56 protein-coding genes (1 of these 56 running past the window's edge) are annotated in these 55380 nt (G+C 47.6%); 45 read left to right on the top strand and 11 right to left on the bottom strand.

All coding sequences use genetic code 11. The annotated features are described in order from the left end of the window. From ACN0UN_RS01545 to ACN0UN_RS01525, 5 genes are all read left to right on the top strand, one after another. Window positions 1-1357 (top strand): RelA/SpoT family protein (locus ACN0UN_RS01545; protein WP_417658414.1); only part of this gene is annotated, 1357 nt, incomplete at its 5' end. Continuing rightward, the gene (mazG, locus tag ACN0UN_RS01540) at window positions 1354-2160 is read left to right on the top strand and encodes a nucleoside triphosphate pyrophosphohydrolase (protein ID WP_417658413.1); all 807 of its coding nucleotides are present in this window, start codon (window positions 1354-1356) and stop codon (window positions 2158-2160) included. The genes ACN0UN_RS01545 and mazG, both read left to right, overlap by 4 nt. A gap of 111 nt (window positions 2161-2271) precedes the next feature. Further along, on the top strand, window positions 2272-3909 hold the full coding sequence (locus ACN0UN_RS01535; protein ID WP_417658412.1) for a CTP synthase: 1638 nt from the start codon (window positions 2272-2274) through the stop codon (window positions 3907-3909). A gap of 34 nt (window positions 3910-3943) precedes the next feature. Further along, window positions 3944-5242 (top strand): phosphopyruvate hydratase, encoded by a 1299-nt coding sequence (gene eno, locus ACN0UN_RS01530; protein ID WP_417658411.1) that lies wholly within the window; start codon window positions 3944-3946, stop codon window positions 5240-5242. An 18-nt stretch (window positions 5243-5260) separates the two neighbouring features. Next, window positions 5261-5887 (top strand): hypothetical protein, encoded by a 627-nt coding sequence (locus tag ACN0UN_RS01525; RefSeq protein WP_417658410.1) that lies wholly within the window; start codon window positions 5261-5263, stop codon window positions 5885-5887. A 12-nt stretch (window positions 5888-5899) separates the two neighbouring features. On the opposite strand, the gene ACN0UN_RS01520 is transcribed toward ACN0UN_RS01525, so the two are convergent. Then, window positions 5900-6622, bottom strand: a complete 723-nt coding sequence (locus ACN0UN_RS01520) for a sulfite exporter TauE/SafE family protein (protein ID WP_417658409.1) — start codon at window positions 6620-6622, stop codon at window positions 5900-5902. 108 nt (window positions 6623-6730) lie between these two features. Here ACN0UN_RS01520 and ftsB point away from each other — a divergent pair, with 108 nt between their 5' ends. The 9 genes from ftsB (at window position 6731) to rpoS (ending at window position 13016) form a co-directional block, all read left to right on the top strand. Next, window positions 6731-7018, top strand: a complete 288-nt coding sequence (gene ftsB, locus ACN0UN_RS01515; RefSeq protein WP_417658408.1) for a cell division protein FtsB — start codon at window positions 6731-6733, stop codon at window positions 7016-7018. Between the two features lie 8 nt (window positions 7019-7026). Next, window positions 7027-7755, top strand: a complete 729-nt coding sequence (gene ispD / locus ACN0UN_RS01510) for a 2-C-methyl-D-erythritol 4-phosphate cytidylyltransferase (RefSeq protein WP_417658407.1) — start codon at window positions 7027-7029, stop codon at window positions 7753-7755. After that, window positions 7746-8231 (top strand): 2-C-methyl-D-erythritol 2,4-cyclodiphosphate synthase, encoded by a 486-nt coding sequence (gene ispF, locus ACN0UN_RS01505; protein ID WP_417658406.1) that lies wholly within the window; start codon window positions 7746-7748, stop codon window positions 8229-8231. Before ispD ends, ispF begins: the two co-directional genes overlap by 10 nt. Continuing rightward, window positions 8224-9276, top strand: a complete 1053-nt coding sequence (gene truD, locus ACN0UN_RS01500) for a tRNA pseudouridine(13) synthase TruD (RefSeq protein WP_417658405.1) — start codon at window positions 8224-8226, stop codon at window positions 9274-9276. The genes ispF and truD overlap by 8 nt, the downstream gene beginning before the upstream one ends. After that, complete coding sequence (gene surE / locus ACN0UN_RS01495; protein WP_417658404.1) at window positions 9251-10006, top strand: 5'/3'-nucleotidase SurE; 756 nt, start codon at window positions 9251-9253, stop codon at window positions 10004-10006. Before truD ends, surE begins: the two co-directional genes overlap by 26 nt. Next, on the top strand, window positions 10003-10638 hold the full coding sequence (locus ACN0UN_RS01490; protein WP_417658403.1) for a protein-L-isoaspartate(D-aspartate) O-methyltransferase: 636 nt from the start codon (window positions 10003-10005) through the stop codon (window positions 10636-10638). Before surE ends, ACN0UN_RS01490 begins: the two co-directional genes overlap by 4 nt. Beyond that, window positions 10635-11213 carry a YqaA family protein gene (locus tag ACN0UN_RS01485; protein WP_417658402.1) on the top strand — a complete coding sequence of 193 codons (579 nt, stop codon included), beginning with the start codon at window positions 10635-10637 and terminating at the stop codon, window positions 11211-11213. Before ACN0UN_RS01490 ends, ACN0UN_RS01485 begins: the two co-directional genes overlap by 4 nt. A gap of 124 nt (window positions 11214-11337) precedes the next feature. After that, window positions 11338-12051, top strand: a complete 714-nt coding sequence (locus tag ACN0UN_RS01480; RefSeq protein ID WP_417658401.1) for a peptidoglycan DD-metalloendopeptidase family protein — start codon at window positions 11338-11340, stop codon at window positions 12049-12051. Then, entirely contained in the window at window positions 12048-13016 is a 969-nt protein-coding gene (rpoS, locus tag ACN0UN_RS01475) for an RNA polymerase sigma factor RpoS (protein ID WP_417658400.1), read from the top strand. The genes ACN0UN_RS01480 and rpoS overlap by 4 nt, the downstream gene beginning before the upstream one ends. A gap of 39 nt (window positions 13017-13055) precedes the next feature. On the opposite strand, the gene mutS is transcribed toward rpoS, so the two are convergent. Then, entirely contained in the window at window positions 13056-15647 is a 2592-nt protein-coding gene (gene mutS, locus ACN0UN_RS01470) for a DNA mismatch repair protein MutS (RefSeq protein ID WP_417658399.1), read from the bottom strand. 52 nt (window positions 15648-15699) lie between these two features. On the opposite strand from mutS, the gene ACN0UN_RS01465 reads away from it, so the two are divergent. Genes ACN0UN_RS01465 through ACN0UN_RS01455 form a run of 3 tightly spaced genes read left to right on the top strand, consistent with a single transcriptional unit; the run spans window position 15700 to window position 18385 of the window. Then, entirely contained in the window at window positions 15700-16182 is a 483-nt protein-coding gene (locus ACN0UN_RS01465; RefSeq protein ID WP_417658398.1) for a CinA family protein, read from the top strand. Between the two features lie 58 nt (window positions 16183-16240). Then, window positions 16241-17329, top strand: coding sequence for a recombinase RecA (gene recA, locus ACN0UN_RS01460; protein WP_417658397.1), 1089 nt, complete (start codon window positions 16241-16243; stop codon window positions 17327-17329). A 36-nt stretch (window positions 17330-17365) separates the two neighbouring features. Beyond that, window positions 17366-18385 carry a patatin-like phospholipase family protein gene (locus ACN0UN_RS01455; protein WP_417658396.1) on the top strand — a complete coding sequence of 340 codons (1020 nt, stop codon included), beginning with the start codon at window positions 17366-17368 and terminating at the stop codon, window positions 18383-18385. A gap of 61 nt (window positions 18386-18446) precedes the next feature. Here the strand turns inward: ACN0UN_RS01455 and putP are convergent, their stop codons facing one another. From putP to pspF, 7 genes are read right to left on the bottom strand one after another with little or no spacing between them, the layout of a single operon-like run. Then, a complete protein-coding gene (gene putP, locus ACN0UN_RS01450; protein WP_417658395.1) occupies window positions 18447-19973 on the bottom strand; it encodes a sodium/proline symporter PutP in 1527 nt (508 codons plus the stop codon). Between the two features lie 4 nt (window positions 19974-19977). Further along, window positions 19978-20778: an ATP-binding cassette domain-containing protein gene (locus ACN0UN_RS01445; RefSeq protein ID WP_417658394.1), complete on the bottom strand. Its 801-nt coding sequence runs from the start codon at window positions 20776-20778 to the stop codon at window positions 19978-19980. After that, window positions 20771-21769: an oligopeptide/dipeptide ABC transporter ATP-binding protein gene (locus tag ACN0UN_RS01440; protein WP_417658393.1), complete on the bottom strand. Its 999-nt coding sequence runs from the start codon at window positions 21767-21769 to the stop codon at window positions 20771-20773. The genes ACN0UN_RS01445 and ACN0UN_RS01440 overlap by 8 nt, the downstream gene beginning before the upstream one ends. Further along, the gene (locus tag ACN0UN_RS01435; protein ID WP_417658392.1) at window positions 21766-22665 is read right to left on the bottom strand and encodes an ABC transporter permease subunit; all 900 of its coding nucleotides are present in this window, start codon (window positions 22663-22665) and stop codon (window positions 21766-21768) included. The genes ACN0UN_RS01440 and ACN0UN_RS01435 overlap by 4 nt, the downstream gene beginning before the upstream one ends. Beyond that, window positions 22655-23683 carry an ABC transporter permease subunit gene (locus tag ACN0UN_RS01430; protein WP_417658391.1) on the bottom strand — a complete coding sequence of 343 codons (1029 nt, stop codon included), beginning with the start codon at window positions 23681-23683 and terminating at the stop codon, window positions 22655-22657. The genes ACN0UN_RS01435 and ACN0UN_RS01430 overlap by 11 nt, the downstream gene beginning before the upstream one ends. Beyond that, window positions 23670-25292, bottom strand: coding sequence for an ABC transporter substrate-binding protein (locus tag ACN0UN_RS01425; protein ID WP_417658390.1), 1623 nt, complete (start codon window positions 25290-25292; stop codon window positions 23670-23672). The genes ACN0UN_RS01430 and ACN0UN_RS01425 overlap by 14 nt, the downstream gene beginning before the upstream one ends. Further along, entirely contained in the window at window positions 25293-26414 is a 1122-nt protein-coding gene (gene pspF / locus ACN0UN_RS01420) for a phage shock protein operon transcriptional activator (protein WP_417658389.1), read from the bottom strand. A 214-nt stretch (window positions 26415-26628) separates the two neighbouring features. Between pspF and pspA the strand changes: the two genes are divergently transcribed. The 12 genes from pspA to ACN0UN_RS01360 all read left to right on the top strand — a co-directional run bounded on the left by pspA (window position 26629) and on the right by ACN0UN_RS01360 (window position 39090). Then, window positions 26629-27306 (top strand): phage shock protein PspA, encoded by a 678-nt coding sequence (gene pspA / locus ACN0UN_RS01415; RefSeq protein ID WP_417658388.1) that lies wholly within the window; start codon window positions 26629-26631, stop codon window positions 27304-27306. A 71-nt stretch (window positions 27307-27377) separates the two neighbouring features. Continuing rightward, window positions 27378-27614: an envelope stress response membrane protein PspB gene (gene pspB / locus ACN0UN_RS01410; RefSeq protein WP_417658387.1), complete on the top strand. Its 237-nt coding sequence runs from the start codon at window positions 27378-27380 to the stop codon at window positions 27612-27614. Next, a complete protein-coding gene (gene pspC / locus ACN0UN_RS01405; protein WP_417658386.1) occupies window positions 27611-28006 on the top strand; it encodes an envelope stress response membrane protein PspC in 396 nt (131 codons plus the stop codon). Before pspB ends, pspC begins: the two co-directional genes overlap by 4 nt. Before the next feature lie 213 nt (window positions 28007-28219). Next, window positions 28220-29461, top strand: coding sequence for a methionine gamma-lyase (gene megL, locus ACN0UN_RS01400; protein ID WP_417658385.1), 1242 nt, complete (start codon window positions 28220-28222; stop codon window positions 29459-29461). Beyond that, window positions 29454-30257, top strand: a complete 804-nt coding sequence (phhA, locus tag ACN0UN_RS01395; protein WP_417658384.1) for a phenylalanine 4-monooxygenase — start codon at window positions 29454-29456, stop codon at window positions 30255-30257. The genes megL and phhA overlap by 8 nt, the downstream gene beginning before the upstream one ends. A gap of 29 nt (window positions 30258-30286) precedes the next feature. After that, on the top strand, window positions 30287-30631 hold the full coding sequence (locus ACN0UN_RS01390; protein ID WP_417658383.1) for a 4a-hydroxytetrahydrobiopterin dehydratase: 345 nt from the start codon (window positions 30287-30289) through the stop codon (window positions 30629-30631). A gap of 101 nt (window positions 30632-30732) precedes the next feature. Next, window positions 30733-32283 carry a transcriptional regulator TyrR gene (tyrR, locus tag ACN0UN_RS01385; protein WP_128351605.1) on the top strand — a complete coding sequence of 517 codons (1551 nt, stop codon included), beginning with the start codon at window positions 30733-30735 and terminating at the stop codon, window positions 32281-32283. 334 nt (window positions 32284-32617) lie between these two features. Continuing rightward, a complete protein-coding gene (gene hppD, locus ACN0UN_RS01380; protein ID WP_417658382.1) occupies window positions 32618-33682 on the top strand; it encodes a 4-hydroxyphenylpyruvate dioxygenase in 1065 nt (354 codons plus the stop codon). Beyond that, on the top strand, window positions 33675-34820 hold the full coding sequence (locus ACN0UN_RS01375) for a homogentisate 1,2-dioxygenase (RefSeq protein ID WP_417658381.1): 1146 nt from the start codon (window positions 33675-33677) through the stop codon (window positions 34818-34820). Before hppD ends, ACN0UN_RS01375 begins: the two co-directional genes overlap by 8 nt. A 6-nt stretch (window positions 34821-34826) precedes the next feature. Further along, window positions 34827-35852: a fumarylacetoacetate hydrolase family protein gene (locus ACN0UN_RS01370; protein ID WP_417658380.1), complete on the top strand. Its 1026-nt coding sequence runs from the start codon at window positions 34827-34829 to the stop codon at window positions 35850-35852. Between the two features lie 16 nt (window positions 35853-35868). After that, the gene (gene maiA / locus ACN0UN_RS01365; protein WP_417658379.1) at window positions 35869-36510 is read left to right on the top strand and encodes a maleylacetoacetate isomerase; all 642 of its coding nucleotides are present in this window, start codon (window positions 35869-35871) and stop codon (window positions 36508-36510) included. Window positions 36511-36618: 108 nt separating this feature from the next. Continuing rightward, entirely contained in the window at window positions 36619-39090 is a 2472-nt protein-coding gene (locus ACN0UN_RS01360; protein ID WP_417658378.1) for a prolyl oligopeptidase family serine peptidase, read from the top strand. A 68-nt stretch (window positions 39091-39158) separates the two neighbouring features. Here ACN0UN_RS01360 and rne read toward each other — a convergent pair whose 3' ends face one another. After that, window positions 39159-42098 (bottom strand): ribonuclease E, encoded by a 2940-nt coding sequence (gene rne, locus ACN0UN_RS01355; RefSeq protein ID WP_417658377.1) that lies wholly within the window; start codon window positions 42096-42098, stop codon window positions 39159-39161. Window positions 42099-42648: 550 nt separating this feature from the next. Here rne and rluC point away from each other — a divergent pair. The 16 genes from rluC (at window position 42649) to ACN0UN_RS01275 (ending at window position 54339) form a co-directional block, all read left to right on the top strand. Further along, entirely contained in the window at window positions 42649-43614 is a 966-nt protein-coding gene (gene rluC / locus ACN0UN_RS01350) for a 23S rRNA pseudouridine(955/2504/2580) synthase RluC (RefSeq protein ID WP_417658376.1), read from the top strand. Beyond that, entirely contained in the window at window positions 43611-44252 is a 642-nt protein-coding gene (locus tag ACN0UN_RS01345) for an HAD family hydrolase (protein WP_417658375.1), read from the top strand. Before rluC ends, ACN0UN_RS01345 begins: the two co-directional genes overlap by 4 nt. A gap of 47 nt (window positions 44253-44299) precedes the next feature. Further along, window positions 44300-44899 carry a Maf family protein gene (locus tag ACN0UN_RS01340; RefSeq protein WP_417658374.1) on the top strand — a complete coding sequence of 200 codons (600 nt, stop codon included), beginning with the start codon at window positions 44300-44302 and terminating at the stop codon, window positions 44897-44899. Between the two features lie 86 nt (window positions 44900-44985). After that, complete coding sequence (yceD, locus tag ACN0UN_RS01335) at window positions 44986-45510, top strand: 23S rRNA accumulation protein YceD (protein WP_417658373.1); 525 nt, start codon at window positions 44986-44988, stop codon at window positions 45508-45510. An 18-nt stretch (window positions 45511-45528) separates the two neighbouring features. Continuing rightward, on the top strand, window positions 45529-45699 hold the full coding sequence (gene rpmF / locus ACN0UN_RS01330) for a 50S ribosomal protein L32 (RefSeq protein WP_128351594.1): 171 nt from the start codon (window positions 45529-45531) through the stop codon (window positions 45697-45699). 21 nt (window positions 45700-45720) lie between these two features. After that, entirely contained in the window at window positions 45721-46746 is a 1026-nt protein-coding gene (gene plsX, locus ACN0UN_RS01325; RefSeq protein ID WP_417658372.1) for a phosphate acyltransferase PlsX, read from the top strand. Between the two features lie 8 nt (window positions 46747-46754). After that, window positions 46755-47714 (top strand): beta-ketoacyl-ACP synthase III, encoded by a 960-nt coding sequence (locus tag ACN0UN_RS01320; protein ID WP_417658371.1) that lies wholly within the window; start codon window positions 46755-46757, stop codon window positions 47712-47714. A 17-nt stretch (window positions 47715-47731) separates the two neighbouring features. Then, a complete protein-coding gene (fabD, locus tag ACN0UN_RS01315; RefSeq protein WP_417658370.1) occupies window positions 47732-48649 on the top strand; it encodes an ACP S-malonyltransferase in 918 nt (305 codons plus the stop codon). A gap of 13 nt (window positions 48650-48662) precedes the next feature. Next, window positions 48663-49397, top strand: a complete 735-nt coding sequence (gene fabG / locus ACN0UN_RS01310; protein ID WP_417658643.1) for a 3-oxoacyl-ACP reductase FabG — start codon at window positions 48663-48665, stop codon at window positions 49395-49397. A gap of 128 nt (window positions 49398-49525) precedes the next feature. After that, window positions 49526-49765: an acyl carrier protein gene (gene acpP / locus ACN0UN_RS01305; protein WP_128351589.1), complete on the top strand. Its 240-nt coding sequence runs from the start codon at window positions 49526-49528 to the stop codon at window positions 49763-49765. A 45-nt stretch (window positions 49766-49810) separates the two neighbouring features. After that, the gene (gene pabC, locus ACN0UN_RS01300) at window positions 49811-50602 is read left to right on the top strand and encodes an aminodeoxychorismate lyase (protein ID WP_417658369.1); all 792 of its coding nucleotides are present in this window, start codon (window positions 49811-49813) and stop codon (window positions 50600-50602) included. Continuing rightward, entirely contained in the window at window positions 50572-51591 is a 1020-nt protein-coding gene (mltG, locus tag ACN0UN_RS01295; protein ID WP_417658368.1) for an endolytic transglycosylase MltG, read from the top strand. The genes pabC and mltG overlap by 31 nt, the downstream gene beginning before the upstream one ends. Then, the gene (tmk, locus tag ACN0UN_RS01290; RefSeq protein WP_417658367.1) at window positions 51591-52214 is read left to right on the top strand and encodes a dTMP kinase; all 624 of its coding nucleotides are present in this window, start codon (window positions 51591-51593) and stop codon (window positions 52212-52214) included. The genes mltG and tmk overlap by 1 nt, the downstream gene beginning before the upstream one ends. 12 nt (window positions 52215-52226) lie before the next feature. Beyond that, entirely contained in the window at window positions 52227-53192 is a 966-nt protein-coding gene (locus tag ACN0UN_RS01285) for a hypothetical protein (protein WP_417658366.1), read from the top strand. Then, on the top strand, window positions 53174-53536 hold the full coding sequence (locus ACN0UN_RS01280) for a PilZ domain-containing protein (protein WP_417658365.1): 363 nt from the start codon (window positions 53174-53176) through the stop codon (window positions 53534-53536). The genes ACN0UN_RS01285 and ACN0UN_RS01280 overlap by 19 nt, the downstream gene beginning before the upstream one ends. 20 nt (window positions 53537-53556) lie before the next feature. After that, on the top strand, window positions 53557-54339 hold the full coding sequence (locus tag ACN0UN_RS01275) for a TatD family hydrolase (RefSeq protein ID WP_417658364.1): 783 nt from the start codon (window positions 53557-53559) through the stop codon (window positions 54337-54339). Between the two features lie 188 nt (window positions 54340-54527). Here the strand turns inward: ACN0UN_RS01275 and ACN0UN_RS01270 are convergent, their stop codons facing one another. Continuing rightward, window positions 54528-55380 carry the 3' portion of a sodium-dependent transporter gene (locus tag ACN0UN_RS01270; protein ID WP_417658363.1) on the bottom strand. It continues 491 nt past the right edge of the window, so the window shows 853 of its 1344 coding nt (coding positions 492-1344); its start codon lies beyond the right edge, outside the window — the gene reads right to left on this strand; its stop codon occupies window positions 54528-54530.

Below are 55380 nucleotides of genomic sequence, written 5' to 3'. Positions count from 1 at the left end.
ATTGAAAGACTGCTACGGTGCGCTGGGTGTGGTGCATAGCATGTGGCGTCATATTGCATCAGAGTTTGACGACTACATTGCAACGCCAAAAGCCAATGGCTATCAGTCGATTCACTCCGTGGTGCTTGGGCCCGACGACAAGTACGTTGAAATTCAAATTCGCACACAGGCGATGCACGATGATGCTGAGCTAGGTGTTGCGGCACATTGGATGTACAAAGAAGGCGGCGCGGCTGGCAAAGGCTCTGGTTTTGAAGAGAAAATTGCATGGTTGCGCAAATTGTTGGCTTGGCATGATGATATGGCTGGCAACGATGGCCTTGTTGACGAAATTCGCTCGCAGGTATTTGAAGACAGGGTGTATGTATTTACCCCTAAAGGCGAAGTAATCGATTTGCCCAATGGCGCGACGCCACTGGATTTCGCCTATTACATTCACTCGCAAGTTGGTCATCGTTGCGTTGGCGCGAAGGTTGACGGGCATATTGTACCTTTCACGTACCATTTAAAAAACGGCGAACGGGTCGAGATTTTAACGCAGAAGAGCGCGCAACCAAGGCGTGATTGGCTGAACCCAGCCAATGGTTATTTGCAAACATCACGCGCCCGCAGCAAAGTGGTCACCTATTTTAAAAAGCTCGACCGTGATAAAAATCTCAAAGCTGGCAAAGACATGCTTGAGGCCGAATTGAGTAAGTTAAATGTGCCATTAAGCCAAGCCGAAAGCGTGCTGGAACGGTTTAACATGGTGCATTTGGATGACTTGCTGGCTGCTATCGGTGCAGGTGACGTGCGTCTGCATCAAGTGGTTAATCAGTTGAGGCCAGCGGATGATAACGTGGCGGAGCGCATCGAGCGTATCACGGCGCGCAAACCAAAACAGGCCGCGACAAAAGCTGGCAAGCAAAGTGACGTAACCGTTGAAGGTATTGGTAACTTATTGGTGCAGTTCGCTAAATGCTGCCAGCCTGTACCTGGCGATTCGATTTTAGGTTTTGTTACCCAAGGGCGGGGGGGATCGGTGCACCGCAGCGATTGCGAGCAACTGACGCACTTGTTGGAGCAACACCCTGAACGAGCCCTTGCGGTAAGTTGGAGCCAAACGAAACGGGGCAATTACCGAGTGAACTTGCGGATTGAAGCGGATGATCGTAACGGGCTTTTACACGATATCACCAGTGTGCTGGCGAACGAAAAAGCCAATGTTGCGCAGCTCGACTCACATTCAGACGCAGCCACACGGCAAGCTCGCGTGGCTGTCGGCTTGATTATTGCTGATACTGAAAATTTACAACGCCTGCTGAATCGGCTTACTCAAATCAAAGGCATTCATAACGTGGTACGAACAACACAATGACAACGACAAATAATTTTTCTGGTGTGGCAGCACTGCTTGAAGTCATGCGCCGACTTCGTGATCCAAATGGCGGATGCCCGTGGGATCTGAAGCAAACCATGACCAGCCTGATTCCCTATACCATTGAAGAAGCGTACGAGGTTGCGGCGGCGATTACTGAAGGCGACTTGGCAGAGATTAAAGATGAACTTGGCGACTTATTGTTTCAAGTGGTGTTTTATGCCCAGTTAAGTGAAGAGTCCGATCAGTTTAGCTTCGATGACGTGGCGCAACAGACCGCGGATAAGCTTATCAGAAGGCATCCGCACGTTTTTGGCGACAGTACCACGCAAACGGATGAAGAGATAAAAGCGCAGTGGGAACAAATTAAAGCCGAGGAACGTGCTAATAAAGGCGGCGAGGATAGTGTTTTTCACGGTATTCCGGATAATTTACCGAGTATTTTAATGGCGTTGAAGCTGCAAAAACGCGCTGCTAATGTTGGTTTTGATTGGGATACAATTTCACCGGTTTTGGCCAAAATACGCGAAGAAATTGCAGAAGTAGAAGCCGAACTTGCGCGCAAAGAACGTGATCAGCAGGCGCTTGAAGCAGAAATTGGCGATGTGCTATTTGCCGTCGTCAATCTTGCGCGACATGCACACGTGAACCCGGAACATGCGTTGCGGCGCACTAATCTGAAGTTTAAGCAACGCTTTCAAGCCATAGAAAAGCGCCTCAATATAAGCAAGCAGCGGCCGGAAGACTTGAGTTTAGAAGAGCTTGAAGCACATTGGCAGGCAGTGAAGTCTGAGTCTTCGTGATTCAATCGATTCAGATTACTGCGATTTTAAATTGTCGGATTGGGCGGCTTCGGGTATACTATTTCCCCGTCTTGAAGCAATTCCCTTTTAACCTGACGACTTAGGTTTCGCATGACAACTAATTATATTTTCGTCACCGGCGGTGTTGTATCTTCGCTGGGCAAAGGCATTGCTGCAGCTTCACTGGCGGCAATTCTTGAAGCTCGTGGCCTTAAGGTCACGATTCTAAAACTCGACCCTTATATTAACGTCGATCCAGGTACCATGAGTCCAACTCAGCACGGTGAAGTTTTCGTGACTGAAGATGGAGCTGAAACCGATCTGGACTTAGGTCATTACGAGCGCTTTATTCGCACGCGTATGACCAAGAAAAATAACTTTACTGCAGGCCGTGTCTACGAAGATATTATTCGTCGCGAACGTCGTGGTGAGTTTTTAGGCGCAACCATTCAGGTTATTCCACACATCACCAACGAAATTAAACGTCGTATTATTGATGGTAGCGATGGGTATGATATCGCAATCATTGAGATTGGCGGCACTGTGGGTGATATTGAGTCACAGCCATTCTTAGAAGCAATTCGCCAGCTGGCGACTGAGGTAGGGCGCGACCGTACCTTGTTTATGCACTTAACGTTAGTGCCGTTCCTGGGTGCTGCAGGCGAAGTTAAAACCAAGCCTACGCAGCACTCAGTGAAAGAACTGCGCTCTATTGGGATTCAACCTGATGTGCTGGTGTGCCGTTCAGACCGCGCTTTACCGGCCAACGAGCGCTCCAAAATTGCGTTGTTTACCAACGTTGAAGAGAAAGCCGTTATTGGCTTAAAAGACGTTGATAGCATTTACAAGATTCCGGCGATTTTGAAATCGCAGGGGCTTGATGAGCTGGTTGTACATCGTTTCCGTATGGACCGTCCGCAAGCTGATTTAGCTGAGTGGGAACAAGTTCTTTACCAGGAATCTAATCCAAGCGGTGAAGTAACCATTGGCTTTGTCGGTAAATACATTGAATTACCTGATGCGTATAAGTCGGTTAACGAAGCGCTGGCTCACGCCGGTTTGAAAAACCGCTTAACCGTTAATATTCGCTATATTGACGCCCAAGATGTGGAAACAAAAGGCGTTGCAAAGCTAGCTGACGTTGACGCTATCATTGTACCTGGCGGCTTCGGCGAACGTGGCATTCAGGGCAAAATCATGGCGGCACAATATGCCCGTGAAAATGATATCCCGTATTTGGGTATTTGTTTAGGCATGCAAATTGCGTTGATTGAATATGCACGCAATGTTGCAGGCTTAACCACGGCAAATAGTACTGAATTTGACGTGAACGCCGAGCATCCTGTGGTTGGTTTGATCACTGAATGGATGGATGCCAAAGGCCAGAAAGAATTACGCGATGGCAGTTCAGACCTTGGCGGCACAATGCGTTTAGGCGCTCAGCCATGTAACCTTGTCAAAGGCACAAAAGCACACGAGCTTTATGGCAAAGATGTGATTGAAGAGCGTCACCGTCACCGCTATGAAGTGAATGGTAATTATGTTGAGCAACTGGAGCAGGCTGGCTTGAAGATATCTGGCTGGTCACACGATAATCGTTTAGTCGAAATTATCGAAATTCCAAAACATCCTTGGTTTGTTGCGGCGCAATTCCACCCGGAATTCACGTCCACACCTCGTGATGGGCATCCATTGTTCCGCGGCTTTATTGAAGCTGCAGGTATTTATCAGAAGAAGCGTCGCGCCTAAGTGCCGCGTGTTTTAACAGGAGTATTTTAAACTCATGGCAGCAATCAGTAAAATTGTAGCTCGAGAAATTATGGACTCACGCGGAAACCCGACAGTTGAGGCCGATGTGCATTTGGAAAACGGCCATTGGGGCCGTGCAGCAGCGCCAAGCGGTGCATCGACCGGTTCGCGTGAAGCGTTAGAATTGCGTGATGGTGATGCCAGCCGTTATCTCGGTAAAGGCGTCGAGAAAGCTGTCGCAAATATTCATAATTTGATTGCACCGGCATTAAATGGTGTTGATGCGACCGACCAAGCCCAAGTTGATAAAATCATGCTTGAGCTTGACGGTACTGAAAATAAAGAAAAACTCGGCGCCAATGCAATCTTGGCCGTTTCTTTGGCGGCAGCCAAGGCAGCGGCAAGCAGCAAAGGTATGCCGTTGTATGCGCATATTGCCGAAATTAATGGCACGCCAGGACAGTTCAGCATGCCGTTGCCGATGATGAACATTCTTAATGGTGGCGAGCACGCAGATAATAACGTCGACATTCAAGAGTTCATGATTCAACCTGTTGGTGCAAGTAGCTTCCGTGAAGGCTTACGTATGGGCGCAGAAATATTTCATGCGCTCAAGAAAGTTCTTCAAGCACGTGGTTTAAGCACAGCAGTTGGTGATGAAGGTGGATTCGCACCAAATTTAGCCAGCAATGAAGAAGCGTTGGCCGTGATTGTTGAGGCCGTTGATAAAGCCGGTTACCGCATGGAGCACGATGTTACCTTGGCGCTTGATTGTGCTGCATCTGAATTCTATCGCGACGGTATGTACCATTTAGCTGGCGAAGGAAAGTCTTTTGACGCTGCGGGTTTCGCAGAATACCTCGATGGTTTGTGCCAACGATATCCGATTATTTCTATTGAAGATGGTCTTGATGAAAGTGATTGGGCTGGTTGGAAAGTTTTGACCGATCGTCTTGGTGATCGGGTACAACTGGTCGGTGACGATTTGTTTGTCACCAACACTAAAATCTTGAAACGCGGTATTGACGAAGGAATTGGCAACTCAATTCTGATTAAGTTTAATCAGATTGGCAGCTTGTCAGAAACTTTGGCAGCGATTCGCATGGCGAACGAAGCTGGTTTCACCGCTGTTATTTCGCACCGTTCAGGTGAAACTGAAGATGCGACAATTGCCGATTTAGCTGTAGGTACTTCGGCGGGGCAGATCAAAACGGGCTCGTTATGCCGCTCTGATCGGGTGGCGAAATATAACCAGTTGCTGCGCATTGAAGCCGAACTGAATGGCAAAGCGCCATATCGAGGTCGTGCTGAAGTGAATGCGAAGCAGAGCTAACAGCAAAAGGTCACTGCAGTGACTCAGCAGGGTGATATTTTCCAGCAACTCACACCGATCACAACGGTTGGTGTGGGTTCTGGTGCCTTCGCGGAACTGTGCACAGCGCTTTATGAACGCGAATTAAAACAACTTGCCCAGCAGGAACAGATTTCAATTTCGTTATTACAACGTCGCTTAAAAAGCGTTCCATACTACGTGCAAAATGCTGCGCGTGGCATGCTTGAAAGTGATGCCCCGTATACACTTGATGTGCAGAATGCCAGTTGGCAAACCCCGCAAAAGAAACACCTAACGGTTAGTTCTACTCAGGCAACTAAGTTACACCGCTGGCTGTCGCGTTCGGCGCGTTTAGGCGATACCGTTCCAATTTTCGATTTACAGTCAGCTATTCAGCAAGTGCGGCTTGATTCAATTGATCGCATTGATAAGGCGCAACAACGTGTGCACTGCAACATGCACGGTTGGTTTAATTTCGAAGGCAAATGCCTGGAGGCAGGCAGTGATAAACTTTGGTTATTACGGCCTGATGCAACCAATTTAGCACCGGCATTTTGTGGCCATCAATGGAGCCATAAAGGGCGTATTGACCCGCGTACCCTGACGTTACGCGAAGTGTTACTGGCTACAACAGTCGACTTCTAATCGCTACGTTGGTTAACGTAGCGCACTAAAAAAAGCAACGCCGCCAGCAATAATCACAAGCAATAAACTTAATTTGCGAAACAGCTGTTCTGACAAACGATCGCTGATGCGATGCCCAAGCCACGCCCCGGTAATTGCACCAATCAACAAACATATAAGAATAGGCACGTGCTCAAGCTGATACCGCTGTTGTACACTAAACGACACGATATTGGTTAGTGCCAGCACCCAGAAAAAAAGCGTTAATGTGGCGCGAAAGGTTATCCGGTCAAGACCATTTCCAGTTAAAAACAAAACAACAGGCGGCCCACCCAAGGTGAGCGCCCCGTTACTGAACCCTGCCAAAAGACCTGTAACGGACTGTAACTTCGGGGTGCTTTTGTGGCGTAACTGAATGCCGAACCAAAACAGTAATGCCACCGCTATGACCATAACTGCCATACCCATTTGCAGCCAGTCGAGACGTAAATAGGCTAATAGGTAATTGCCACACAGGGTGCCAAGCACACCGCTTATCAGTAAAGGTTGCCAATGTTTGATATGCAGAGAGTGGCGCAGCATCCAGGCAAGATAAGTGGCCATTACAAAATTCACCACTGAAAGCGTTGGTGTAATAACGCTAAGCGGTAGCAGCAGCGTTAATAAGGGGACGGCAATGAGCCCTGAGCCAAAACCCGTAATTCCTTGCAGGCAAGCGCCAATGAAAATAATTGAGATAATTAAGAAATAGTCCATTGTAACTCGCGACGTTGATTTATCGTTGGGCTTTGCGGCAAAGGTCGATATACTAGCAGAACCGCAGCAATTATTTATAATAACGAACAACAGCATGTGGGGACAGCTATGCGATTACTAAAATTGGTATTTATCATTGCGTTAATCGCACTGCAATATCGTCTATGGATGGGGAAAAATAGCCTGCCGGATTATTGGCACCTGCAGTCCGACGTTCAACGCCAAGCTGAAACCAACACTCGCCTTAAACAACGAAATCAAGTTCTTGTTGCGGATATTGCTGATTTACGCGATGGTCAAATCGCGCTTGAAGAGCGTGCGCGGAACGAATTAGGTTTGATTAAGCGAAATGAAACATTTTTTCGCTTAGTTCCAATAAAACAACAAGCTAACTAATAGAGCCTATGCAAAATGTAGCTGGTGTTGCTGCAGTTATCCCTGCTGCAGGAGTGGGTAGCCGTATGGGGCTGTCTGAACCCAAACAATACCTTCAATTAGCTGGACAAACAGTGCTTGAGCACAGTGTGGCAGCAGTGACATCCGATACCCGGGTTCAGGCGGTCTATATCGCGATTGCTGCGGATGACCAACGGGTGACTTCGCTTAACCTCAAAAGCCATTGCGACATTCACTTTGTGCAAGGCGGAAGCAGTCGTGCGGCATCGGTTTTAGCTGGTGTAAAGCAAGCGCAAGTGGATGGCTTCACGACCGTTGTGGTGCACGATGCAGCGCGCCCTTGTTTGCAGGCAGACGAGCTGAGCGCGGTAATCAGTGCAGGGTTATCGAATGCCGATGGCGCTATCTTGGCGCTCCCCTTGGCCGACACTGTAAAACGTGCGTGCAGTGACGATTCCGAAGCGGCGAAGCGCATTGCGACCAGCGTGGCGCGCGATAATTTGTGGCGTGCGTTAACACCTCAGGTGTTTAACGCTGAACAGCTGTGTCAGGCATTAGAGCAGCTAGGCGCCGATAACCCTTCGATAACCGATGAAGCATCAGCCATTGAGCTGCTTGGCGGCCATCCGCTGTTGGTGCCTGGACGCCAAACCAATATCAAAATTACTCAGCCAGGCGATGAGCAGCTTGCCACTTTGTATTTAACCACGTTATTTAAGGAGCCAACATGCGTATAGGGCATGGCTACGATGTACATAAATTCGGTGGTGAGGGCCCGCTTACGCTGGGGGGCATCCACGTACCTTATACACAAGGCTTGGTTGCGCATTCAGATGGCGACGTTATCTTGCATGCTGTGGCAGATGCATTGCTGGGTGCTGTGGCATTGGGCGACATTGGTCAACATTTTCCAGATACTGATGCGCAATACGCGGGTGCTGATAGCGGTCAGTTATTACAACATGTTTATAGACTGGTGCAGGAGCAAGGATTTGTGCTGGGAAACCTCGATATTACGGTGGTTGCTCAGGCGCCTAAGCTCGCTGATCATATTCCAGCAATGCGTGCACGCATTGCACAATTGTTGGTTGCAGAAATAGGAAGTATTAATGTGAAAGCAACAACGACAGAAAAACTTGGATTTGTTGGGCGTAAAGAGGGCATTGCATGCCACGCGGTGGTTCTCGTTATGCCGGTGCCTGCACGTGATTGATGCTTATTTACATGGCCAGCCCACATGCCAAGGGCAATTTAAAGCATCGCCGGAAGACTTCGAAGTCACGGAATTGCTGGACCTTCCAAGTAGCGAGCCGGATGACCAAAAGGGCGAACACCAGTGGTTATGGGTGGAAAAGAAAGGCGCAAATACAGCCTTTGTTGCAAGCCAGCTAGCTAATTTTGCAGGGGTTAAAGAGCGCGATGTTAGTTACTCTGGGTTGAAAGACCGGCATGCAGTAACTTTTCAGTGGTTTTCGGTGCAGTTACCTGGGCAAGACCTATTGGACTGGCAGCAGCTTGAGCACTCTGAGTTTTCTGTGCTGCATGCAGCGCTGCAACCGCGCAAATTAAAAACCGGTACCCACCGTGCAAACAAGTTTGTTCTGCGTATTAGAGATATTGATAGCCAAGCATCATTCGAAGCACGTTGGCATGAAATTGTTCGTTTGGGTGTGCCGAATTACTTTGGCGCGCAACGTTTTGGCCGTGGTGGACAAAATATAGAACAAGCTAAACGCTGGTTTGCAGGTGAATTAAAACGTCGACCAAGTCGCCACCAAAGCGGCCTATATCTTTCCGCCGCACGCTCATTGTTGTTTAACCAAATTGTCAGTGCCCGTATTGCTGCAAACCGGATGACCCCAGAAGTTGGCGACGCAATGATGCTGCGTGGCAGTCAATCATTCTTTGTCGTTGAAACGCTAGATGAAACATTGCTTCAACGCTTTAACAGTGGTGATATCATGTTAACGGCGCCAATGCCTGGCAGCGGACGTTGGTCAACTCATGCTGCGATTGGACAATTTGAGCAAGATATTTGTAATACTGAACCAGAATTGATGGCGGGCTTATTGAAGCAACGCGTTGATGCGTCTCGCCGTGCAATTTTGTTGCATTTGGAACAGCCGAAGATGAGCTGGTTAAGTGACGACTGCGCGCAAATTGAATTTGCACTTCCACGTGGTAGCTATGCGACAAGTGTGCTGCGTGAATTAATACAAGGTAATGAAACTCATGATGAAGTTATTAGTCAGCAATGACGATGGTGTGCATGCCCCCGGCATTGAGGCACTTTACGAGCGTTTGAAGGATATCGCGCAAGTGCGTGTTATTGCCCCTGATCGCAACTGCAGCGGTGCAAGTAACTCGTTGACACTGCATAATCCATTGCGCATGCAACGTTTACCGAATGGTTTTTATTCGTTGAATGGCACGCCAACTGACTGCGTGCATTTAGGCACCAACTCGCCGTTGGCTGATGATGTTGACTTGGTCGTGTCAGGTATTAACGACGGCCCGAACATGGGTGACGACGTGCTGTACTCAGGTACTGTTGCAGCAGCAATGGAAGGCCGCTTTATGGGGCTGCCATCAATAGCCGTTTCGATGGGGTCACGTAGCGATAGTTATTATGATACAGCGGCAATTGTGGTCGCTAATATCGTAAATCGAATGGCTGATCAGCCGCTACGATTAGATACCATTCTGAATATTAATGTACCCGCGGTGCCATTTGATGAGCTCAAGGGCTACAAAGTGACTCGTCTGGGGCGTCGTCATCGCGCCGACACCATGGTGCAAAGTAAAGACCCGTTTGGCCGTGACATTTTTTGGTACGGCCCTATTGGCGGGCATCAGGACGATGCAGAAGGAACGGATTTTCATGCGGTGCGCGAAGGGTATGTGTCAATTACGCCATTAAGCTTGGACATGACGGCGCGCAGTCATCAAGATACTTTGTCTAACTGGTTAACGAAAACAACAACATGATCCAGAATTTTCAGGGGATGGCACGTAAGCTTGCCGATAAACTACGTGCCGAAGGTATTTCCAACAGTGCAGTACTTGAGATTATTCGTTCGACGCCAAGGCATTTATTTATGCCAGAGTCATTGGCTCATAAGGCCTACGAGAATACCGCATTACCGATTGGTCAGGGCCAAACTATCTCACAACCATTAATGGTTGCTTCGATGACGCAATTATTAATGCAACACCACTGCAAAAAAGTGTTAGAAATAGGTACAGGCAGTGGCTATCAGACCGCAATTTTGGCACAGTTAGTTGACCATGTGTATTCGGTTGAACGCATTGCTGAACTGCAATATCAAGCCAAACGACGTTTGAAAAAACTGGACTTGCACAACGTATCAATGCGTCATGGTGATGGCTGGCAAGGTTGGAAATCAAAAGGGCCATTTGATGGAATCATTGTCACGGCCGCCGCCAGTGATATGCCGATGGCGCTTATGGAACAACTTACCGATGGTGGTGTTATGGTGATTCCAGTTGGAACCACCAAACAACGCTTGATTGTGGTGCGCCGTTTCGGTGATGAGTTTGAACAAAAGGAGTTGGGTGAAGTGAAATTTGTGCCGCTGGTGCCTGGAGCGCCAATATGAAAGTTTTTGGCTGGTTGTACGACAAAGTTCTAAGCTGGTCGCAACATCGCCGTGCTCCTGCCATTTTAGCTGGTTTGAGTTTTTCTGAGTCGGTTGTCTTTCCCATCCCACCTGATGTTATGTTAGCGCCAATGGCGATGACGCAACCTGAGAAAGCTTGGCGGTTTGCGCTGATCACCACATTAGCTTCAGTGTTAGGCGGTATTGCTGGTTATTGGTTAGGTTACTTCTTATTTGATCCGGTGGTGTTGCCATTGGTGGAGTGGGCTGGATATCAAGACAAGTTAATTCGCGTCACAAGCTGGTTTCACAGTTATGGGTTTTGGATAATTTTTATTGCGGGGTTCTCGCCGCTGCCATACAAGTTATTCACGGTGAGCGGCGGTATGCTCGGCGTAGCTTTTATTCCTTTTGTACTCGGCTCGGTAATAAGTCGCGGGTTACGTTTTTTTCTGGTGGCATGGTTGCTAAAAACCGGTGGTCCTAAAATGGCGGTACATCTGAGAACGTATATCGATCGTATCGGTTGGGGGATGGTTGTTTTGATCATCATAGTTTATGTGTGGACGCGCTAGTTCCCTTTTTCTAGTTGCCACACTTTGTTGTGCGGGCCTATCTGGTTGTGCACAACGCACAGAGCCAGCACCCGTTACACGTTTGTATAAAGGCAAAAGTATCCATGATTTTGAGCGGGCGAGCTTGGCAGCTGAACGTTATACGGTAGAGCCGGGCGATACGCTCTATTCCATTGCTTTCAGGGCCAATGAGGACATTCGCACAGTCGCTAAGTGGAACGGTCTTGTACCCCCATACACTATTGTTCCTGGTCAAGAAATTCGATTGTCAGGCGTGTCAAAATCCTCAGTAGAAACCGTTGCATCACCTGCTAAGAAAGAGTATCGTGAATCACATAGTTCACAAAATGTAAGCAAAGATGTAACAGTAAAGCAACAGAAGCGCGCTACGGTTAAAACCAAGCCAACGACACAACCGAGCGTTATTAACCGGAATGAGCCGCCACTGCCAGCCAGTAAGGATATTCAGTGGCAATGGCCTTCATCGGGGCGAATAATACGTGAATTCTCTACGGCAGAGGCTGGTAGCAAAGGGCTTGATATTGCGGGGAAAAAAGGTGACTCTGTGGTTGCTGCAGCGGCAGGGAAAGTGGTTTATGCGGGTAATGCATTGAAAGGTTATGGTCAATTAATTATTTTGAAACATAACGATGACTATATTACGGCGTACGCGCATAATGAGAAATTGCTGGTTAACGAACAGCAGTGGGTAAGCAAAGGCGATGAAATAGCAACAATGGGCGACACTGATGCAGAACGCGTGAAATTGCACTTTCAAGTAAGATTTCGCGGTAAATCAGTTAATCCAAAGCATTATTTGCCCCGAGGAACGCAATGAGTCGAGATCAAGATGAGATTGACGATATTGATGAGCAAGAAATGCTGTCAATGGAACAATCAGCACCAGAAGATAGTGATGAAGCATTCGAAGAAATTTTGGCGAATCGGGTTCACTATCAAAAGAAAATGGATGCAACTCAGCTCTATCTGAGCGAGATTGGCTACTCGCCGCTACTTACAGCAGAGGAAGAAGTACACTTTTCTCGCCTGGCATTAAAGGGTGATGGAAAAGCGCGTGCGCGAATGATTGAGAGTAACTTACGCCTTGTGGTTAAAATTGCGAGACGTTACACCAATCGAGGCCTGGCACTATTAGATTTAGTTGAAGAAGGCAATTTAGGGCTCATTCGCGCGGTAGAGAAGTTTGATCCTGAGCGAGGCTTTCGTTTTTCAACTTATGCAACGTGGTGGATTCGTCAGACCATAGAGCGGGCCATTATGAATCAGACCCGCACCATTCGCTTGCCCATACACGTCGTCAAAGAACTCAACAGTTACTTGCGCGCGGCACGTGAACTGGCTCATAAACTCGACCATGAACCCACAGCTGAAGACATCGCTGAAAAGCTTGATGTTTCAGTGGCTGATGTGACCCGTATGTTGCGCTTAAATGAGCGTGTGACTTCCGTTGATACGCCAATGGGTGGTAACGACAACGACAAATCGTTAGTCGATATGCTTACGGACGACAATGACTACGGGCCTGAAGGTGACATGCAGGAAGAAGACGTGCGTGATCACATTATGGTTTGGTTGGAAAACTTAAATGAAAAACAACGCGAAGTACTGGCGCGTCGGTTTGGTTTGCTCGGCTATGAACCTGCCACTTTAGAAGATGTTGGCCGCGAAATTGGTTTGACCCGTGAGCGCGTCAGACAGATTCAGGTAGAAGCCTTACGCCGGTTACGAGATATGTTGCGTCAGCAAGGTTTAAGTCTAGACGCCTTATTTCACCGCGATTAGTCAAACCAATTTAAATTTACTTTACGAATGCGAGATGACTTAGCTGTCATCTCGCATTTTTTGTTGCCATTGAGCTAACCAGCTTAACGCTTCAAGCGGCGTTAATGCATTCACATTCAGTTGCTCCAATGCTTGTTCAAGTGCACTGGGGTTCGCTTCAAGTAAATCGGCTTGTTGAGGTGTTGTAGATTGCTGGCTTGATTGTAAAGCTGACAGGTCAGCAACACCATGATGCTCACGCTCAAGTTGTTGTAAGTAGTGTTTAGCTTGCTGCAGCACGCGTTGTGGCAATCCGGCAAGCTGTGCAACTTGTACACCAAAACTACGGCTCGCAGCGCCGACTTTCACCTTATGTTGAAAAGCAATAGTGTCGCCGTGTTCAGTCGCTTCAACGTGCACATTAATGGCACCGTCTTGCTGCCCAATCGTCTGCGTGAGTTCGAAATAATGGGTTGCGAATAAGGTTAATGACCGATTTTTATGCAGTAGGGCTTCTGCGCAGGCCCAAGCCAAGGCTAAACCGTCGTATGTTGAGGTACCACGACCGATTTCATCCATAAGAACCAAACTTTTATCGGTTGCGTTATGCAGTATGTCTGCTGCTTCGGTCATTTCGACCATGAAGGTTGAGCGCCCGGAAGCGAGATCATCTGATGCACCAATTCGTGTGAAAATTCTATCGACTGGGCCAAAAATTGCGTGGCTTGCTGGTACAAAGCTGCCGCAATGCGCCATAATGGTTAACAGCGCCGTTTGCCGCATATAGGTCGACTTGCCCCCCATGTTAGGGCCAGTAATTAATAACAAGCGCTGTATTGGTGAAAGCGTAACGTCGTTGGCAATAAAAGGTTCTTGCTGCAGGCGTTCAATAACCGGATGGCGTGCATCGGTCAATTCAATATGCACTGCGTCGATCAGCTCGGGGCGTCGGTAATCATAAGTAATTGCTTGTTCAGCAAAACTACGAAGTACATCAATTTCCGCAAGCGCTTTGGCGGTATGCTGCAGCGCAACAAGTTGTTCAGCAAGCTGCTCTATCAAGTTGTCATATAGCCATTTTTCACGAGCTAGAGCGCGGCTTTGGCTTTGTAGCACTTGGTCTTCATAGGTTTTAAGTTCCGGAATAATATAGCGTTCCGCGTTTTTTAAGGTTTGCCGACGCTGATAATCAGCCGGAATTTGTTGGCTGGCCGCGCGGCTCGCCTCTAAGTAGTAACCGTGTACTTTGTTATAACCTATTTTTAATGTGCTGATTCCGGTGCGCTGACGTTCACGCGTTTCAATGTGCTGTAAAAAGTCGGTAGCACCCGCAGCGAGTTGGCGTTGTTCATCAAGTTCGTCGTCAAAACCATCACGAATAACACCCCCATCACGAATTAGAACAGGTGGTTGCTCGATAATTGCTTGTTCGAGTAAGTCAGCTAAATCCGGAAAAGGCTCGATTGTTGCACGCCATGTTTCCAGTGCGTGTGTGTTTAGTAAGTCACGCACAGCAGGAAGGGCCTGCAGTGCACTGCGTAAACGGGCTAAATCACGGGGGCGAGCGCTGCGCAAACCGATGCGTGTAAGTATCCGTTCGATGTCACCAACCTGGCGTAGCTGTTGATGCAATTCAGCATAATCAGTTTGTTGTAGGGCAGCTACCGCATCGAAGCGTCGGTTAACCACCTGCTGTTGCCGCAGTGGCCGTTGCAGCCAACGCTGAAGCAGGCGACTGCCCATGGCGGTGCTGGTTTTATCCAGCACATCAAACAAGGATGTTTTGTTACCGCTTAGTGAACGCACCAACTCTAAATTTCGGCGTGAAGCTGCATCAAGCATGATGGCATCATCGCGTTTTTCAGCCACAATTGAATTGATGTGGGGTAGCGCAGCTAATTGGGTAGCCCGTACATAATTCAACACCGCCCCCGCGGCTCCTATCGCTTGCTGTAAGTGGCCGATACCGAAGCCATCGAGGTGAGCTACTTGGAATTGGCGCTGCAATAGCTGTTGGGCGCTGCTGGTATCGAATTCCCATTCGGGGCGACGGCGGCAACAGGCGCAATTTAATTCGGTTTCACTAAACTGCCAAGTTTCTGGATAGAGAACTTCAGCCGGTTGCAACCGTTCTAATTCAGCCCGGAGTTGCTCGCGCGTATCGGCTTCAAGCACAGTAAAGCGGCCACTCGCCATATCCAGACACGCGATACCAAACTGTTGACCGGGGTGAATGGCCACCAATAAATTTTCATGATCAGCAGGGAGTAGAGCTTCGTCGGTTAGCGTACCTGGTGTGAGCACGCGTACAACCTTACGTTCTACGGGCCCTTTACTGGTGGCGGGGTCGCCAATTTGCTCGCAAATAGCAACCGATTCACCCAATTGCAGCAATCGCGCCAAATAATTTTCGGCCGCGTGATAGGGCACGCCAGCCATGGGGATAGGATTCCCATTGCTACTGCCGCGTGCGGTTAATGAAATGTCTAATAAGTCAGCAGCACGTTTGGCATCATCGTAAAAGAGTTCGTAAAAGTCTCCCATACGATAGAATAACAATGTGTCAGCATGGTCTGCTTTGATACGCAGATATTGCTGCATCATGGGTGTATGTGCTGAAACTTCGAGTGAGTTATTTAGTGCGTTCGACATGCCTGTTATTATCCGTATAGAGTCGATATACCGCGTATCAAGGAATAAGCAAATGGTATCACAAACACGTCACGATTTAGCAGTAGATTTAGGCCGCTGGTTGCAGCAACGTAACTGGAAAATTGCCACGGCAGAATCCTGCACGGGTGGCGGAATCGGTTATGCTATCAGTTCGATTCCGGGCAGTTCAGCTTGGTTTGCTGGTGGCTTTATTACCTACAGCAACACCTTGAAGCACCATTTATTAGATGTACCAAACTTTGTTCTTGCGCAGCATGGCGCGGTATCGGCTGAAACTGCTGAGGCGATGGCACGCGGCGCACTGGCTAACAGTGGTGTTGATGTAACTATTGCTGTTACCGGTGTGGCTGGCCCGGAAGGCGGTACGGCCGAAAAGCCAGTGGGATTAGTCTGGTTTGGCTTAGCGTGGGATAACCACTGTATAACGTGGCATCGAATATTTGATGGAAGTCGAGCACAAGTTCGTAAGGCCACTATTTACGAGGCTTTGCGGAGTTTTAAAAAAATTACTTGATACTGTATAAATTTACAGTACACTTAGTTACAACATGACCAACAAGACGGACATTATCATGAGCAACGATAAACAAAAAGCACTCGACGCAGCCTTAGGCCAAATTGAACGTCAATTCGGTAAGGGTTCAATTATGCGCTTGGGTGATAACCAAGCGATGGACATTGATTCAGTCTCTACCGGTTCACTAACCCTAGATATTGCATTGGGCATTGGTGGGCTTCCATTTGGCCGTGTGGTTGAAATATACGGTCCAGAGTCGAGTGGTAAAACAACATTAACGTTGCAAGTTATTGCCGAAGCGCAGAAAAAAGGTAAAACCTGTGCGTTCGTTGATGCTGAGCATGCACTTGATCCAATTTATGCTGAGAAACTTGGCGTGAATGTGGATGAGCTGCTTGTTTCGCAACCAGATACGGGTGAACAGGCGCTTGAGATTTGCGATATGCTAGTTCGTTCAAACGCTGTTGACGTGGTAATTGTTGACTCGGTTGCTGCATTAACACCAAGAGCTGAAATTGAAGGCGAAATGGGTGACAGCCATGTTGGTTTGCAAGCACGACTCATGTCGCAAGCACTACGAAAATTGACTGCCAACATCAAGAAATCAAATAGTTTGTGTATTTTCATCAACCAAATACGCATGAAAATTGGCGTAATGTTTGGTAACCCTGAAACCACAACTGGCGGTAACGCGCTGAAATTTTATTCGTCAGTACGTTTGGATATTCGCCGTATCGGTGCTGTCAAAGAAGGTGATGAGGTTGTCGGTAATGAAACCCGCGTTAAAGTTGTGAAAAACAAAGTAGCACCACCATTTAAGCAAGCAGAATTCCAAATCATGTACGGCTCTGGTATCTCGAAAGAGGGTGAGTTGATTGATCTTGGTGTTAAACAGAAGATTGTTGATAAAGCCGGTGCTTGGTATAGCTACAAAGGTGACAAAATCGGTCAAGGCAAAGCTAACGCCATGAAATATATGATTGATAATCCATCTGTGGCTGCAGATATTGAAAAGCAAATTCGTGAGCAACTGCTTGCTAAGCCGGTTAAAACAGGTAAAGCAGGGCGCGAAGCTGCCGCAGCTGAAGCTGCAGCGATTGCTGGCAATAAAGATGATGCTATGATGGACGACGATCTTATTTAAGTTTTCATCTAATAGAATTATCAGGACGTTGTAACCATGAGTAAACATGTTCAAGTCTCATTAGCTCTTGGCTCAGGAGCCGCAAGAGGGTGGTCACATATTGGTGTGATTAAAGCCCTTCAAGACATGGGTATTGAAGTTAACATGGTCGCAGGCACTTCAATCGGCTCCCTTGTGGGGGCCGGTTTTGCTTCTGGCCGACTCGATGATCTTGAAAAGTGGGTTCGTAGTATGGGCCGCTGGGAAGTGTTTAATCTCTTGGATTTTGGCTTCAGCCATGGGGGCATTATTCAAGGTGAAAAAGTTTTCGGGCATGCCCGTGACTTATTTGGCGCTATAAATATTGAAGATATGCCAATTACTTACGGCGCTGTTGCGACTGACTTATTTACTGGGCGTGAAATTTGGCTGCGCAAAGGCGACGTTTATCAGGCATCGCGCGCATCCTGTTCAATGCCAGGCTTGTTGGCGCCCGCAGGCGTTGATGGGCGCTGGTTAGTGGATGGTGGCTTAGTTAACCCTGTGCCGGTCTCATTATGTCGCGCATTGGGTGCTGATTTCGTGATTGCGGTAAACCTTAACTCGCAACTTACGACAACAGCGGTTGAGGCGCGCAGCAAGTATTTGGCGCCAGGCCATGATCGACAAACCGAACCCCAGGCTGATTTACATGGCCATAAAACTCCAGCTAATACAGAGTCAAGTGAAGGCTATGATCCTAGCGAAGAGGCTGATGAGGGCTTTTTTAAGAGTTTTCTTTCCACCAGCCAACAGTATTGGGATTCAATAAAAGATAAATTTAATGGTCAATCGTACAAAGCGCCAGGCATGCTTGGTGTAATGGCTGGGTCTATTGATATCATGCAAGAACGTATCACTAAGGCACGGTTGGCTGGCGACCCACCAGACATTCTCATTCAGCCCAAGTTGGGACACATTAGCCTGATGGAATTTGAACGTGGTAGCGAAGCCATTGATGTCGGCTACGAGACAACAATGCGAATGAAAGACTTTATTTTGTCTGAACTTCAGCTATTCGGCGAACGCCGCGGCTAATAACAAATAGCGTATACGAAAAAGGGCACCGAATGGTGCCCTTTTTTATGCAGTTTTCTTATTACTGCTGATGGATAACCTTTTCCATTTCGTCAAAGGTATCTTGTAACGCCTGATTAGGCTCAGCTGTCATACGACTGAAAACAACCACTGCCAGTGAACTAACGATAAATCCTGGAATGATCTCGTAGACAATGGTGCTAAGCGTTGCACCGCCTTCCAATACCGGTGCGTATATCCAGAACAATACTGTTGCCGCACCTGTTACCATACCGGCTAATGCGCCGTGACGGTTCATGCGTTTCCAGAATAGACTGAGGATAATGACCGGACCAAATGCGGCACCAAAGCCTGCCCAAGCATTAGCAACCAAGCCCAAAATCGTATTGTCTGGGTCCCAGGCCAGGTAGATAGCCACTAAGGACACCAACAATACGGACAGACGACCAACAGTTACCAGTTCTTTATCGCTTGCATCACGACGTAAGAAGGCTTTATAGAAGTCTTCAGTCAGTGAACTTGAAGTGACCAGTAGCTGCGATGAAATGGTACTCATAATGGCCGCAAGTATCGCTGCTAATAAGAAGCCGGAAATTAACGGATGGAACAGGAACTGCGAGAAAATAATGAAGATTGTTTCTGCATCATTTAATTGCATTTTAGTTTCTGCAACATAAGCGATACCGACAAAACCGGTAACCATGGCGCCAATAATTGAGAAGAACATCCACACGATACCAATACGGCGTGCTTTTGGAACATCTTTTATTGAGCGAATAGCCATGAAGCGCACAATGATATGTGGCTGCCCGAAATAGCCTAAACCCCATGCCAATAAGGATATAACCCCCAAAAATGACAATTGATTCAACATTGGGTCGGCAATGGATGCGTCACGGAAAAACTGTAGAAAATCAGGATTCAACGTTTCAACCGTTGTTGTGACTTGCCCAATACCACCAAGGTCGAATATGGCAACAATGGGAACCAAAACCAGTGCAACAAACATTATGCAACCTTGCACAAAGTCAGTCATTGATACCGCTAGGAAGCCACCGAATAGCGTATAGGCGCAAACAACACCTGCTGTTACCCATAGCCCTAAGCTGTAATCTAAGCCAAATGCTGAGCTGGCAAATAGTTTGCCGCCGGCAACGAGGCTAGCTGACGTGTAGAGCGTGAAAAAGATTATAATAACCACTGATGAGAACACACGAAGCATACGTGCTTTATCGTCAAAGCGGTTAGCAAAGTAGTCAGGTATAGTAATTGAGTCGTTGGCCACTTCAGTATATGTGCGTAGCCTTGGCGCCACAATAATGTAGTTGAGGTAGGCGCCGATCAATAAGCCCACAGCAATCCATAGTTGTGACACACCGGATACATAAATGGCACCGGGCAGACCCATTAACATCCAACCGCTCATGTCAGACGCACCAGCGGAAAGTGCCGTTACCCCAGGGCCGAGTTTACGGCCGCCGAGCATGTAGCCAGAAATATCTGAAGTTGATTTTTTGTAGGCGTATAAACCGATGCCAAGCATCGCGATGAAATAGAGTGCTAGCGAAACGAGCGTACCTGTTTCCAAAGCATTACTCCTGTGTTGTTGTGTGTTTAAGCGCTTTATTAAGTTGTTCCGATTGCAGCAACATTTTGGTCAATTGCTGTTTCGGGTTTGTAAGTAGCGCCTGTGTTGAATCAAACTCGATCATTTTACCACGATGCATTATTAATATCTTGTCAGCAACGTGCTTCACTATCTCCGGTGAATGTGATGCGAAAATGAATGAAATACCCATATCTTCCTGGAGATCGAGGATCAAGTTAATGATTTGAGCTCTAATGGACGGATCCAGTGCTGCGAAGGCTTCGTCAGCCACAATTATTTGCGGTTCGAGGATTATGGCGCGGGCAATACACACCCGCTGTTGCTGACCGCTGGATAGCATATGTGGATAAAAATCGAAGTGGTCAGGCAGTAAACCAACTTTCTGTAGCGTGACGTAAACGTGTTCTTGTTGTTCTGCTGCGCTCCATTGGGTGTTAAAAAGTAGCGGCTCAAGCAGTTGTTTGCCTATGGTTAACTGTGGGTTAAGCGAGCGCAAACTGTCTTGAAATATCATGCGGATTTCACGACAACGTTGTTGGTGATTGTTAGGGTCTAATAATTCACCATTTAAGAAAATTTCGCCTGAACTCGGAACCTCAGCACCAGATATTAACTTGGCAATGGTTGATTTGCCTGAACCCGTTTCGCCCATGATTGCAATGGTTTCACCGCGTTTAACGCTAAAACTAATTGGCTCCAGTGCGCAAACACGCTGCGGTGTAAGCCAGCCATTTTTATAGCTGTAGTATTTGCTTATATTTCTTACTTCCAGCAAATCAGTCATGGGTTTCCACCTCGATAAGCGGGAAGTGACAAGCAAATTGATGTTGCTTGACCTTGCTTAAACGCGGCTGATGAATACAGGCGCGGCGCGATTTTGGGCAACGTGGACCAAGACGGCAACCAATAGGCATGTGTTGTAACGTTGGAATGGCGCCCGTTAGCGTTGGTAAACGCGTTTTGGGTAACAGCTCCTTATTAAAAAAGCTCATTTGCAACATGGCATCTGTATAAGGATGAAACGGTTCAGTCATAATTTTTTCTGTAGGACCGGTTTCCATCAATTGACCGCAATAAACCAGGCTCATGCGCTGACTTTCAGGAATAACCGAGGTTAAATCTTGGGTGATCATCAAGATACTCATACCCTGACTTGCGCTTAACTTCGCCAGCAAACGATAAATTTGATTACGGGTGTTTGGCTCCATGGCGGTGGTGGGTTCGTCCGCAATCAGAAGTTTGGGATTATGAGCAATTGCCATTGCAATACTCACTTTTTGTGCGACACCTTCGGACAGTTGATGCGGATAGCTATTCATAACTTTATCCGTATCTTTGATGCCAACCCGATGCAATAAACGTTCAGCGCGCACGGTGCGATTGGCCTTACGGCGCAAATAGATACCTTTTAAGTCGCTTCGAGGAATGGTTTCTCTAAGCTGATTGCCAAGCTTTGTATTCGGATCGAGGTAGCTACCTGGGTTTTGAAAAATCATAGCCATATCACGGCCAGTAATCATGCGTCGTTGCACGGGGTTCAACGCGAGCAAGTCGTAGTGGCGCCACCAGAGGCGGTCGGCCGTGATTTTCCAACGTGGATTGATAAAGCCCATAATAGCTTTCGCGAGCAAGCTTTTGCCCGAGCCTGACTCGCCAACCAACGTATGAATCTCGCCCTCAGCGAGCTGTAAACTCAGTTTATCCAGTACTTTGACAGTGCCAGCACTGGTTTCTAACTCAATAGTTAGATTGCGAATATCAAGAATATTACTCATGTGCCTCGTACCCGCTCTTGAATGGCAGCTCGTAAACTATCACCGAGCACGTTAATCGACAGCACCGTTAAAAACAAGGCCAATCCAGGCAAAATCATTGTCCATGGCACGAGATATACTTGATCTAAGCTACGCGCCAGCATGGTACCCCATTCTGGGGCTGGGGCTTGCACGCCAAGCCCCAAAAAGCCAAGCGCGGCAATATCTAAAATAGCCGTTGAAAGTGCAAAGGTAACTTGCATAACAACCACAGTTGTAATATTCGGGAATATGACACGCGTTAATAGGTACCAGCGGGAGCAGCCATTCAGTTTTGAAGCGATCACGTACTCTTTGTTGCGCTCTTCATAAAAAGCATTATGTACGCTGTGAATAAACTGCGGTATCAAAACCAACGTTATTGCAATCATGACATTGTGCAGTGCAGGGCCTAATATCGCGATAATCACCAAAGCTAAAAGTAAAGAAGGTATAGACAGCACAACATCGAGTAGATGATTCAGGGTTGACGATTGCACACCACGACTCATCCCAGCCCAGGCACCAATGGTAATGCCAATCAATGCGGCAACAGCTGTTGCCATAAGCGGATAACCAAGACTATAAACTGCGCCAGCTAAAACGCGTGAAAGAAGGTCACGGCCTAAATCGTCGGTGCCAAAGAGAAATCGAATTTGCCCTTCGTCATGCCAGGCAGGGGGTTGCGAAATAACATCACTGAACTGTGCATCAGGGCTGTAGGGAGCAATCAAAGGTGACAAAATCATTGCCACCAGCATAAAGCTGAATATGTATATAGCGGCCACAGCAAATGGATTGGTGCTCATGTGCAGCCACAATGAGCGCAGCGGTGAAGGTTCTCGATACTGGTAATAGATACTGCGATTATTTGGCATCGATTTCCTTCCTAATGTGCGGGTAGCGCCACGCATGCACCAAATCAACCATGACATTGACCAATAAGATAATGGATGCAAGCACCAATAAACCACCTTGGATAACTGGAAAGTCACGTTCATAGATACTTTTCACCAGCCAACTGCCGAGGCCTGGCCAGTTAAATATTACCTCAGTGATAATAATGTTGGTCATTAACACACTAAACTGCAGCCCCAACTGGCGCACTACAGGCTGCATTGCATTGGGCAGTGTATGCCGGAACATGATGGCGCGGTCGCTTAAGCCGCGCGCTCTGGCTGCTTTAATGAAGTTTTGTTGCAATACGTCAAGCACAGCGTTGCGCATAATTCGAATCAGCATGGTAAGTGGCATTATCGCTAGCACAATAACGGGCACCCATAAGTGATTAAGCGCGTCGGTAAAGGCTGCCATTCGATAGTCAGTGTCACTTAACCAGATATCAATAAGAATGGAGCCAGTATTGATATCGATGGCATACAGCGGATCGATTTGGCCCGATATTGGGCTCCAACCGAGTTTCACTGCAAAGAGTAAAATGAACAGCTGTGCTAACCAAAAAACCGGAATCGAATAGGCACTTAAGCTCATTCCCATAATGAGACGGTCAAGCTTGCCACGTTGCTGGATGGCGGCATACACGCCCAAGGGAATACCCAAAACAATCGCGAGCAACATCGCAAGTAAACCTAACTCAAGCGTTGCGCCAAGCAAGGGTTTGATTTCGGCAAAGACCGGTTGTTCAGTTACCATAGAGGCACCCCAGTCGCCTTGCAGTAAATGCCCCATAAAGCTGAAGTACTGGTTAAGTAGGCTGCCGTCAAACCCACGTGCCACCAACGCTTGTTGGTAGGCGAGGGTATCGCTGAATTTAATACCTGTCATGTTGGTCAGCGGGTCACCGGGGTACCAATAATTAAGCGCAAAAATTAACAGCGTAAGTAGCCACAGCGTAACCACCAATAAGACCATGCGGCGCAAACTATAGCGGAGCATCGTTCACCCTCCGTGCATAGCGGAAGTTGATGCCACCATAAGGCGGTAATTCGACACCTTCGATATCAGCACGGTGTGCCTGGAAACGCAGTGAGTTCGCGATAGGAACCAACGGAGCATGCTGCATCACCATATCTTCAACAAACTGATATAAATGTTTACGCTGATCAAGGTCACTTTCGGCAATGGCATCCACCAACAGTTGGTCGAACTCAGGGTTACACCACAACGCACGGTTATTCCCGCTGCGCGCAGCCGCGCAACTCAAAATAGGACGGAAGAAATTATCGGGGTCGGCATTGTCCGCAACCCAGCCGATTAATACGCTGTCATGTTCGCCGGCCACAAGGCGCTGACGGAATGTATTCCATTCGTAGCTGACTATGTTGACCTTCACACCAACTTGAGCGAGGTCAGACTGCATGAGTTCCGCCATACGGTGCGCATTTGGGTTGTACGCGCGTTGCACTGGCATGGCCCAAATCGACATATCGAAACCATTTGGATAGCCGGCCTGTTCTAATAATGCGCGCGCTTTTTCTGGGTCGTACGGGTAGGTTTGTTGTACTGGGCTATACGCCCATGATGTTTCAGGCAGCATACCTGTCGCAAGCCGCGCATTGCCGTTATAAATGGTTTGGATTATTGCTGGGCGGTTAATTGCGTGTGCCAATGCTTGGCGCACCAACACATTATCAAAAGGTGGTCGTTGTGTATTAAATGCCCAAAACGAAATGTTTGGGCTAACCGAGCTGCCAACTTTTATTTCAGCATCGTGATCCAATTTCGACAGCTCATTAATCAGCGGATAAGGAATAACGTCGCATTCGCCCGTTAACAACTTGAGCATGCGCTTATTGGCATTCGGAGTAATTACATACACTAAGCGCTTTATTTCCGGCTGTTCACGCCAGTAATTTTCATGGGCGTGGTAGCGGATAATGAAGTCTTTGCGAAATAATTCAAATTCAAAGGGCCCTGTACCCACTGGGAAACGGTCGATTTGCTCGGGCGTTTTCTGATGCAACAGCTGCGTAGCATATTGTTCGGATAGAATGACTGCAAAGTCTGTGGCTAAATTGGCCAGAAATGAGCTGTCAGATCGTCTAAGGTGGAAATCAACGGTGTAGTCATCCACGCGCTCGACCCGTTCAATGAGGTTGATAAGGCCACTGGATCGGAAGAATGGGTAACGACCACCATTTACGTCATGATATGGGTGCTTTTTATCTAACCAGCGCTCGAAGCTAAATATAACATCGTTGGCATTAAAGTTTCGTGACGGAGTGAACCAGTCAGTCGTGTGAAATTGCACGTTTTCGCGCAAATCAAAACGGTAGCGCGTACCTTTATCGAAAGCTTGCCAGCCGCGTGCTAATGCTGGCACGAATTGTTGCAGTTTCGCGTCGTAGTCGAGTAACCGGTCATAAAGTTGTGCTGACGTTGCATCAACGGTTGTGCCTGACGTACCGAGTTGAGGGTTGAAGCTTTCGGGGTTGCCTTCGGAGCAATACACCAACCCGTCATGGTGAACGTCGCTTGCTTCATCTATAGGGCCGCAGGCAACAATAAAAAGCGCGCTACCGGCTAGCATCATCTTATTTAGCATTTAGCCTTGCCCCTCAAGCAGTTGATATTTTTTCAAATAGCCACGTAGCTGATGATAGGTTAAGCCAAGGATCTCTGCTGTTTTCTTTTGGTTAAATTGTGCGTATTGCAATGCACGCTGTAAAACGTCAATTTCAAATTCTGCGGTTACTTCTTTGAAATCGATACCGCCATTTTCAAAATCAACACAAAAGCCGACGGCTTTCGTTGAACTCGGTGTTGCGGACGCCGGGGTTTCGCTGGAGGGCGTTGACGCAGTTGGTGTGGCAGGCGTCGTTGCGCGGGGCGTGTCATTAATCTGTGACTTGTGAACCTCACGATGGGCTGCAGGGGCTGGTCGGTAAGGGCTATGAAACGGATCGATGACAACATCGCTAACCGGAACATGGCCGCTACCAATGCGATAAACTGAGCGTTCGACGACGTTTTTCAGTTCTCGTACGTTACCCGGCCAGTGATAGTCGAGGAGTGTTTTGCGGGCCGTTTCAGTAAACCCACTAAAGAGTTCATAGTTGAGCTCACGCGCCATTTGAATTGCAAAGTGCTCCGCTAATACCAGTATGTCATCAAGGCGTTCGCGTAGCGGCGGTAATGTAATCACGTCAAAGGCAAGGCGATCCAACAAATCCGCGCGGAACTTGCCAGCCTCTGCAAGGCTAGGTAAGTCTTCATTGGTTGCTGCGATTAAGCGGGTATCAACCCGCACAGTTTTGGTACCACCAACGCGCTCAAATTCACCATATTCAATAACGCGAAGAATTTTTTCCTGTACTAAAGCAGAGGTATTGGCGAGCTCATCCAAAAATAGACTGCCAGAGTCAGCGCGTTCAAAGCGACCTTCATGACGTTTCTGGGCGCCGGTAAAGGCGCCAGCCTCGTGCCCGAACAGTTCACTTTCGAGCAAACTTTCACTCAAGGCTGCACAATTTAATTTGATGTAATTTTGTTCCCAGCGTTTGGAAAGGAAGTGCAACCGCGCCGCGATGAGTTCTTTACCGGTACCACGCTCACCAATAATTAGAACAGGTTTATCTAAAGGGGCAATTTGCGAAACTTGCTCGAGAACAGAGAGAAAACTATTTGCTTGCCCGATTAAATTATCGGCTTCGCGAAAGCGACTCATGGTTGGCACCACGCTGTTATTATCGTTATTGGTGAATTTGACTAATTATTAGTGTATTTCATAACCGCTGCGCGTCAAACTATTTTTTAACCAAACCATAAAAAAGCTTATAAATAAGTCGGTTGCATGAATTCTGAAAAGTTGGCACGGTACATGCAAGGTATTTCAGCGAACTTAATTCAAATTTTAATTGACGCTTTATGAGGACACGAACATGGGTATCTTTACACGTTTTACAGATATCGTAAATTCAAACATCAACGCACTGTTGGATAAGGCGGAAGATCCAGAAAAAATGGTTCGTCTAATTATCCAGGAAATGGAAGACACGTTGGTGGAAGTACGTTCTACATCAGCACGCCTGATAGCAGAGAAGAAAGACACCGAGCGCCAACTTGCTCGCTTCGACAAAGAAGTCGCAGAGTGGGACGCGAAAGCTGAACTGGCACTGAGCAAAGATCGTGATGATTTAGCTCGCATGGCCTTAGTCGAGAAACAAAAAGCCACAGCGAACGCTGAGAGCTTGAAATCAGATGTGGCGCGTATCGATGAGCATCTGAATCGTTTAGGCGAAGAAGTAGGCCAGTTGCAAGAAAAACTAGCCGATGCCAAAGCACGTCAGAAAACTATTATCATGCGCCAACGCGCTGTTAGCAGCCGTTTGGAAGTGAAAAAGTCTATTGATAGTGGAAAAATTGATGATGCAATGTTGCGCTTCGAACGATTCGAGTCAAAGATTGATGATCTAGAGTCACAAGTGGAAGCTTATGACCTAGGCAAGAAAACCTTGCGTGATGAGTTTGCTCAACTCGAAACTGATGACAAAATCAGCGACGAACTTGAAGCAATGAAAGCACGCGTGAAAAAAGATAAAACAGACAACAAAGCGTAATTTATTGTTGCCAACCGGTGTGGGTGTTTGCGGACACCCACGGCCTTTGAACAACGAGAGACGAGAAACACATGGATATTTTAGTCCCAATGATTGGCGCTCCGATAATTCTTTTTATGATCTTTGTGGCACCAATATGGATCATTATGCATTACCGTAGCCAACGCAAAATCGGTCAAGGTTTGAGCCAAGAAGAGTTGTTGCAACTGCAAGAACTTGCTCACCAGGCAGAGCGTATGCGTGACCGCATAAAAACCTTAGAATCAATTCTTGATGCCGAATCACCGAAATGGAGGGAGCGCGCATGAGTAACGATTGCAAAGAACGCAAAACCTTAACGCGTGATAAAGCCAACGGTAAGATTGCCGGAGTATGCGCGGGTATCGCGAACTACTTTAATATTGAAGTTTGGTTGGTACGCATTATTGCGGTCACGGCATTGATTTTCAGTTCAAGTTTCGTCTTAGTCATCTATATTGCTATGTGGTTTATTCTTGACGAAAAAAAGCCTCAACCGGTAAGCCATACGCATCACAACATTGGTGTTAAGACGAAAGTTTGGCAAGCCGGCGAGCCACCACAGCGCGCGTTTCAGGAAATTACGCAGGAATTTAATGAGCTGGAACGTTCGCTGCAAAAGATGGAACGCTATGTAACATCCAATGCGTATCAGATCGATCGCGAACTGGATCGTTTGTAACAGATTTAACACAGCGCACACATGAATATCAGATAATGGCTTCGGCCAGGAACACCGTGAGTAGCCCGCTGATAGGTTCGCCCTGCAGCGGGTTTTTTTATGCGGGTGGAAAATTTCCGTTACAGCAAAATATGATCGACATCAAAGTTCACTGTTGCGTTCAAACAGGGGTGAATGCAATCTGTTGGCCTACAACAAGGAGATTTTCTGCCAATGCGCACTAATAACAAAGACAAAACGCAATGGCGGCCAGCGACGCTGACTATTCACGGTGGTAAACGCCGGGATGAGCACGGCGCTTTGGTTGCGCCTCTTTATCAAACTGCGACATTTTCATTTGAAAATACGGCGCAAGGCTCAGCGCGTTTCGCGGGTGAGGAACCAGGGTACATATACAGCAGGCTCGGTAACCCGACAGTTACTGAACTTGAGCAACGGGTTGCGGCGCTTGAAGAGTTTCCTGCTGCTGCGGCAACTGCAACGGGCATGGGAGCTGTTTCGGCGAGTATGCTGGCGTTCCTGCAGCACGGTGACCATGTCGTGGTTTCTGATGCCATTTATGGTTGCAGTTTCGCGCTGTTCTCACATTTATTCACGCGTTTTGGCATTGAGGTCGACTTTGTCGATATGGCGAACCTGTCACAAACCCGCGCTGCAATGCGCGATACGACAAAACTCGTATTTTTAGAATCACCCGTTAACCCACATTTGAAAGTTATAGATATTCAGGCGATTGCCGATATTGCACATGAACGCAATGCACGGTTAGTGGTAGATAACACCTTTATGACGCCACTGTTGCAGCAACCAGGTAAGCATGGCGCTGACCTTGTATTGCACAGCGCCACCAAATACCTGAATGGGCACGGTGATGTAGTGGCCGGTATCGTCTGTGGTAGCGAAGAAGACATTGAGCTCATCAAACTCACCACGCTTAAGGATATGGGGGCAACCATGAGCCCGCATGACGCATGGCTCATTTTGCGTGGTTTAAAAACACTGGATGTGCGTATGGAACGTCATTGCGCAAATGCAGTCAAAGTAGCTGAGTACTTGCGTGCGCAGCCGTTGGTGAAATCGATTTATTTTCCGGGCTTCAGTGACCACCCAGCACAAGCTTTAATGGGAACGCAGATGCATGGCGCTGGTGCTGTGATTGCATTTGAATTGCATGGCGACATACATACAGCACAGCAATTATTGGATAGCCTGCAACTGATAACAATTGCCGTGAGCTTAGGCGATGCGGAAACATTGATTCAGCATCCTGCGTCGATGACGCATTCGCCTTACACGCCGGAAGCGCGCGCTGCGGCGGGTATTAGCGACACACTTATTCGTATTTCGGTTGGCCTTGAAGCCACTGATGACATTATCGCTGATTTGGAACAAGCATTCGCTGCTTGCGAAAATAGCCAAACACAAACTACAGGGGAACAAGTCCGCTATGGGTAAACAAAGCAACTATGTTTCAAGACAGCCCGATGAGAATGGCATTATTGCCTGGAGTGATGAGGATAATGCCGTGTGGCACGATCTTGTTGAGCGCCAGCTTAAACATATTCAAGGTAAGGCTTGCGATGAATACATGCACGGCCTTGAACTACTCGATTTGCCACAAGACCGCGTACCACAGTTGCATGAAGTGAACGAAGTGCTGCAATCGACAACAGGTTGGCAGGTTGCTCAAGTTCCGGCTCTGATTCCGTTTGACGAGTTTTTCCGGTTGTTAGCGAATAAACAATTTCCGGTTGCCACCTTTATTCGTACGCGTGAAGAATTTGATTACTTGCAAGAACCTGATATTTTTCATGAGATATTTGGGCATTGTCCGTTACTGACAAACCCAGCGTTTGCGCACTTTACGCACCAGTATGGCAAGCTTGGTTTAAATGCGACACCTAAAGAGCGCGTTTATTTAGCGCGCTTGTATTGGTTTACGGTAGAATTTGGCTTGTTAAAAACTGCCGATGGCTTACGTATTTATGGAGGTGGAATTTTATCGTCACCAGGCGAAACCGAATATGCAATCAATAGCGATAAGCCCGAGCGTAAACCTTTGGTGCCATTAGACGCGCTGCGCACACCTTATCGAATTGATATCATGCAGCCGATTTATTACACCATTGGCAGTACCGAAGAATTATTTGAAATTGCTGATTTAGATATTATGGCGTTAGTTCGTGAAGCGATGGAGTTAGGTTTGTTCGAACCGAAATTTCCACCAAAACCGAAAACTGACGCTGCTTAACTCCTGATTGATGTAAATAGAGGATTCGAATGTCTGATTTAAAACAACAGAAATGTGAAGCATGTAATGCTGAAGCACCAAAAGTTACTGATGCAGAACTTGCGGAGTTGATTCGTGAAATTCCCGATTGGACGCCTGTTGTGCGCGATGGTGTGATGCAATTAGAGCGTGAGTTCAAGTTCAAAAACTTTAAACAAGCGCTCGCATTCACTAATAAAGTGGGTGAAATCGCTGAAGCTGAATTCCATCACCCAACCTTGGTGACCGAATGGGGTAAAGTAACTGTAACGTGGTGGACGCATGCCATTAATGGGTTGCACAAGAACGACTTTATTATGGCAGCCCGTACAGACGGCGTATTAAATCAAGATTAATACTGCTCGGACGACTTAAAAAAGCCCTCGAGGATACTTATCCCGAGGGCTTTTTTTGTGTATATTAAAGTTTACAAAAACACTCATCAGAAGTTGTGCTTATGCGTCTGGAAATAACCTGCGACGACCGTCTTGGTATTGCGCAAGATGTATTACAAATACTCCGCGATCATGAAATCGATCTACGTGGCATTGAGGTGGATCCGAAAGGGAAAATCTTTCTGAATTTTCCTGAACTGGAATTTAAAGATTTTCAGCATTTAATGCCGGAAATTCGCAGAATACCGAACGTAAAAGACGTAAAAACAATTGCTTACATGCCTTCTGAGCGCGAGCATTTCGAATTTAAGCTGTTACTGAGTAAACTTCCTGACCCCATACTTTCTGTCGACAGCAAAGGCGTGATTGATATCGCAAACGATGCGGCACATCAGGTGTTAAGTGACAACCGCACGGACTTAGTCGGCACATCGATAAGCTTATGGCTGTCGGGTTTTTCGGTGCAGCGCTGGTTGGAAAAGCAACCGACCGAACCAACCGTTGAACAAATTAGTGCCGGTGGTGCAAAATATTTTGCGGATTTACTGCCAGTATGGGTCGCTGATGAAACCGGTAAAAACAGTTTTGCTGGGGCCGTTATTACCTGTAAACCACAGCCATTAGTGGAACAGTGGCAGCGCGGTATCAATCATGATGCGTTCACGCAAATATTGGGTGAGCACGCCAGTATTAAACGGCTCTTGAAAGAAGCTGCACGCATGGCAGAGCTCAATGTGCCACTGCTTATTCAAGGCGAGACGGGTGTCGGTAAAGAGCTGTTGGCACGCGCATGCCACCAAGCCAGCCACCGCGCAGATAAACCGTTTCTAGCGATTAATTGTGCTGCATTACCCGATAACGTCGCTGAAAGTGAATTATTTGGCCACGGCAAAGGCAGTTTGGGTCCATATACTGAAGCTAAAAAAGGAATTTTTGAGCAAGCGAATGGCGGCACGGTGTTGCTCGATGCGGTTGGTGAGATGTCCAACGGCTTGCAAGCCAAGCTGCTGCGCTTTATCCAGGATGGTCGTTTTCGCCGCATTGGCGAGGAAGAGGAAGTGACTGTCGATGTTCGAATTATATGTTCGGCTCAAGATGATTTAATTGAGCGGGTTGAAGCGGGCAGTTTCCGTGAAGATTTGTTTTACCGGTTGAATGTGCTGACCTTACAGGTGCCACCATTACGCGACCGCAAGTCAGATATCGCCATTTTGGCTGAACACTTTACCGTTCAGGCTTGTCAGCGGCTGGGCCGCAGCTTGATGTTATTGACACGGGGCTGTCGCGAAGCATTGCAGCGGTATCAGTGGCCAGGTAATGTTCGCCAGCTAGAAAACGTGCTATTTCGTTCAATATCCATGTCTGAGGGCGACACACTGGATGTTGATGATATTTATCTGCCAGGCGCTGATACCCTGCAAGAGAATGTTGCGATAGACCTCGAAGAAGGCAGCTTGGATGAAACTGTCAAGAAGTTCGAGGCAACCATCTTGCGTCGTTTATATCCGAGTTATCCAAGCACACGTCAGTTAGCTAAGAAGCTGGGTTTGTCGCACACGGCGGTAGCCAATAAATTACGTGACTATGGTATCGGGAAAACGCGGAAGAAATAAGATGTTCGTTAATCGTTAATCGTTATTCGTTGTTGGTTTTAAATTAACGAAGAGCGAAGCGTTCGATTAACGACTAACGATTAACGTCGTTGTATTCTTTTCTTTACGCCTTTACGTCACTTGTATTGAAAAGCTGACACACAGCGCCCGCAAACCTGCCTATTATTGATCTGTATCAAATACTTTACACATTGTCGCTTTTCCAACCACCAAGCGAATGCACCTGCGCGTCTAGCGTCACGCAGTCTAAATGCGCATAGTAGAGTGGATCAATTTTTTAAACGCGTCCAAAAATTCGAACTACGCGTTCACGCCAATGAATAACGAGGAAACTATGACTGATATCAATTACAACCCACTGCAAACTGACGGCTTCGAGTTTGTTGAATATACAGCGCCTGACTCTGCAGGTATTGCTGCACTGAAAGACTTATTTACCAAGTTAGGCTTTACCGAAGTTGCAAAGCATAAATCGAAAGAAGCATGGTTATACAAGCAAAATGACATCAACTTCATTATCAATTCAGAAGTTGGTGGCCAAGCTGAAGACTTTGCCAAGATACATGGGCCAAGCGTGTGCGGTATGGCCTGGCGTGTAAAAGACGCGAAACATGCATTTGAGCATGCTGTTGCCAATGGCGCAAAACCATTTCAGCGTAATATTGCTGAAGGCGAGGAAGATTTTCCGGCGGTTTACGGTATCGGTGAAAGTGTGCTTTATTTCGTCGATAGCTCCATTTACGCAACTGATTTTAACTTCTATGAAAATTGGGAAGCGAAGATGAAAGATCATGCAGCAGGCTTGTATGAAGTTGATCATCTTACGCACAACGTATTCCGTGGCAACATGGACACATGGGCTGGCTTCTACGAGCGTATCGGTAACTTCCGTGAAATTCGCTACTTTGATATCGAAGGCAAGCTAACTGGATTGCTCAGCCGCGCAATGACTGCACCTTGTGGCAAGATCCGCATTCCAATTAATGAATCGCACGACGATAAATCGCAAATCGAAGAATATTTGCGCGAGTATAAAGGCGAAGGCATTCAGCACATTGCTTTAACCTCAGACGATATCTACAAAACAGTGCGTGATTTACGCAAGATTGGTATGGACTTCATGCCGACGCCAGACACGTACTACGACAAAGTGAATGAGCGCGTTGAAGGCCATGATGAAGACCTTGAACAACTGCGTGAGTTACAAATTTTGATTGACGGTGCGCCAATGAAAGACGGTATCTTGTTGCAGATATTTACCAAAACAGTGATTGGCCCAGTGTTCTTCGAAATCATTCAGCGTAAAGGCAACGAAGGCTTTGGCGAAGGTAACTTTAAAGCCTTGTTTGAATCCATTGAAGAAGATCAAATCCGCCGTGGAGTATTGAGCGATGCGTAAATGGATTAGCTTTCCGAAACAAGTTGGTGTGGCCTCAAAGCAGGCTCATGCTGACTTTCCGGAGCAAGCGATCTATGAACGTGAAGTAGGGCGTAGCGGTTTCTTTGGGCCCGCTACGCACTTTCATCATCGCCATGCTCCAACAGGTTGGAGTAACTGGGAAGGCGACTTGCGACCACGCAATTTCGACTTCAACAAATTAACCAACGTGGCAACCGAGTCTCCTTGGCAAGTGCCGATGCTGCTGCACAATGCGAATTGCAAATTTCGCATTTGGCATTGTCAGCGCGCCATGGATTATTTGGTTCGCAATGCAGATGGTGACGAACTGCTATTTATTCACGAAGGCCGCGGTGAGCTCTATTGTGACTACGGGCATATTACGCTGGAGAAAGGTGACTACTTTTCAATTCCGCGTTCAACTTCATGGCGATTAGAGCCGATTGAGGCCATGCAAATTGTCATGATTGAAGCGACAAATAGCGCGTATCAGCTGCCTGAGAAGGGTTTAGTTGGCAATCACGCTATTTTCGATCCAGCTTGTCTTGATACCCCGGATATCGATGATGCGTTTAAGGCCCAATACAGTGAAGAAAGCTGGCAGGTGCAGGTGAAACGCCATGGCGAAGTTTCAGTTATTACGTATCCATTTAACCCATTGGATGCGATTGGCTGGCACGGTGATTTAGCGCCAGTTCGCATCAATTGGCGCGATATTCGCCCATTGATGAGCCATCGTTACCATTTACCGCCTTCGGCACACACCACATTTGTCGCTGACGGCTTTGTGGTATGTACCTTTGTGCCACGTCCGATTGAATCGGACCCAGGTGCGCTTAAAGTGCCGTTCTATCATAACAATGATGATTACGACGAAGTGCTGTTCTACCACGAAGGCGATTTCTTCAGCCGTGATAACATTGACAAAGGTATGGTAACCTTCCACCCAGCTGGGTTTACGCACGGCCCGCATCCGAAAGCATTTCAGGCAGGGCGAGAGTACCGCAAGAAATTTACGGATGAAGTGGCAGTCATGCTCGATACGCGCCATGCCTTAACCATGGGCGATGTGTGCGCAAGTGTCGAAAACCCTGACTATGTTAATAGCTGGAAAGCCAAAGACGACAACAAGGCATAATTAATTATGAAGTTTGCGACTTATCGAAATGGAATGCGCGACGGTCAGTTGATGCTGGTTAGCCGCGATTTGAAAAAAGCAGTAGCAGTGCCGGCATTAGCCGCGACGTTGCAGGAAGTTCTTGATGATTGGGACGGCGTAGCACCGGAACTTGAAAAGGTTTATCAAGCGCTCAATAACGGTGAACTTAGTGATGCGCAAGATTTTGATGAAAGCTTGTGTGAGTCGCCGTTACCGCGCGCCTACCAATGGGCCGATGGCAGTGCGTATGTGAATCACGTTGAATTGGTTCGTCGCGCGCGCAATGCAGAAATGCCACCAAGCTTTTGGACTGATCCACTGATGTATCAAGGTGGTTCAGACGATTTTCTTGGTCCAAAAGATGATATTGAAATGGCCGACACGGCCTGGGGTATCGATTTTGAAGGCGAGATTGCTGTCATTACTGATGATGTGCCTATGGGCGTTGAACCTGCGAAGGCGGGTGACTACATTCGTTTGTTAATGTTGGTTAATGACGTGTCATTACGCGGATTAATCCCAAATGAATTAGGTAAAGGCTTTGGCTTTTTCCAGTCTAAACCGTCATCAGCGTTCTCTCCGGTAGCCGTTACTCCAGACGAGTTGGGTGATAAATGGCGCGATAACAAGGTGCATTTGCCATTGTTGAGCTACTATAACGGTAAGCCATTTGGTAAACCCAATGCCGGTGAAGATATGACCTTCGACTTTGCACAATTAGTTGCGCATGCTGCAAGAACCCGTCATTTAGGCGCTGGTGCCGTGATTGGCTCAGGTACAGTGTCGAATAAACAAGGCACGGATCATGGCAGCGCGATTGAAGAAGGTGGTGTTGGTTATAGCTGTATTGCGGAAGTTCGAATGATTGAAACGATTCGTGACGGCCAACCAAGTACAGGGTTTATGCAATTTGGTGACACCATCAAAATTGAAATGACGGACGCGAGTAACCACAGCATTTTCGGCAGCATTGATCAAAAAGTGGTTCAGTACACACCGTCTGACGATTAATCGCGGAGTCAACTCTATGGAACTCTATGGCTACTGGCGCTCTAGCGCCAGTTACCGGGCGCGTATTGCGCTCAACTATAAGCAGCTAAATTATAACTACATTCCCGTTCATTTAATCAAAGAAGGCGGCGAGCAACATAAGCTTTCATATCGCCAGCTAAACCCGAATGGTTTAGTGCCAACATTGGTGGATGGGACGGTTATTTTGCATCAGTCATTAGCCATTATTGAATACTTGGAAGAAAAACATCCAAAGCCTTCGCTATTACCTGGCAATGCGCAGAAGCGCGGTGCCATTCGCGCAATAGCATTGGACATTGCAAGTGAACTGCAGCCGTTGATTAATTTGCGGGTTCAGCAATATCTGGTGCGTGAACTTGGTGCAGACGATGCGGCAAAACAAGCGTGGTTAGAGCACTGGTTTAAGCAAAGTTTTACGGCATTGGAGCGAAATTTTGAAGAGGTATCCGGCACTTACTGCGTCGGTGACGACTTTTCAATGGCAGATATTTGTCTCGTTCCACAGGTGTACAGTGCGGAGCGTTTTGGTATTGCGCTGGATGAGTATCCGTTGCTTCGTGCCATTTACGCGCGCTTGATTGAATTGCCTTGGGTTGCGGCCGCGCACCCGAGTAAACAGCCTGACGCTGAAAGCTAACCGCAATAACCGAGAGTTTCATCGCAACAAGTAAATGCCCGGCTCGTAAGTTGCTGGGCATTTTGGTATTAATGACTTAATACTGCTAGGTTAACAAGGATAAAAATAATGAAAACAAAAGTAGCAATAGCTATTGCCGCGGCGTTAATGAGTGCTTCATGCGCAATGACCGAGGCCTCAACTTCTTCAACTGCAAGTAACCCACCAGCAGTTTTGGCAACAGCAGAGAATACCCAAGCTGTTGCAGGACAAGCGCTGACACTGAACCAAATTATGGCGGATCAGGACTGGGTAGCACGTTCACCAGAAAATGCCTACTGGATGCTTGATGGCAGTGGCGTACTTTTTCAACAGAAGCGTGAAGGCTCTCAGCTTCGCGACTGGTATCATCAGCCAGTCGGCAAAGATGCGCACCAAGTGCCGTTAGACCAACTTCACAACTACGCCTACAACGATGGTGTGTATAACAGCGACAAATCATTACTCGCCTATACCTTTGAAGGCAATATCTTTGTTCGTGATATCGCCAATAAGCAGACCCGCCAGTTAACGCGTGACGAAGCACGCCAGTCGCAATTGCTATTTTTAACTGATGGTCGCCTTGCATATCGTGAGGGTAATGACTTTTTTGTGGTTCACCCGAACACTGGGCTAACCCAACAAATTGCGGCCTTAGAAACTGCGGATGCGCCTGAAGCGAATAGCGAGCCTAAAGATTTTATTGCGCGCGAGCAGCTTGATTTAATTGAATTTGTGCAAGTTGAGCGGAAAAATAAAGCGGATCAATTTGAACAGCAGCAAGCACTTCAAAATAAAAATGATTCCCTGGCACCTAAACCATTCTACCTGGGGCAGGGCAAAGAGGTGGTTGCAGCAAGTTTATCTCCGGCTGGCGATAAGCTGATTGTGGCGATTAGCGAACCGCAAAAATGGCGCGCTGATGGCGATATCATGCCAAACTATGTAACTGACGATGGTCGCGTTGCTGCACAGCCTGTGCGCTCTCGTGTGGCCGATGCAAAGCCGGTTGAGCATGAAGTACTGGTGCTTGATTTAAGTAACGGCGAACAAACCACGTTAACCTATAACACATTGCCGGGCTGGAATGAGGATGTTCTTGCTGACGTGCGCAGCGAAAACTACGCTGCTCAGGGCAAAACTTACGTATCTGAACAAAAGCCGCGGCCAATTACGCTATTGCAAGACTGGGGCTGGCGTGAAGGTGCAATACGTTGGACCGATGATGGTCAACACGCTGCTGTAATGCTGGAAGCTTGGGATAACAAAGACCGTTGGATTGCGAGTATCGACTTCGCTGGCAAACGTCTGGTCAACCAAGACCGCCTGCATGATGACGCTTGGATTAACTATACCCATAATGAATTTGGCTTTTTACCGAAGAGTTCAACTTTATGGTTTCAGTCAGAAGCCGATGGCTATTCGCACCTTTATGTAAAACCACTTGATGGCGAAACCAAGCAACTCACCAGCGGAAAATTTGTTACTGAAGACCCGACTGTGAGTGGAAACGGCGAATTCATTTATTTTAGTGCGAATAAGCCGCATCCAGGTAACTATGAAATTTACCGCGTTCGTACCGATAGTGCCGCTTTGGAACAACTGACAGAACTGGGTGGCATAAACAACTATGAGCTGAGTCCGCAAGAAGACCAGCTGCTGGTGAAACACTCAACGGCGTTGCAGCCCGAAGAGCTCTATGTGCAAGCCGTTGGCACGAAATCAGCACAGCGCTTAACGCACACAGCAACCGATACGTTCATGGCGTACGACTGGGTCGCCCCAGAAATTGTACCTATTGCGTCGAGTCATGTTGCTGACCCAATCTACACCCGTGTTTATTATCCGAAAGACTATGATCCAAACCGTGCTGAGAAATATCCAGCGGTGGTATTTATTCATGGTGCAGGGTACTTACAAAATGCACATGCCGGTTGGTCCGGTTATCAGCGCGAGTTTATGTTTCATACGTTCTTAACTGAGCAGGGCTATGTGGTGCTCGACCTCGATTATCGCGGGTCTAAGGGTTATGGCCGTGACTGGCGTACCGCTATTTATCGCCAAATGGGCACGCCTGAAGTTGAAGACTTAATAGATGTGGTGAAGTGGGCAGGGGAAAACACCCATGTTGATACCAATCGTATGGGTACCTACGGTGGTTCTTACGGTGGTTTCTTAACCTTTATGGCACTGTTTAATGAACCTGGTCTGTTTAAAGCTGGTTCAGCGTTGCGACCAGTAAGTGATTGGGCTCACTACAACACGGGCTATACGTCAAACATCTTAAACTTGCCTGACGATGATCCAATTGCATACCGTCGTAGTTCACCGATCTACTTCACGGAAGGGTTAGAGGATGCATTGCTGATTAACTCACCTATGGTTGACGATAATGTATTCTTCCAAGACAGTGTGCGCGTTGTTCAGCGTTTAATCGAGCATGAAAAGGAAGACTTTGAGACGGCTATCTTCCCCGTTGAGCCGCACGGTTTCCGTCAGCCTTCAAGTTGGTTAGATGAGTACCGTCGTATCTTTAAATTGTTTGAAGAAAACCTGAAGTAACATTAGCTTGTTTCAGATATAAAAAATCCCAGCATGAGCTGGGATTTTTTTTTACTACCTGTTAACCCTTATTGGGTTTTAGTCATTTCAGCAAAAGTGACTGAGCGCGCTTCGGCAAAGCTTGCGGCCCGTGGGTCTTTGCTAAACTGCAATCGTACACTGCTATCGGCAACATTAAGCGGCGTGAAGCTGTCCGTACGCACAACTGAACTGGCTTTAGTCATTGCTGCGGTGGTGGTTTTACCGCGAACATGAATTGCTTTTACTGGTTCGGCGGCCTTCGCAGGCTTAGGCTTTTCAGCTGTTTCCGTTGGTGCCACTTCAGTTACTTCAGCGACTTCTTCTTTCGCTGGTTGTTGTTCAGCGGCTTTAGGCTCAGCAGTTGGCGTTGGCGCTTCTTCAACAGAAGCAGATTTTTCAGTAGCTGGCTTGGTAACTTCTGTTTCAGCTACATCTGCCTTAACGACATCAGTTTTCTCAATTTCTGGCTCAGGCGCAGTTGGTGCCGCTGTAACTTCAGGCTCAGCAGAAACGGTATCAACCGCCGCAGGAGCTTCAGTAACAGCTTCATCCGCCTTCACGTCATCTGATTTAGCTTCCGCATCACCATTTTCTTGCTCTGCTTTACGACGCTGACCAGCAGCCCGTTGATGGCGTGGTGAACGGCGGCTGCGATTGCGGCTGCGATCGTTTGATTCCGTTTCCGTTGCATCAGCTTCTGGTGCCGCGTCTGCTGCAGGTTTGGTTTCAGGTGCTTGCTCAGCGGCTGGTTCCACTGCAGTAGCTGCTGGCGCTGGCTTGGCTTCATCAGTGGATGCCTGAGGCTGTTGCTGCGATGCTTTTGCTTCTGCGGCAGCATCAACTTGCGCACTTGTTTGTGGCGCAGCATCACTGTGCTCGGTACCAACACGTACGGATTGTTCCAGTTTACGACGTTGACGGCGAACTTTAGGCTTCGCTGGTTTACGTTCTTCGCTGGCTGCTTCTGGGGCAGCGGCTTCGGCCGTTTTTGCTACAGCACTCGTATCTTGTTGCTCAGTGGTTGGCTTATTACGATTACGGCCACCACGACTGCGACGACCACCGCGCTCATTGCGTTGTTCTTTGTTGTCGTCTTTTGTCGGCTTGTTATCAGCTGGCTTGGCCGATGCATCCGCAGTAGCGGCGTCTTTATCGGCGTCACGGTTGCGGTTGCGGTTGTTACCACGGCGACGATTGTTGTTACCACCACGGTTGTTACGGCGATGATTGTTCCCACTAGGGCGTTGCTGTGTCGACTTTTTGTCTTTATTTGACGCGTCGTCTTCACTGCTAAATAGTGCGCTTAACCATTTACCTAAACGGGTTAATAGCCCTGGCCCTGCAGTTTTCTGTGCGGCTGGTTTGTCTGCTGCAGCGGTTGGTGCTGGAGCAGCCGGCGCTTGTAAGCCTTTTAATGCGGGTTCTTCAAAGCGTGGCTTGTCTTTATTGAGCACAATCTCGGTGGTGGTATCTTCCGGCTTCTCAATTAAGGTGAAGCTGTTGGCTTCATCCAGCTCATCACTACGTAAACGTTTCACGTCAAAATGAGGCGTTTCTAAGTGTTGGTTTGGTATCACCAGCACGGATACATCATGACGTTTTTCAATATCAAAAATTGATTGGCGTTTTTCGTTCAACAAATAGGTTGCAACAGTAACAGGTACTTGTGCTTGTATTTGAATGGTGTTGTCTTTTAACGCTTCTTCTTCAATTAAGCGCAAAATTGACAGTGCCAGCGATTCTGCTGAACGAATGGTGCCGTGGCCGGTACAACGTGGGCACACGTGGTTTGACGCTTCACCAAGTGATGGGCGCAGACGTTGACGCGACATTTCTAACAAACCAAAACGTGAAATGCGTGCGCATTGAATGCGAGCGCGATCTTGTTTCAAGCTGTCACGTAAACGGTTTTCAACTTCTCGCTGGTGGCGAGCAGGTGTCATATCAATGAAATCGATAACAACCAAGCCGCCAACATCACGCAGGCGCAATTGGCGTGCAATTTCTTCTGCTGCTTCTAAGTTGGTTTGGAAGGCCGTTTCTTCAATGTCACCGCCTTTGGTAGCGCGGGCAGAGTTAATATCAATTGAAGTTAATGCTTCCGTTGGGTCAATAACGATTGAACCGCCTGATGGCAAACGTACTTCGCGTTGGAAAGCAGATTCAATTTGGCTTTCAACTTGGTAATGATTAAATAATGGAACGTCACCCTGATAAATTTTTACGCGATTAACGAAATCAGGACGAATTAACGTGACGTGTTCACGTACTTGCTCAAAAATCTTCGGGTTATCAATAAGTACTTCGCCAATGTCACGGCGTAGATAATCACGAATAGCACGAAACACCACGTTGCTTTCCTGGTGGATTAAGAACGGGGCAGGGCGTGAGTTCGCTGCTTTCTCAATAGCTTCCCAGTGGTGCAGTAACACGTTTAAGTCCCACTCGAGCTCTTCTTGTGATTTACCAACACCTGCGGTGCGCACAATTAAGCCCATAGTATTTGGGAGATTCAATGCGTCTAAGGTTGCTTTTAACTCGCTGCGCTCTTCGCCTTCAATACGGCGTGAAATGCCGCCTGCGCGTGGGTTATTTGGCATAAGCACCAAATAGCTACCGGCAAGGGAGATAAAGGTCGTTAAGGCCGCGCCTTTTTGGCCGCGCTCTTCTTTATCGATTTGAACAATCACTTCCTGGCCTTCCGAAATTACATCTTTGATGTTCGGACGCCCAGAGAATGAATAACCACTAGGGAAATAAGTTTTCGCAATTTCTTTGAGAGGCAGGAAACCGTGACGCTCTGCGCCATAGTCAACAAACGCAGCTTCTAAGCTTGGTTCGATTCGGGTTATTTTACCCTTGTAAATATTTGCTTTCTTCTGTTCGTGACCTGGGCTTTCGATATCCAGATCATAAAGACGCTGGCCGTCAACCAGCGCAACGCGCAGTTCTTCTTGCTGCGTTGCATTAATTAGCATTCTTTTCATTGTATGTGACTCATTATGTCGGGCCACAACACGGTACGACAGGCTTTCGCCATCGCTATTTCGAGATTGAATTGTTTTAGGTTAGGGTTAGTCGAACAACACCTAACATCCATCTCCCGTTCAACAACTAGTTATATAAACGTGAGATTGCAATTTGTTACCAAGCCGAAATGCGCTTGTAAAGGCCATACTGCGTTGCAGCACTGGTTCTTCAATTCTGGTTTGATTTAATTAAAGGCGGCGCGCTCAATCAATCTTCATCATCCAAATTCGGATGAAGATGAGCCAATGATATTCCGTGCCATCAACTTCTCGACGCCGTAGCTTTGGCTACGCACTTTCGTAAGCTGAGGTGGACGTATTGGCAGTGACGCTTTCCGCTCAAACCACGCGTTAAATTTTTACTCTTTAGCTGCATCATTGCTTTGTGCAAATGATGTACCGCTCTCTATAAATCGGTGCGGATTTTTCCGATTCCTGATTATCCCACGAAAAACGTTGTAAATACAAGATGAACATTGTCAAGAGCTCATGCTAAAATCCGCCACCTATGAGCGAACAAACAAACATATCACAAGGCGTGCACTTCCAGACGGTTGAATCTGGCTACGAAGAGCAACGCATCGACAATTATTTACTTGCGCAATTAAAAGGTGTTCCCAAGTCATTGGTGTACCGAATTTTGCGTAAAGGTGAGGTGCGCGTTAATAAAAAGCGCGTTAAACCCGAATATAAACTGCAGGTTGGCGATGTAATTCGCATTCCACCGGTGCGTATTGCGGAAGCGAATCCGTTGCCTTCTGCCAAACTTGATCAAGTTCAAGCGCTGCAACACCAAATACTTTATGAAGATGATGTATTGATGGTGATGAATAAACCAGCTGGGCTTGCCGTGCATGGTGGGTCAGGTTTGCAATTCGGGTTGATTGAGAGTTTACGATCGCTGCGCCCGGATGCAAAACAAATGGAATTGGTGCATCGGTTAGACCGCGAGACAAGTGGTTGTATTCTCATTGCGAAGCGGCGATCGGCGCTGCGCAGTTTGCATGAACAGCTGCGCAATAAAACCATGGATAAGCAATATTTGGCGCTCGTGCGTGGCCACTGGCAAAAACATGTGAAGTTTATTGCTGCGCCGTTATTGAAGAACACACTGAAGTCAGGTGAGCGGGTGGTGCGGGTTGATGCTGCGGGGAAACCTTCAGAAACGCGGTTTCGTATTGTTGAGCAGTTCGCGAACTGTACCTTGGTAGAAGCTTCTCCGATAACCGGGCGCACACATCAGATTCGCGTGCACGCACTTCATGCTGGTCATCCAATAGCGTGCGATCCGAAGTATGGCGACAGCGATTATGATCAACAGATGCAGCAGGTCGGATTGAATCGACTTTTTTTACACGCGCATAAACTTACTTTTAAGCATCCGCAAACGGAAAAACAAATTACCGTTGATGCGCCGCTTGATGAAGCTTTACGACAAACATTAATTCGACTAGGCGGACGCTGTTTTATATGAAGTACCCACTGATAATTTTTGATTGGGACGGCACTTTGATGGATTCGGTTGGGCGCATCGTGTCTTCGATGCAGCGTGCCGCAGCGCTTTTGTCGCTACCAGCTCCAACGGTGGAATCGGTGCGTGAAATTATTGGTATCAGTTTAGAACCAGCGATTGAACAATTGTTTGGTCGGCTGTCTGGCGAACAGTTTGACGCGTTTATGCACGTTTACCGTCAGCAATATGTGCATGACGACATCACCCCTTCACCGTTGTTCGAAGGGGCGCAAGCAATGCTTGAAGGGTTACGGGCAAAAGGGTACACCTTAGCCGTTGCTACGGGTAAAGCGCGCCACGGGTTAGAACGGGTTTGGCAAGAAGCTAATATTCATGAGTTATTCCATCTATCACGGTGCGCCGACGAAACCGCGTCTAAACCCGACCCGCGCATGCTTCATGAAATTCTTACGGAAACAGGGTTTTCGGCACATCAAGCGGTCATGGTTGGCGATTCAGTGCATGACATGCGCATGGCTGAAAATGCGGGAATAGCGCGCATTGGTGTAAGCTTTGGGGCGCACGAGGCACAACGTTTGTTACAGCACCAGCCCTTAACGATTCTGGATAATTTGGCCACGTTACCAAGCTATGTGTAACGCTGAGCAGATAGTTTACTAAGTAAATAAACCGCAGGTTAATGTCTATGAAAACGAACTTGGTGCTTGCTTCAACTTCGCCATTTCGCCGTGAGCTACTGGCTAAAGTTGTCCGTGAATTTGATGTAGCGGCGCCCGAAGTTGATGAAACGCCACACCTTAATGAGTCCCCTTCGGCGCTGGTTGAGCGTTTAGCTATTGCCAAGGCAAAAGCGTTAGCGACGAAGTTTCCGGAGCATGTGTTAATCGGCTCCGATCAAGTCGCAGTCGTAGACGGCACCATTCTGGGAAAACCAGGCACTGAAGCGAATGCGATCAAGCAATTGCAGGCGATGCGTGGCAAAACGGTTACGTTTTTAACGGGCTTGGCGGTTTATGACAGTAAGCAGCAGCGCCTGCAGTCTTGTGTGGAGCCTTTTGAGGTGCAGTTTCGCGATATAAGCGATGCTGAGATTGTTGCCTATGTAACGCGTGAACAGCCGTTAAACTGTGCGGGTAGCTTTAAAAGTGAAGCCTTGGGTATCAGTCTATTTGCAGCGTTGCATGGCGACGACCCGAACACCTTGGTGGGATTACCACTCATTCGGTTGCTTGCAATGTTGCGCCGTTGGGGCATTAATCCACTGCTTGACGAAAACACGCCGTAAACCTTGCAAGCATATGGCTTGAAACCCATGTAATTTTGCGAAAAGCACTTGTGTTCGCGCATCGATTCCATTAATATTCGCGCCCTATGCAGAAGGTTCGAGTACCGATTACGGTAGATCCGGTTAAAAGTGCCGGCAAGCAATTGTCTTATATCGGATTAGTTCCGGGGGAGGCGCTTGCTCGTTTGCAAGAGTTGTTGGTTGACCCATGTCCTGATGTGGATACTTCATTGTTTTTTGAAGTTGACGAGCAGGGTATAAAACGTATTCGTGGTGATGCTCAGGTAACTGTGCAAGCAAGCTGCGAACGCTGCGGTGATACCATGACGGTTCCGTTACAGTGCACATTTATTTATGCGCCTGTTACGAAGCGGCAAAAGGCCACCGATATGCCAGAGGGCTACGAACCAGTGGAGCTGGATGAACTCGGTGAAGTGAATCTGCATGCGTTGGTCGAAGATGAGCTGATATTGGCGATGCCGGTTGTGGTCAAACATGACGAGCGCGAATGTCGGGTAGATAGTAACGCAATGCAGTGGGGCGATATTGAAGACTCCCCAGAAGCAAAAGGAAACCCTTTTGCTGTGTTGCAAGAATTAAAGCGCAAATAAACTTAGGAGATAGCGTAAATGGCTGTACAAAAGAATCGGAAAACTCGTTCGAAGCGCGACATGCGTCGTTCTCACGATGCACTGAGCGGCCCTACACTGTCGGTTGACTCTACCTCTGGTGAAACGCATCGTCGTCACCACGTGACAGCTGATGGTTTTTATAAAGGCCGTAAAGTAATTAACAAGTAACCAGTACAGGATAGTGAGGCTATGGCCGCACTGACACTGGCACTTGATGCAATGGGGGGCGATCATGGCCCCTCAGTTGTAATTGACGCTTTGCAACAGGCGTTAGAAACATTTCCCGACGTTCATTTTATGCTGGTTGGGGATGATTCCGAGCTAATTCCGCTATTAAAGCATGCAAAGATAGATAACCACCCTCGCGTTATACTTAAACACGCAAGTCAAACCGTTACCATGACCGATAAACCAGGCTATTCGCTACGTGCGAAGCCGGACTCGTCGATGCGTATCGCTTTAGAGTTGGTGGCCTCAGAAGAGGCTGCAGCGTGTGTCAGCGCCGGAAATACCGGTGCACTAATGACCAAAGCCTACTTCACCCTGAAAACCTTACCCGGTGTTTTACGACCGGCATTAATGTCAGCCATACCGCAACAGCAGGGCGGTTCAGCATTCGTTCTTGATTTGGGCGCAAATCCAGTCTGTGACTCGGATACATTGTTCCAATTTGGGGTGATGGGCTCAGTTGCGGCGCAAGAAGTGTTAGGCATTGAACAACCTCGGGTTGCATTGCTAAACATGGGCGAAGAAGAAATCAAAGGTAATGACGTGGTGAAAGCCACAGCTGCTTTGTTGCAGCAGTCGCAACACATTAATTATATTGGCTTTATCGAAGGAGACGACTTGTTTTCTGGCAAGGCTGATGTGATTGTATGCGATGGTTTTGTCGGTAATATTGCACTGAAAAGCTGCGAAGGACTGGCCGAACTTCTTCTCAATAATATCAAATCAAATATTCACGACCACTGGTTGACCCGTTGGTTTGTGAAACTCTTTTACCAGCGTTTAAAGCGTTCATGGGATTGGTTGAAGCCCGACCACTACAACGGCGCGAGTTTGATAGGATTACGTGGTGTCGTAATTAAAAGTCATGGTGATGCGAATGTACGCGCATTTTTTAGCGCCATTGAGCAAGCCGTGGAAGAGACACAACGGGATCTACCATCGCGAATTCGCGATAGGGTAGAACAAGTTCTGTTAGAACAGGAATAAATCTTATTATGCAAGCAACGATTGCGGGAACTGGCCATTACTTACCGAGCCAGCGCCTGACGAATGCCATGCTGGAACGGCGAGTCGAAACCAGTCACGATTGGATTGTCGAACGCACGGGCATACATGAACGACGCATTGCTGAAGCTGGCGAAAGTGCTGCTACCATGGGGGTGGCCGCAGCACGTCAGGCATTATTGGCTGCAGAAATTGCAGCTGACGATATTGATTTAATTGTGGTGGCAACCACGTCAGGAGAGCGCGCTTTTCCGAGCGTCGCCTGTGAAATTCAAGCGGCATTGACCGAGAATAATATTCCGGCTTTCGATATTGCTGCGGCGTGTTCAGGATTTATTTTTGCCCTTAGCGTTGCCGACCAATATATTCGTAATGGTATGTACAAGCGGGTTCTCGTGATTGGTACGGATGTCTTGTCACGGTTATGTCATCCAGATGATCGCAATACCTTGGTGTTATTCGGCGATGGTGCTGGAGCCGCGGTACTTGAAGCATCAGACAAGCCTGGTATTTTATCGACGCATTTAAATAGCGCAGGTGAATTTGCTGATCTTCTTGGTGTAAACCACATGTCGCGTACGTCACCGGAGCAATTAAGTGAAGCCTGGATGTACATGAAGGGCAACGAAGTATTTAAAGTTGCCGTGAGTAAGCTTAGCGAACTTGTGGTGGATACCCTGGCAGCCAACCACATGGTGGCGAGTGACTTAGATTGGTTGGTGCCACACCAGGCAAATTTACGTATCATTAAAGCAACCGCAAGAAAGTTAAAAATGCCGATGGACAGGGTGATTACTACACTCGAATATACCGGGAATACCTCTGCGGCATCGGTTCCCATTGCGCTAGACGTCGCAATTCGTGACGGCCGCATTCGCCGCGGTCAAAAATTATTACTTGAAGCCTTTGGTGGTGGTTTTGCCTGGGGCTCGGCACTTGTAGAATATTAATTTATAAGGAAGTACTCATGCGAGCTTATGTTTTTCCAGGACAAGGTTCACAAGCTGTTGGTATGTTGGCGGATGTTGCCGCTGAGTATCCAGTTGTTGAAGAAACTTTTGCCGAAGCAAGTCATATACTTGGCTATGACTTATGGGCATTGGTGCAAGCTGGGCCTGCCGAGCAGCTCAATGAAACGCAGCGCACTCAACCCGCTTTATTGACTGCGAGTGTAGCGCTATACCGCGCTTTAGAGCAGGCTGGTGTGCCAGCACCTGAATGGATGGCTGGGCATAGCTTGGGCGAGTATTCTGCGCTGGTGTGTGCCGGTGCTTTAGATTTTAAAGATGCGGTAAAGCTGGTCGCTACCCGTGGCAAGTTGATGCAATCTGCGGTGCCAGCTGGTGTTGGCGCGATGGCCGCAATTATTGGCTTAGACGACGACTTGGTTAAGCAGGCTTGTGCAGAGTCGGCCGGAGACGAAGTTGTAGCAGCGGTGAACTTTAATTCACCAGGGCAGGTTGTAATTGCCGGCCACAAAGCAGCGGTTGAACGTGCCGGTGCTGCCTGCATTAAAGCAGGCGCGAAGCGCGCGCTGCCGTTACCGGTAAGTGTGCCGTCGCATTGCTCGCTGATGCAACCAGCGGCCGACCAAATGGCCGTTGAACTCGGTAAACTGACGGTGAACACGCCACAAGTCCCGGTCGTGAATAATGTGGATGTAGAAGCGCCACGCGAAGCTGATAAAATTCGTGACGCATTGGTGCGTCAGCTTCATTCACCAGTACGATGGACCGAAACGGTTGAATATTTGGTGCAGCAGGGTGTTACGGAAATTTTTGAAATTGGCCCAGGTAAAGTGCTTACCGGGTTAAATAAACGAATCGACAAAGCCATTCAGGGTGAAGCGGTAAATACCGTTGAGGCTCTAGCAGCAAGGAAATGATATGTCTGACTTAATGAATCTAGAAGGGCAAGTAGCCTTAGTAACGGGCGCCAGTCGTGGTATTGGTAAAGCAATTGCCGAACAATTGGCTGCACGTGGTGTCAAAGTTATCGGCACGGCTACAACTGAAAAGGGTGCTCAAGCTATCAGTGATTATTTAGGCGCAAACGGTGAAGGTGTTGCGTTAAATGTGACCGATGCAGACAGTATTGCGGCGGTATTGAAGCATATTGACAGCACCTATGGGCAGCTGGATATTCTGGTCAATAACGCTGGAATTACCCGCGATAACTTGCTGATGCGAATGAAAGACGATGAGTGGGATAGTGTTATGGATACCAACTTAAAGTCTGTTTATCGTTTAAGCAAAGGGGTTATGCGCGGTATGATGAAACGTCGGCAAGGGCGTATCATCAATATTTCGTCGGTGGTTGGTACCACAGGCAACCCCGGCCAAGCAAATTATTGCGCGGCTAAGGCTGGTTTAGCCGGGTTTACCAAAGCGTTGGCGAAAGAGATAGCTGCGCGTGGTATCACGGTGAATTGCGTGGCGCCAGGTTTTATTGATACGGATATGACCAAAACGTTGACAGATGATCAGAAACAAGCGATTTTCGCCAACATACCGGCATCACGTTTGGGCCAACCAGAAGAAATTGCTGCAGCTGTGGTGTTTTTAGCTTCACCAGGCGCTGCATATATTACGGGCGAAACCATCCACGTTAACGGTGGTATGGCAATGGTATAAGTGATTTTTCGCGGCAAGGGGTACGACCTGTCAAGGTTAGACCAATTTTTGCTTTATTATTGTCGCGTCATTCACTACACTAAGCCCAATTTTGAACTCGTGACCTAAAATCAAGGGACATATATACAATGAGTACTATTGAAGAACGCGTAAAAAAAATCATCGTTGAACAACTAGGTGTTAAAGAAGAAGAAGTGAAATTAGAAGCTTCTTTTGAAAATGACCTTGGTGCAGACTCTCTGGACATCGTTGAATTGGTAATGGCTCTGGAAGAAGAGTTTGAGACCGAGATTCCAGACGAAGAAGCAGAGAAAATCAGAACCGTTGAAGCTGCTATCGATTACGTGAAAAATCACGCAAACGACTAAGTCATCGAATTCGGAAAGGCGGAATGAAAATTCCGCCTTTTTTGTATGTGGCTCAATGGGCACCCCCTCTCATCACAATCTCTTGACCGTGGCCTGCAATTTGGCGATGGGCACTTTACTACACTCGTTATTCGACATCACCGTATAGAATATTGGCCGCGTCACTGGCAGCGTTTATCAATTGCCTCTGAGCGCCTGGCAATGGCATTACCAGAGCAAGAACAGGTGTTGTCTTTATTGGAACGTATTGCTGCCGAACATGAAAACTGTGTGGTAAAACTCATTATTACCCGAGGTGTTAGCCATCGCGGCTATGGTGTTGCAGCGAACCAACCGATTAACTGGTACGTTACAATCTCGGATTTACCGCGCTGGTCGCCCCACGGCTTAAGCGTTGCACAAGCAAAACTTAGGCTCGCGCAACAGCCGTTGCTGGCTGGCTTGAAAACGTTGAATCGGCTGGAGCAAGTCCTGTTAACACAGGAGCGTGATTTGCTTGGTGTTGATGACTTATTAGTGTGTGATTCACAGCTTCACATTGTAGAGGCGATCAGCAGCAATTTATTCTGGTATGATGGCGATAACTGGCGGATTCCGCTGTTAAAAACGGCCGGCATAGCCGGTATTATGCAAGCTGAAATTTGCGCCGCCGTGTTGCCTGAAGCAATACCTACCGAAGCTACTTATGCTTCGGTTGCCTCAGCTCAGCAAGCTTTTTTGTGCAATACTGTGTTGGGCCCACGTCCTATCGCGAAGATAGATAAACGTGCGTTATCCAAGACGCTATTACCAGAGGTTGTTCATCAGTGGTATTCAAACGTTTTATACAATTCTTAGTTGCTGCAAGTGTACTCGCACTTGCCATCAGTGCTTTTCTAATCTGGTACGGGTTCAAACAATTACAGCAACCTTTAGCTTTGCCTGAGCCGTTACTATTCGAAGTAAAACGTGGCATGCACGCGCGTACAATTATTTCCGAATTAAACAACCAAGGTGCCCAGTTGCAGATTACCCCCACTTATCTTGCGAGTCGAATATTGGACAAGCCCGAACGGTTGCAGGCGGGCGTGTATCAAATAATGCCAGAAGACACGGTGAAGGAGCTGTGGCAGAAGCTGCGCAATGGCGAACAATATCAATTTCGTGTGGCACTGGTAGAAGGACGCACGCTGCTTGAGTGGTTGCAACAACTGCAGCAGAGCGACTATTTGAAGCAAACGTTGCAAAATGTACCGCGGCAGGAACTTAATCGACAACTCGCTTCGCATCTGAATGCGGAGATGACGTCTTTTGAGGGCCAGTTCTTTCCAGACACATACAGTTACACCGCGGGCACCAAAGACATTGATATCCTGCAACAAGCTTTTCAGCGCATGCAGCGTGAGTTATCTTCGGTGTGGGCTTCGCGTGATGCCGATTTACCCTATCAAAATGCCTCCGAGTTGCTTATTATGGCTTCAATCATTGAAAAAGAAACGGGGTTAAGTGGCGAGCGTAAACGGGTGAGTTCAGTGTTTATAAATCGTTTGCGGGCGGGCATGCGTTTACAGTCTGATCCAACCACAATTTATGGAATCGACGACTTCGATGGTAATTTGACGCGCGCTCATTTACGCGAACAAACTGCGTACAATACCTATCGAATTAACGGGTTGCCGCCAACTCCCATTGCCATGCCAAGCCATAGCAGCCTTGAAGCAGCGGCGCACCCTGAAACAACGGATTATTTTTATTTTGTGGCGGATGGTTCGGGTGGTCATGTTTTTTCGAAAACACTGGCGGAGCACAACCGTGCGGTTAATCGATACCAAAGGAATCAAAACTAATGCCAAGCGGAAAGTTCATCGTAATTGAAGGCCTGGAAGGGGCAGGTAAGAGCTCGGCGATGGCGAGTGTTGTGAATCACCTGCATGCGAAAGGAATTGCCACCCAAACAGTTCGTGAACCAGGCGGGACGAAGCTTGCGGAGGCGATTCGGGACCTGGTAAAGGGCGATTGGGAGGAAACATTAACGGCTGAAACAGAATTGTTGTTGATGTATGCGAGTCGCTCACAATTGGTTGAGAATGTTATCAAACCGGCGCTGGCCAAGGGTGTTTGGGTTATTGCCGATCGTCATGACTTGTCTTCCAGAGCCTACCAGGGCGGCGGACGTCAACTCGGTGATGAGAAGCTAACCGCATTACGAAAGCTTGTTTTAGGCGATTTTGCTCCTGATCTTACTTTGCTACTTGATGTTGATCCCCAAAAGGGTTTGGCCCGCGCGCGTGAACGCGGTGAGCTTGATCGGATTGAACAAGAAGACGTCGCATTTTTCGAGCGCACTCGAAATCGGTATTTAGAGATTGCTGAAAATGATGCGAACATTTGCGTCATTAACGGCAATCAAGACATGGAGTCGGTCCATCGCGACTTGCTTCATGAACTTGAACAGCATTTATTCAATTAACGCAGAGGCGACATGAGTTTACCTTGGTTGCGTGAATCTTGGCGGCAGGTTGTTTCGGATTTCCAGCAACAACGCTTTGGTCATGCGCATTGCATTCCAGCACGCGAAGGTTTGGGCGCTGAGGCATACACCCAAACCTTGGCGCATTATTTGCTGTGTTTACAACCAACACAACGTGCTTGTGGGCGCTGTAAAAGCTGCTTGCTGGTTCAATCTGAAACACATCCGGATTACTACGTGCTTCGCAGCGAGGACAACCGTGCCATTGGCGTGGATAAAATTCGTGAGCTTACTCAGGCATTGCAACAAACAGCGAGTCAGCACGGTGCCAAAGTGGCCTGGATAAAAAATGCTGAACGGATGACCACAGAAGCTGCAAATGCGCTTTTAAAAACACTCGAAGAACCGACTGCAAACACGTATATTATCTTAAGCCCTGAGCGCACCAGCGCATTGTTGCCAACCATTCGCAGCCGTATGCGGTTGCACACCTTGAATGAACCGAGCTGGCCGGAAATTGAGGCGTGGTTGATACAACAGTTGGGGCGCAGTTTAACGCCTGAAGAGCAAGTGCGTAGCCAGCAGTTTTTAGGTGCACCTTTACATGCTCTTGCCGCATTAAAAGGCGAAGTTAGTGATAACATTGACTATGTTGGGCGTTTAGCTCAGGCTTGTTGTGTAGATAACAAGTGGCCTTTACCAACTAAGAGTGACTGGGCTGGCTGGCTCGATGCCAGCGAAGCATGGTTGCAAGAGTTAATTCGGATTAAACAACGCGTTGCGCAGCAGCGGTTGCGGTTTCCGAACAGCTATCAGCTTGCCTTCGATTGGTTGCAACGAGAACAGATAACCGTTGCGGAAATCAATGCTTGGCTTGCTTTATGTTACAATTTGCGCAAAACAACGAGCGAACAAGCTGGCTTAAACGTACCATTACTATTACAACAACAGTGGTTACAATGGAAACACAAACCGTAGCACAAGCAGAGGTCGCGTTACCGAAAAAGCGTATCGTGCTGGGTACTGAAGCCCAGTTGCGACGCTATTACATGCCATTTATCAAAGGTGGCGGCCTGTTTCTAACAACGGATGAACCCTTGAAAAATGGTGATGAATTTCTGTTGGAGGTACGTTTGTTTGGCGAACAAAATTCGGTTTTTGTGAAGTGCAAAGTCGTTTGGCTCGCTCCATCAAAGCCTGGCCGTCCAGAACAACAGGGCGTTGGCGTTCAGTTTATTGACGACAAAGCAATGCTGAAAAATATGATTGAATCCAAGCTTGCTGCGATAGGCAATACGGGCACGCCAACCGCCACCATGTAAGACATCCCAGAGGAGTTGTTGTGTTTGTCGATTCCCATTGTCATCTTGACAAAATAGACCTGAAAAACTTCGATGGGCAGTTTGCTAAAATTGTCCAGGCTGCTCGTGCAGCGCAAGTGGAACACATGTTGTGTATTGGTGTAACCCTTGATGATTTCCCTGCCATGCGTAGCCAAGTTGCTGACTTTCCAGACGTAAGTATTTCTTGCGGTGTGCATCCTTTGTACGTTGCTAAGCATCCGCTTGACCGCGATCAGTTGCGTCTATGGGCGGCAGAACCAGAGGTGGTTGCGATTGGCGAAACCGGGTTGGATTATTTTTACGATCCGGAAAGTCGTCCTATTCAGCGCGATAGCTTTGCCTACCATATTGAACTCGCAAATGAGCTTGATAAACCGTTGATCATTCATACCCGAGATGCGCGTGAGGACACCATAGCGATGTTGCGCGAAGGGCAGGCCCAACGTTGCGGCGGCGTTTTACACTGCTTCACTGAATCGCTTGAAATGGCGCAACAGGCCATTGAACATCTTGATTTCTATATTTCGATATCCGGCATCGCGTCGTTTCGTAATGCAGCGGAATTGCGCGAAGTGGTGCAGGCGTTACCGTTAGAGCGATTGTTGATAGAAACGGATAGCCCTTGGTTAGCTCCGGTGCCACATCGGGGTAAAGAAAATCAGCCAGCTTATGTCGTTGATGTGGCCAAATGCGTTGCTGACGTGAAAGGTTTGAGTCTCGCTGAGGTGGCCAAAGTTACTACACAAAACTTCTATTCATTATTTAAGCACGTGCGCAAATAATTTTTGTACGTTTTTTACACAAAAAATTCGCATTTGGTAAATTTAGGTCTACAATAAATCTTACCCTCGACATTTATCGAGTTAGCGCACGGCTCAATCCCTTGAGCCATTCCCCTGAGCTCGGGACAACTTGGATTGGTCCCGAGCCTTTTTTTATTATAAATATCCGCTTATTTTATAGTGACTTATTAGCCACGCCAGATAACCAGTAGAATTAATACTGGGCATATAAATTTCACGTACCACGGCCAGATTTTCCAAAACCAACTTGATTCCATTTCTGGCGCGCCGTCTTGCAGAGCTTTCAATAAATAGTTTTGGCGCAGTACCCAAGTTAATAGCAGGCCAAAGATAAGTGCCAGTAGTGGTTGCATATATACTGTGGTGAGCGTAACTACCGCACCGAACAATGCTGAAAAATTGTAGATGATCAAAGATGAAATTAAGCCAATTGTTGCACCTACCACCCAAACCATTTGTGCGCGCGATTGCCCAGTTTCTTCAACCAGAGCATTAACCGGAGCTTCCAACATAGAAATTGACGAGGTAATGGCCGCAATAACCATCAGTGCGAAAAATGCAAGACCAACCCATAAGCCGGCATACCCCATTGAGTCGAACATTGCTGGTAACACGTTGAATACAAGAGTGTCACTGGACAGTAATTGCCCAGCTTGATCGTAAATTTCAACGCCTAGCTCTTGTGCTGCGAACATTGCCGGAAGAATCAATAAACCCGCTAAAAATGCAACTGAGGTATCCAGCCCTGCTACCCAGCCTGCAGTGCGCGGTAAGTGCTCATCTTTCGATAAATAAGCACCATAAGTCATCATGCAACACACACCCAAACTGAGCGAGAAAAATGCCTGGCCCATGGCCCGGATAACTAGGTTCGGGTTGGTTACCTGCTCAAAGTCGGGCGTTAGGTACATTTTTAAGCCATCAATGGCACCCGGGAGCGTAAGAATATAGAGTGCCATTGCAATTAACAAAACGAACAGCAAAGGCATTAAACGGCGTGACCAACGTTCGATACCATCG

Origin of the sequence: Pseudidiomarina sp. (assembly GCF_048267825.1) — a bacterium.
In the GTDB taxonomy this organism is placed as follows: domain Bacteria; phylum Pseudomonadota; class Gammaproteobacteria; order Enterobacterales; family Alteromonadaceae; genus Pseudidiomarina.
The sequence above is the reverse complement of the archived record's forward strand: the minus strand, read 5'-3'. Positions and strand labels throughout refer to the sequence as shown.

What these genes read in the sequence shown, in the direction of transcription:
- mazG (WP_417658413.1), top strand. Translation starts at nt 1,354, where the DNA reads ATGACAACGACAAATAATTTTTCTGGTGTGGCAGCACTGCTTGAAGTC.
- ACN0UN_RS01430 (WP_417658391.1), bottom strand. Translation starts at nt 23,683, where the DNA reads ATGCTCCGCTATAGTTTGCGCCGCATGGTCTTATTGGTGGTTACGCTG.
- yceD (WP_417658373.1), top strand. Translation starts at nt 44,986, where the DNA reads ATGCAGAAGGTTCGAGTACCGATTACGGTAGATCCGGTTAAAAGTGCC.
- tyrR (WP_128351605.1), top strand. Translation starts at nt 30,733, where the DNA reads ATGCGTCTGGAAATAACCTGCGACGACCGTCTTGGTATTGCGCAAGAT.
- pspF (WP_417658389.1), bottom strand. Translation starts at nt 26,414, where the DNA reads ATGAGTCGCTTTCGCGAAGCCGATAATTTAATCGGGCAAGCAAATAGT.
- ACN0UN_RS01490 (WP_417658403.1), top strand. Translation starts at nt 10,003, where the DNA reads ATGATCCAGAATTTTCAGGGGATGGCACGTAAGCTTGCCGATAAACTA.
- ACN0UN_RS01360 (WP_417658378.1), top strand. Translation starts at nt 36,619, where the DNA reads ATGAAAACAAAAGTAGCAATAGCTATTGCCGCGGCGTTAATGAGTGCT.
- surE (WP_417658404.1), top strand. Translation starts at nt 9,251, where the DNA reads ATGATGAAGTTATTAGTCAGCAATGACGATGGTGTGCATGCCCCCGGC.
- rluC (WP_417658376.1), top strand. Translation starts at nt 42,649, where the DNA reads ATGAGCGAACAAACAAACATATCACAAGGCGTGCACTTCCAGACGGTT.
- ftsB (WP_417658408.1), top strand. Translation starts at nt 6,731, where the DNA reads ATGCGATTACTAAAATTGGTATTTATCATTGCGTTAATCGCACTGCAA.
- ACN0UN_RS01345 (WP_417658375.1), top strand. Translation starts at nt 43,611, where the DNA reads ATGAAGTACCCACTGATAATTTTTGATTGGGACGGCACTTTGATGGAT.
- ACN0UN_RS01520 (WP_417658409.1), bottom strand. Translation starts at nt 6,622, where the DNA reads ATGGACTATTTCTTAATTATCTCAATTATTTTCATTGGCGCTTGCCTG.
- recA (WP_417658397.1), top strand. Translation starts at nt 16,241, where the DNA reads ATGAGCAACGATAAACAAAAAGCACTCGACGCAGCCTTAGGCCAAATT.
- pspA (WP_417658388.1), top strand. Translation starts at nt 26,629, where the DNA reads ATGGGTATCTTTACACGTTTTACAGATATCGTAAATTCAAACATCAAC.
- rpoS (WP_417658400.1), top strand. Translation starts at nt 12,048, where the DNA reads ATGAGTCGAGATCAAGATGAGATTGACGATATTGATGAGCAAGAAATG.
- pabC (WP_417658369.1), top strand. Translation starts at nt 49,811, where the DNA reads ATGTGGCTCAATGGGCACCCCCTCTCATCACAATCTCTTGACCGTGGC.
- ACN0UN_RS01435 (WP_417658392.1), bottom strand. Translation starts at nt 22,665, where the DNA reads ATGCCAAATAATCGCAGTATCTATTACCAGTATCGAGAACCTTCACCG.
- tmk (WP_417658367.1), top strand. Translation starts at nt 51,591, where the DNA reads ATGCCAAGCGGAAAGTTCATCGTAATTGAAGGCCTGGAAGGGGCAGGT.
- fabG (WP_417658643.1), top strand. Translation starts at nt 48,663, where the DNA reads ATGAATCTAGAAGGGCAAGTAGCCTTAGTAACGGGCGCCAGTCGTGGT.
- megL (WP_417658385.1), top strand. Translation starts at nt 28,220, where the DNA reads ATGCGCACTAATAACAAAGACAAAACGCAATGGCGGCCAGCGACGCTG.
- fabD (WP_417658370.1), top strand. Translation starts at nt 47,732, where the DNA reads ATGCGAGCTTATGTTTTTCCAGGACAAGGTTCACAAGCTGTTGGTATG.
- plsX (WP_417658372.1), top strand. Translation starts at nt 45,721, where the DNA reads ATGGCCGCACTGACACTGGCACTTGATGCAATGGGGGGCGATCATGGC.
- eno (WP_417658411.1), top strand. Translation starts at nt 3,944, where the DNA reads ATGGCAGCAATCAGTAAAATTGTAGCTCGAGAAATTATGGACTCACGC.
- ACN0UN_RS01340 (WP_417658374.1), top strand. Translation starts at nt 44,300, where the DNA reads ATGAAAACGAACTTGGTGCTTGCTTCAACTTCGCCATTTCGCCGTGAG.
- maiA (WP_417658379.1), top strand. Translation starts at nt 35,869, where the DNA reads ATGGAACTCTATGGCTACTGGCGCTCTAGCGCCAGTTACCGGGCGCGT.
- ispF (WP_417658406.1), top strand. Translation starts at nt 7,746, where the DNA reads ATGCGTATAGGGCATGGCTACGATGTACATAAATTCGGTGGTGAGGGC.
- ACN0UN_RS01440 (WP_417658393.1), bottom strand. Translation starts at nt 21,769, where the DNA reads ATGAGTAATATTCTTGATATTCGCAATCTAACTATTGAGTTAGAAACC.
- rne (WP_417658377.1), bottom strand. Translation starts at nt 42,098, where the DNA reads ATGAAAAGAATGCTAATTAATGCAACGCAGCAAGAAGAACTGCGCGTT.
- ispD (WP_417658407.1), top strand. Translation starts at nt 7,027, where the DNA reads ATGCAAAATGTAGCTGGTGTTGCTGCAGTTATCCCTGCTGCAGGAGTG.
- rpmF (WP_128351594.1), top strand. Translation starts at nt 45,529, where the DNA reads ATGGCTGTACAAAAGAATCGGAAAACTCGTTCGAAGCGCGACATGCGT.
- pspC (WP_417658386.1), top strand. Translation starts at nt 27,611, where the DNA reads ATGAGTAACGATTGCAAAGAACGCAAAACCTTAACGCGTGATAAAGCC.
- ACN0UN_RS01445 (WP_417658394.1), bottom strand. Translation starts at nt 20,778, where the DNA reads ATGACTGATTTGCTGGAAGTAAGAAATATAAGCAAATACTACAGCTAT.
- phhA (WP_417658384.1), top strand. Translation starts at nt 29,454, where the DNA reads ATGGGTAAACAAAGCAACTATGTTTCAAGACAGCCCGATGAGAATGGC.
- acpP (WP_128351589.1), top strand. Translation starts at nt 49,526, where the DNA reads ATGAGTACTATTGAAGAACGCGTAAAAAAAATCATCGTTGAACAACTA.
- hppD (WP_417658382.1), top strand. Translation starts at nt 32,618, where the DNA reads ATGACTGATATCAATTACAACCCACTGCAAACTGACGGCTTCGAGTTT.
- ACN0UN_RS01280 (WP_417658365.1), top strand. Translation starts at nt 53,174, where the DNA reads ATGGAAACACAAACCGTAGCACAAGCAGAGGTCGCGTTACCGAAAAAG.
- ACN0UN_RS01485 (WP_417658402.1), top strand. Translation starts at nt 10,635, where the DNA reads ATGAAAGTTTTTGGCTGGTTGTACGACAAAGTTCTAAGCTGGTCGCAA.
- ACN0UN_RS01370 (WP_417658380.1), top strand. Translation starts at nt 34,827, where the DNA reads ATGAAGTTTGCGACTTATCGAAATGGAATGCGCGACGGTCAGTTGATG.
- ACN0UN_RS01465 (WP_417658398.1), top strand. Translation starts at nt 15,700, where the DNA reads ATGGTATCACAAACACGTCACGATTTAGCAGTAGATTTAGGCCGCTGG.
- ACN0UN_RS01390 (WP_417658383.1), top strand. Translation starts at nt 30,287, where the DNA reads ATGTCTGATTTAAAACAACAGAAATGTGAAGCATGTAATGCTGAAGCA.
- ACN0UN_RS01285 (WP_417658366.1), top strand. Translation starts at nt 52,227, where the DNA reads ATGAGTTTACCTTGGTTGCGTGAATCTTGGCGGCAGGTTGTTTCGGAT.
- ACN0UN_RS01535 (WP_417658412.1), top strand. Translation starts at nt 2,272, where the DNA reads ATGACAACTAATTATATTTTCGTCACCGGCGGTGTTGTATCTTCGCTG.
- ACN0UN_RS01320 (WP_417658371.1), top strand. Translation starts at nt 46,755, where the DNA reads ATGCAAGCAACGATTGCGGGAACTGGCCATTACTTACCGAGCCAGCGC.
- ACN0UN_RS01455 (WP_417658396.1), top strand. Translation starts at nt 17,366, where the DNA reads ATGAGTAAACATGTTCAAGTCTCATTAGCTCTTGGCTCAGGAGCCGCA.
- pspB (WP_417658387.1), top strand. Translation starts at nt 27,378, where the DNA reads ATGGATATTTTAGTCCCAATGATTGGCGCTCCGATAATTCTTTTTATG.
- mutS (WP_417658399.1), bottom strand. Translation starts at nt 15,647, where the DNA reads ATGTCGAACGCACTAAATAACTCACTCGAAGTTTCAGCACATACACCC.
- ACN0UN_RS01425 (WP_417658390.1), bottom strand. Translation starts at nt 25,292, where the DNA reads ATGCTAAATAAGATGATGCTAGCCGGTAGCGCGCTTTTTATTGTTGCC.
- ACN0UN_RS01375 (WP_417658381.1), top strand. Translation starts at nt 33,675, where the DNA reads ATGCGTAAATGGATTAGCTTTCCGAAACAAGTTGGTGTGGCCTCAAAG.